The organism is Streptomyces mesophilus, assembly GCF_011044995.1.
In the GTDB taxonomy this organism is placed as follows: Bacteria; Actinomycetota; Actinomycetes; order Streptomycetales; family Streptomycetaceae; genus Streptomyces; species Streptomyces mesophilus.
Genome location: NZ_JAAKZW010000027.1, coordinates 1 through 50,405 on the forward strand (window position 1 = coordinate 1; position 50,405 = coordinate 50,405).

Annotated in this window: 40 protein-coding genes and 7 tRNA genes; 20 read left to right on the forward strand and 27 right to left on the reverse strand. The window is 70.0% G+C overall.

The window, feature by feature from the left end; translation table 11 throughout:
• The first annotated feature begins 27 nt into the window (after window positions 1-27).
• From G6045_RS10410 to G6045_RS10420, 3 genes are all read left to right on the forward strand, one after another.
• A complete protein-coding gene (locus G6045_RS10410) occupies window positions 28-1,029 on the forward strand; it encodes an acyl-CoA desaturase (protein ID WP_165331587.1) in 1,002 nt (333 codons plus the stop codon).
• A gap of 60 nt (window positions 1,030-1,089) precedes the next feature.
• Entirely contained in the window at window positions 1,090-1,503 is a 414-nt protein-coding gene (locus tag G6045_RS10415; RefSeq protein ID WP_165331588.1) for a DUF5994 family protein, read from the forward strand.
• A gap of 329 nt (window positions 1,504-1,832) precedes the next feature.
• Window positions 1,833-2,393, forward strand: a complete 561-nt coding sequence (locus G6045_RS10420; protein WP_165331589.1) for a hypothetical protein — start codon at window positions 1,833-1,835, stop codon at window positions 2,391-2,393.
• A gap of 61 nt (window positions 2,394-2,454) precedes the next feature.
• Here G6045_RS10420 and G6045_RS10425 read toward each other — a convergent pair whose 3' ends face one another.
• The 9 genes from G6045_RS10425 to G6045_RS10465 form a co-directional block, all read right to left on the reverse strand.
• Window positions 2,455-3,222: a GAF and ANTAR domain-containing protein gene (locus tag G6045_RS10425; RefSeq protein WP_165331590.1), complete on the reverse strand. Its 768-nt coding sequence runs from the start codon at window positions 3,220-3,222 to the stop codon at window positions 2,455-2,457.
• A complete protein-coding gene (locus G6045_RS10430) occupies window positions 3,219-4,037 on the reverse strand; it encodes a GAF and ANTAR domain-containing protein (protein WP_328707726.1) in 819 nt (272 codons plus the stop codon). Before G6045_RS10430 ends, G6045_RS10425 begins: the two co-directional genes overlap by 4 nt.
• 49 nt (window positions 4,038-4,086) lie before the next feature.
• Window positions 4,087-4,506: an STAS domain-containing protein gene (locus tag G6045_RS10435; protein WP_165331592.1), complete on the reverse strand. Its 420-nt coding sequence runs from the start codon at window positions 4,504-4,506 to the stop codon at window positions 4,087-4,089.
• Window positions 4,507-4,727: 221 nt separating this feature from the next.
• Window positions 4,728-4,800 (reverse strand) — tRNA-Lys (locus G6045_RS10440).
• A gap of 100 nt (window positions 4,801-4,900) precedes the next feature.
• The gene (locus tag G6045_RS10445; RefSeq protein ID WP_165331593.1) at window positions 4,901-6,439 is read right to left on the reverse strand and encodes an FG-GAP-like repeat-containing protein; all 1,539 of its coding nucleotides are present in this window, start codon (window positions 6,437-6,439) and stop codon (window positions 4,901-4,903) included.
• Entirely contained in the window at window positions 6,439-8,475 is a 2,037-nt protein-coding gene (locus G6045_RS10450) for an FG-GAP-like repeat-containing protein (RefSeq protein WP_235967771.1), read from the reverse strand. The genes G6045_RS10445 and G6045_RS10450 overlap by 1 nt, the downstream gene beginning before the upstream one ends.
• Window positions 8,476-8,775: 300 nt before the next feature.
• On the reverse strand, window positions 8,776-11,769 hold the full coding sequence (locus tag G6045_RS10455; protein WP_165331595.1) for an FG-GAP-like repeat-containing protein: 2,994 nt from the start codon (window positions 11,767-11,769) through the stop codon (window positions 8,776-8,778).
• A 340-nt stretch (window positions 11,770-12,109) separates the two neighbouring features.
• A complete protein-coding gene (locus G6045_RS10460; RefSeq protein WP_165331596.1) occupies window positions 12,110-14,383 on the reverse strand; it encodes a DEAD/DEAH box helicase in 2,274 nt (757 codons plus the stop codon).
• 248 nt (window positions 14,384-14,631) lie between these two features.
• Window positions 14,632-15,159 carry a hypothetical protein gene (locus tag G6045_RS10465; protein WP_328707727.1) on the reverse strand — a complete coding sequence of 176 codons (528 nt, stop codon included), beginning with the start codon at window positions 15,157-15,159 and terminating at the stop codon, window positions 14,632-14,634.
• Between the two features lie 217 nt (window positions 15,160-15,376).
• Between G6045_RS10465 and G6045_RS10470 the strand changes: the two genes are divergently transcribed.
• From G6045_RS10470 to G6045_RS10490, 5 genes are all read left to right on the forward strand, one after another.
• Window positions 15,377-15,727 (forward strand): metallopeptidase family protein, encoded by a 351-nt coding sequence (locus G6045_RS10470; RefSeq protein WP_165331597.1) that lies wholly within the window; start codon window positions 15,377-15,379, stop codon window positions 15,725-15,727.
• Between the two features lie 64 nt (window positions 15,728-15,791).
• Window positions 15,792-17,426, forward strand: a complete 1,635-nt coding sequence (locus G6045_RS10475) for a metallophosphoesterase family protein (protein ID WP_165331598.1) — start codon at window positions 15,792-15,794, stop codon at window positions 17,424-17,426.
• A 98-nt stretch (window positions 17,427-17,524) separates the two neighbouring features.
• A tRNA-Glu gene (locus G6045_RS10480) sits at window positions 17,525-17,597 on the forward strand.
• 38 nt (window positions 17,598-17,635) lie between these two features.
• A tRNA-Asp gene (locus tag G6045_RS10485) sits at window positions 17,636-17,710 on the forward strand.
• Window positions 17,711-17,732: 22 nt separating this feature from the next.
• Window positions 17,733-17,806 (forward strand) — tRNA-Phe (locus G6045_RS10490).
• A 109-nt stretch (window positions 17,807-17,915) separates the two neighbouring features.
• Here G6045_RS10490 and G6045_RS10495 read toward each other — a convergent pair.
• The 4 genes from G6045_RS10495 to G6045_RS10510 form a co-directional block, all read right to left on the reverse strand.
• On the reverse strand, window positions 17,916-18,986 hold the full coding sequence (locus G6045_RS10495; RefSeq protein ID WP_165331599.1) for an acyltransferase family protein: 1,071 nt from the start codon (window positions 18,984-18,986) through the stop codon (window positions 17,916-17,918).
• A gap of 44 nt (window positions 18,987-19,030) precedes the next feature.
• A complete protein-coding gene (locus G6045_RS10500) occupies window positions 19,031-19,885 on the reverse strand; it encodes a cytochrome c biogenesis CcdA family protein (RefSeq protein WP_165331600.1) in 855 nt (284 codons plus the stop codon).
• Window positions 19,882-20,658 (reverse strand): DsbA family protein, encoded by a 777-nt coding sequence (locus tag G6045_RS10505; RefSeq protein WP_165331601.1) that lies wholly within the window; start codon window positions 20,656-20,658, stop codon window positions 19,882-19,884. The genes G6045_RS10500 and G6045_RS10505 overlap by 4 nt, the downstream gene beginning before the upstream one ends.
• Before the next feature lie 105 nt (window positions 20,659-20,763).
• Entirely contained in the window at window positions 20,764-21,141 is a 378-nt protein-coding gene (locus tag G6045_RS10510; protein ID WP_165331602.1) for a hypothetical protein, read from the reverse strand.
• An 83-nt stretch (window positions 21,142-21,224) separates the two neighbouring features.
• Here G6045_RS10510 and hrpA point away from each other — a divergent pair, with 83 nt between their 5' ends.
• The gene (gene hrpA / locus G6045_RS10515) at window positions 21,225-25,187 is read left to right on the forward strand and encodes an ATP-dependent RNA helicase HrpA (RefSeq protein ID WP_165331603.1); all 3,963 of its coding nucleotides are present in this window, start codon (window positions 21,225-21,227) and stop codon (window positions 25,185-25,187) included.
• 28 nt (window positions 25,188-25,215) lie between these two features.
• On the opposite strand, the gene G6045_RS10520 is transcribed toward hrpA, so the two are convergent.
• Complete coding sequence (locus G6045_RS10520) at window positions 25,216-28,443, reverse strand: S8 family peptidase (protein ID WP_165331604.1); 3,228 nt, start codon at window positions 28,441-28,443, stop codon at window positions 25,216-25,218.
• A 174-nt stretch (window positions 28,444-28,617) separates the two neighbouring features.
• Between G6045_RS10520 and G6045_RS10525 the strand changes: the two genes are divergently transcribed.
• Window positions 28,618-28,692, forward strand: a tRNA-Asp gene (locus G6045_RS10525).
• A gap of 164 nt (window positions 28,693-28,856) precedes the next feature.
• The gene (locus G6045_RS10530) at window positions 28,857-29,048 is read left to right on the forward strand and encodes a DUF6274 family protein (RefSeq protein ID WP_165331605.1); all 192 of its coding nucleotides are present in this window, start codon (window positions 28,857-28,859) and stop codon (window positions 29,046-29,048) included.
• Between the two features lie 470 nt (window positions 29,049-29,518).
• Here the strand turns inward: G6045_RS10530 and bldC are convergent, their stop codons facing one another.
• A complete protein-coding gene (gene bldC, locus G6045_RS10535) occupies window positions 29,519-29,725 on the reverse strand; it encodes a developmental transcriptional regulator BldC (RefSeq protein ID WP_003949541.1) in 207 nt (68 codons plus the stop codon).
• Between the two features lie 518 nt (window positions 29,726-30,243).
• Entirely contained in the window at window positions 30,244-31,110 is an 867-nt protein-coding gene (locus G6045_RS10540; protein WP_165331606.1) for a hypothetical protein, read from the reverse strand.
• Between the two features lie 211 nt (window positions 31,111-31,321).
• Here G6045_RS10540 and G6045_RS10545 point away from each other — a divergent pair, with 211 nt between their 5' ends.
• Window positions 31,322-32,428: a Leu/Phe/Val dehydrogenase gene (locus G6045_RS10545; RefSeq protein WP_165331607.1), complete on the forward strand. Its 1,107-nt coding sequence runs from the start codon at window positions 31,322-31,324 to the stop codon at window positions 32,426-32,428.
• A gap of 380 nt (window positions 32,429-32,808) precedes the next feature.
• Entirely contained in the window at window positions 32,809-33,063 is a 255-nt protein-coding gene (locus G6045_RS10550; RefSeq protein WP_165331608.1) for a DUF3073 domain-containing protein, read from the forward strand.
• Window positions 33,064-33,221: 158 nt separating this feature from the next.
• Here G6045_RS10550 and purM read toward each other — a convergent pair whose 3' ends face one another.
• From purM to G6045_RS10565, 3 genes are all read right to left on the reverse strand, one after another.
• Window positions 33,222-34,298 carry a phosphoribosylformylglycinamidine cyclo-ligase gene (gene purM, locus G6045_RS10555; protein ID WP_165331609.1) on the reverse strand — a complete coding sequence of 359 codons (1,077 nt, stop codon included), beginning with the start codon at window positions 34,296-34,298 and terminating at the stop codon, window positions 33,222-33,224.
• A 37-nt stretch (window positions 34,299-34,335) separates the two neighbouring features.
• The gene (gene purF, locus G6045_RS10560; protein ID WP_165331610.1) at window positions 34,336-35,865 is read right to left on the reverse strand and encodes an amidophosphoribosyltransferase; all 1,530 of its coding nucleotides are present in this window, start codon (window positions 35,863-35,865) and stop codon (window positions 34,336-34,338) included.
• Between the two features lie 134 nt (window positions 35,866-35,999).
• The gene (locus tag G6045_RS10565; RefSeq protein WP_165331611.1) at window positions 36,000-37,040 is read right to left on the reverse strand and encodes a hypothetical protein; all 1,041 of its coding nucleotides are present in this window, start codon (window positions 37,038-37,040) and stop codon (window positions 36,000-36,002) included.
• Between the two features lie 265 nt (window positions 37,041-37,305).
• Here G6045_RS10565 and G6045_RS41375 point away from each other — a divergent pair, with 265 nt between their 5' ends.
• Complete coding sequence (locus tag G6045_RS41375; RefSeq protein WP_165331612.1) at window positions 37,306-38,643, forward strand: LPXTG cell wall anchor domain-containing protein; 1,338 nt, start codon at window positions 37,306-37,308, stop codon at window positions 38,641-38,643.
• Here G6045_RS41375 and G6045_RS10575 read toward each other — a convergent pair.
• From G6045_RS10575 to purS, 8 genes are all read right to left on the reverse strand, one after another.
• Entirely contained in the window at window positions 38,612-39,412 is an 801-nt protein-coding gene (locus tag G6045_RS10575) for an META domain-containing protein (protein WP_165331613.1), read from the reverse strand. The genes G6045_RS41375 and G6045_RS10575 overlap by 32 nt on opposite strands.
• Before the next feature lie 99 nt (window positions 39,413-39,511).
• Window positions 39,512-40,306, reverse strand: coding sequence for a maleylpyruvate isomerase family mycothiol-dependent enzyme (locus G6045_RS10580; protein WP_165331614.1), 795 nt, complete (start codon window positions 40,304-40,306; stop codon window positions 39,512-39,514).
• A 10-nt stretch (window positions 40,307-40,316) separates the two neighbouring features.
• Window positions 40,317-41,150, reverse strand: coding sequence for a M23 family metallopeptidase (locus tag G6045_RS10585; RefSeq protein ID WP_165331615.1), 834 nt, complete (start codon window positions 41,148-41,150; stop codon window positions 40,317-40,319).
• Between the two features lie 41 nt (window positions 41,151-41,191).
• Window positions 41,192-41,692 (reverse strand): ArsR/SmtB family transcription factor, encoded by a 501-nt coding sequence (locus tag G6045_RS10590; protein ID WP_165331616.1) that lies wholly within the window; start codon window positions 41,690-41,692, stop codon window positions 41,192-41,194.
• 17 nt (window positions 41,693-41,709) lie between these two features.
• Window positions 41,710-42,942, reverse strand: a complete 1,233-nt coding sequence (locus G6045_RS10595) for a hypothetical protein (RefSeq protein WP_165331617.1) — start codon at window positions 42,940-42,942, stop codon at window positions 41,710-41,712.
• 138 nt (window positions 42,943-43,080) lie between these two features.
• Window positions 43,081-45,348: a phosphoribosylformylglycinamidine synthase subunit PurL gene (gene purL, locus G6045_RS10600; protein WP_165331618.1), complete on the reverse strand. Its 2,268-nt coding sequence runs from the start codon at window positions 45,346-45,348 to the stop codon at window positions 43,081-43,083.
• A complete protein-coding gene (gene purQ / locus G6045_RS10605; RefSeq protein WP_165331619.1) occupies window positions 45,348-46,028 on the reverse strand; it encodes a phosphoribosylformylglycinamidine synthase subunit PurQ in 681 nt (226 codons plus the stop codon). The genes purL and purQ overlap by 1 nt, the downstream gene beginning before the upstream one ends.
• Window positions 46,025-46,276 carry a phosphoribosylformylglycinamidine synthase subunit PurS gene (gene purS, locus G6045_RS10610; protein ID WP_165331620.1) on the reverse strand — a complete coding sequence of 84 codons (252 nt, stop codon included), beginning with the start codon at window positions 46,274-46,276 and terminating at the stop codon, window positions 46,025-46,027. Before purS ends, purQ begins: the two co-directional genes overlap by 4 nt.
• Window positions 46,277-46,747: 471 nt before the next feature.
• Between purS and G6045_RS10615 the strand changes: the two genes are divergently transcribed.
• The 6 genes from G6045_RS10615 to G6045_RS10640 form a co-directional block, all read left to right on the forward strand.
• On the forward strand, window positions 46,748-47,080 hold the full coding sequence (locus tag G6045_RS10615) for a histone-like nucleoid-structuring protein Lsr2 (RefSeq protein ID WP_165331621.1): 333 nt from the start codon (window positions 46,748-46,750) through the stop codon (window positions 47,078-47,080).
• Between the two features lie 121 nt (window positions 47,081-47,201).
• Window positions 47,202-47,273 (forward strand) — tRNA-Gly (locus G6045_RS10620).
• 80 nt (window positions 47,274-47,353) lie between these two features.
• Window positions 47,354-47,429 (forward strand) — tRNA-Gly (locus G6045_RS10625).
• Between the two features lie 122 nt (window positions 47,430-47,551).
• A complete protein-coding gene (locus tag G6045_RS10630) occupies window positions 47,552-48,535 on the forward strand; it encodes an ABC transporter ATP-binding protein (protein ID WP_165331622.1) in 984 nt (327 codons plus the stop codon).
• A complete protein-coding gene (locus tag G6045_RS10635) occupies window positions 48,532-49,329 on the forward strand; it encodes an ABC transporter permease (RefSeq protein ID WP_165331623.1) in 798 nt (265 codons plus the stop codon). Before G6045_RS10630 ends, G6045_RS10635 begins: the two co-directional genes overlap by 4 nt.
• Window positions 49,302-50,405 (forward strand): sensor histidine kinase (locus tag G6045_RS10640; RefSeq protein ID WP_165331624.1); only part of this gene is annotated, 1,104 nt, incomplete at its 3' end. The genes G6045_RS10635 and G6045_RS10640, both read left to right, overlap by 28 nt.

Sequence of the window (50,405 nt, forward strand, 5' to 3'; positions counted from 1 at the left end):
TCCGCACCGAGGCCGAGGAGCCTGTACATGCCCCTGACTTCCCCCACCCGTATCCCCGAATCCCCGCCGGACGCCGCCCCGTCACCTCAGGGGTACGACGGCAACTCGCCCTTCCCGCAGGAGGGTTCGGCTCCTCGCCGGGAAGGCGGGGAGCGCCTGTACGTCGCGGTGACGGCGGTCATCGTCGTGCTGCCGTTCGTGGCGCTCGGCCTCGCCGGCTGGCTGCTCTGGGGACGCCTGATCCATCCCACGGACATCGTGCTCGGGCTCGCCCTGTACGTACTCACCGGCCTCGGCGTCACGGTCGGCTTCCACCGCGGTCTCACCCACGGCGGCTACCGGGCCGTCCGCCCCGTACGCATCGCCCTCGCGGTGGCCGGTTCGATGAGCTTCCAGGGCGACGTGATCGGCTGGGTCGCCACGCACCGCCGCCACCACGCGTTCACCGACCGCCCCGGCGATCCGCACTCCCCGTACCGCTACGGCACGCATCTGCGCGGCCAGTTGCGCGGGCTGCTGCACGCGCACGTCGGCTGGCTGTTCCGCAACGACCCCACGCCGCACGAGCGTTACGTCCCCGATCTGCTCGCCGACCGTGACATCCGCGCCGTCTCCCGCGCCTTCCCGCTCCTGTGCCTGCTCACCCTCGCCCTGCCGTTCGGCCTCGGCTGGGCGATCGGCGGCAGTTGGCTGTACGGGGTGACCGGCCTGCTGTGGGCGGGACTCGTCCGTATCGCGCTGCTCCACCACGTCACCTGGAGCGTCAACTCGCTGTGCCACATGATCGGCGAGCGCCCGTTCCGCACCCGGCGCCACGACCGGGCCACCAACCTGTGGCCGCTCGCCCTGCTCTCCTTCGGCGAGAGCTGGCACAACCTCCACCACGCCGACCCCACCAGCGCCCGACACGGCGTGGAACGCGGTCAGCTCGACCCGTCGGCCGCCGTCATCCGGCTGCTCGAACGCTGCGGCTGGGTGCACGACGTGCGCTGGCCGACCGCGGACCGCGTCGCCGCCCGCCGCATCTGAACCCCTCGTCCACTCATCGACCCCCAGTCCACGCACAGCAGTCGGCAGGAGCCGCACCCCATGAGCCTCGCACCGTATTCCCTGCCCCCCTCCCAGCCCCTCCTCCGTCTGCACCTGGCGCCCGCCGCGGGCGGACCGCGCGCCATCGACGGCGTGTGGTGGCCGCGCTCCCCCGACCTGCTCACCGAACTGCCCGTCCTGCTCGCCGGACTGCCCCCCACCTGGGGCCACATCACCAGCGTGCGGCTCAACGGCGCCCTGTGGGCGGCGGCGCCCGGCCGGCTGCTCGTCGCCGGCCAGGTCGTCCGGCTGCGCAGGAGCCTGGCGGCCACCGGCACGGACACCGTCGTCCTGCTCTCCCCCGGCCGCGGACGCTGGGACCTGCTCGTCGTCCCTCCGGACGAGGCCGGAACGGATCAGCCCGCCACCTCGCCGGAGTTTCTCGCCAACTTCCTTGAACAGGCCGGTCATTGACGCATGGACCTGCCTGGTACGGGTAGATGCCCTACCTACGTGCCCCGCGACCCCGGGTGCGGTTCTGAAGACAGCCGGACCCGCATCACCGATAGGCGCGGCTCCGGCGCCTCGTCCCTCCGGACAGTCATCACCAGGGCACTCCCGCGCCCTGGAGTCACGGGCGACGAGGAAGTCGAGAAGACGCCGCAGGGGAGGCGCGTCTTCTCGCCGGGCCGGCCCTCGGCGACGTTCTGCGGATTTCCGCCTGGGGCCGTTCCCCGGTGAGCGCGGCCCGGATACCGGGCCCTCCCCCGGCAGATACGGCACGGAAGGGACGGATGCGCTCCATGACAGAACATGCGGTGCGGCCCGCCGACGCCCGGCCATCCTCGCCGGACCGGGGCCGGGGCCCTTCGCCTTGGTCCGCGGAGCGGCTCCACCCGCTGACCCGGTACCAGATAGCCGACCGGCTCCCGGAGCTCTGCGCGCTGTACGCGGCCACATGCGGCGTACGGGCCTGGCAGGAGGACCGCCTCAGCCATGACTTCCGGCAGCGTCTGACGGCGGACATCCGCCGTCCCGGATTCGGGCTTGTCGTCGCCGAGAACACCTCGATCACGGCCTGCGCCTACGGATTCCCGCTGCGCGCGGGGATGTTCGAGATACGGGAGATCGTGGTCCCGCTCCGGGTGCGGCAGCTCTCCCCGCAGCGCGAGTGGAACCTGGCCCGGCGCCTGCAGAAGCGGCTGCTCGTCGACCACGGCCACACCACGGGCATCACCCTGGTCCCCCGTGCCGACGTATGGACCGTCGAGGCACTGCGGTCCTGGGGGTGGCGCGACGCCCCCGGCACCCCGTACGGGACACCGCTGTGGCCCCCGCAGCACGTGCTGCTGCTCAGCGTGTGAACCACCTGCCGGCCACCCCTGCGCGGCAACTCACCCTGCGTATACGGGTGTTACGCCACCCCTAGGCCGCCGGACCTGCCTCCGGACCGGCCTCCGGAGCGGGGATGACGGCCGTGTCGAACGAGCCGTCGACGACGTGCCGGGCCAGATCCGTCAGGCGCAGATGGTGGGAGCGGGCATAGGACCGGAACGCGTGGAAGGCGTCGTCGACCGAGGTGTTCCAGCGCTCCGCGAGCACGCCCTTGACCTGCTCCACCAGGATGCGGCTGCTGAGCGCGCTGTTCAGCTGGGTGTTCACCACATGCGACTGCTCCAGCGAGCGCTGCTGCAGGATCGTGATCGTGGCGACGTCGGCCAGTGCCTGGGCGAGGGCGATCTCGTCCTCGGCAAGCCGGCGGTCGGTCCGCTGGAAGAGGTTCAGCGCGCCCACCACCCGGTCGCGCAGACGCAGCGGGATGGCATGCGTCGTCACGTAACCGATCTCGCGGGCCCGCGGCGTGAAACGGGGCCAGTCGGCGGCCGCGCCGGAGTTCCTCAGGTCGATGTTCGTACGGGCCGCGCCACTGCGGAAGCACTCCATGCACGGGCCCTGGTCGTGCTGCCGCGCGAACAGCTCCAGAAGCCGGGTGTGCTCATCCGACGCGGCGATGACCTGCAGTTCCCCGTCCGCGTCGGCGAGCAGGATGCCCGCGGCCGAGACGCCGAGGAGCTCCACGCAGCGAGCGGAGAGCCGCTGCAGAAGGTCGAGGACGTCGAAGTCGTCGATGAGCGAATCCGCGATCTCGACGAAGACTTCGGCGAGCCGCTGTTCCCGGGCCATGTCGATCATCCCTCTCCACCGTCGGGCGAATGAGGCCCGTTCCCATCGTCGTCCATAGCACCCTCGAATCGAAGTCGTCGGGCCACGACGTCCTCCGCGACGTCCCCGAGCGGACGCCCACTGCTGTAGGCGTAAGCGCGCAGCCGCACCAGGGCCTGCGCGAGTGTCGTGTCGAGCTGGACGCTGATCATGCCCGTGGCCTGGTGCACCACGGCCCGCCGCAGCCCTTCGGGCGGCCAAAGGCCGTCACCGTCATGTCCTGCGGCCCCGTCGCTCCCGACGGGCCCCCCGTTCATGCTGCTCAGCCCGTCCAGCGGCCCCCGATCGCCGAGCAGCGACGCGATCAGGGCGGCGGTCAGGGTGTTCGTGTCCTGGAGCTGGATGTCGCTGAGCGGTCCGCTCCCGTCGCACAGCAGCGTCAGCAGACCGATCCTGGCGCCCCCCAGAGCGAGCGGGAAGCAGCACACTCCGTGCACGCCCAGCTGCTGCGCGGCCGCCAGGAACACGGGCCAGCGGTCGGGCGCCACCAGGCGAAGGTCCGGTTCCAGTACGGGAATTCCGGCGCGCACGGCGTCCGGCCCCGGTCCCTCGCCCAGCGTGAACTGCAGCTCCTCGAACCGCAGGCTCAGCTCGGGGAAGCACCACAGGGGCTCCGGCGCCCGCACTGCGCCCACCCCGTCCGGGGACCTGGGGAACACGGACACGGCGACGCCCGGCACACCCAGTGCCCGTGCCCCGGCCGCCGCGGGATCGCCGCCGCTTCCGGGGCGAAGGGACCGCAGCACCTCGGCCATGCCGTCGCTGATCACCGGTCTCCGTTCCACTCGGCCAGGCATATCCCCGCACGGGGCGCGGGCCGGTATGTGGCGAACACTACGCGCCCTTGCCCCACATCGGCCGGGACGCGGTCCCCGGCCCCTCGGCCACCCCGCGCCAGGCGTCCCGGGCACTCGCATACCCCGGAAAGCGGTCGGCGAGGCCACCGGCCCGGAAGAGCAGCGCGGTCGCCGAGGTCGTGTAGACGACGCGGACCCAGCCGTGCCGCTCCCGGCAGTCGGCCCAGGCGTCGGACAGGGGCCCGAGGATGCTTCCGTCCGCGAAGGTGACCTCGCTCAGGTCGACGATGAGACAGAGCCGTCCTCTTCCGGTACGGGCCAGGTTCAGGGCCCGTACCAGCGGCGCCACGGTGAGCAGGTCCAGCTCGCCGTGCGCGCGCACCACACGGCAGTCGTCGAACAGGACCGGACGTACCAACTGGCCGTCCACTTCGGACAAGTCGGGATGAGAGCTCATGCGCCCCATCTCCTCCGGCAGGGTGCTGCACCAGTGCGCAGAGCCTCTGTTGCGCGAAACGGACTGAACGGAGAGGGCCGGGTCCGGGGCGACCGTATTTCGAGCCTACTCGCGCGGGCCGAGCCGACGGGAGGCATCCCGGAAACGACTGCGACCCGCCCGGAATCCCGGACGGGCCACAGCACACGTGATACAGAGCGGCACAGCTCGCCCGCTCCCGGTAGACCGTGTGGGACTCGAACCCACAACCAATGGATTAAAAGTCCACTGCTCTGCCAATTGAGCTAACGGTCCTTGCCGATGGCACCCCCGAGCATAGCCCGACCGGCCCGGAGCTCCGATCGAGTATCGGTTTCCGGGCCGGTCGCATGGCTCGCGAAGGAGGGTTCCCTGCTCAGGACAGGCTGATGAAACCCTTCATATAGGTCGTGGCCAGTTTCTTCGGCGGTGTGACGAAGCTGCCCTTGTGGTTGGCGTTGTAGACGTAGAGCGCACCGGCCGGTGTCCGCGTGACGAGGTCCTGGATGCCGTTGCGGTCGAAGTCCCCGCTGCCGATGATCGCGTTGAACTGGCCCCAGCCGGAGCCGACGCGGGTGCGCGCGGCGAACGTGCTCTTACCGGTGCCCCGGTAGAACCAGAGCACTCCGGCCTTGTCCCGCGCCACCAGGTCGGGAATCCCGTCACCGGAGAGGTCTCCGCGGCCTGCCAGCGCCGTGTAGGTGTTCCAGCCGCTGCCGATGCGCAGCCGGCCGACGAACCCGCCCTTGCCCGTGCCGCGGTGGAGCCAGAGCACTCCGGCCTTGTCCCGCGCCACCACGTCGGGAATCCCGTCACCGGAGAGGTCGCGGGTCGCGACCAGGCGGTCGTAGATCTGCCAGCCTGTGCCGATGTTGGACCGCCGGTCGAAGTCCGGCTCGAAATCGCTGGCAGGTACCCGGTAGAGGGTTCCGCCGGAGGTACGGGCGAGCAGGTCGCCGAAGCCGTCACCGTTCAGATCACCGGCCTGCACGACGCTGTTGTAGCCGCGGGCGGAGAAGTTGCCTTCGTTGTCCGGCTTGCAGCCAAGGTTCGACCCCGGAAACGGCGCGCAGATATCCACCAGGTCGTACGACTGTCGCCCGAGGAAGCTGCCCAGGTCGCCGACGCCGAGGTCGACGTCCGTGGTCCAGTTGCCGATCACGGCGCGATGCGAGGAGGCGCGCGCGTAGAGACGTACGCCCGACTGCACACAGCCAGTGCTCCGTGTGGCCGAGATCCCGATGAGCTTGCCGCCGGCCACGAGCGCGCCGCCCGCGTCCCCGAGGCACTGGTCGTCGTCCGCGACGGGCGGTGCTCCGGGCGCCGGTGCGCTGCACAGCATGCCCGAGGGCAGCGGGCTCCCGAGCAGGGCGGCACACTCCGCGGCCGACTTGATGACGACCTGCTCGCTGTGCTTGTAGCGCTGGTCCTCGACCAGACCGGTCCACGAGGAGAAGACCGCCGTGGCCCCGGGCGCGTACAGGGCGCTGTCCGCCGAGCTCGCGAGCACGGGCTTGCCCGCGTTGTCGGGGGTGCGTCGGTTGGTCACGGCGAGCGCGGCCTGGCGGGTGGTGGCGTTGAACTGTGGATGAGTGCGATAGCCGGGGTAGTTGCTGCCTCCCCACAGCTCTCCGCTGCTGTTGTACTCCCACACCATGTCGGCTTCACCCATGCCCGTGAAACAGTCAGGCGCGGCCAACGTCTTCGACTTGGACAGCACGATCCCGGTGCATACCCGGGTCACCTGGGTGCCCTCGTCCTCGTAATAGAGCGGGATCACCCAGGACGGGACGGACACCGCCGCGTGTGCCTCGGGTGCCTGCCCGAGGGCACCGTCCAGGAGCCCCGTGAACAGGGCCGTGGAGGCGAGCACCGCGCCGAGACGGCGTGCGGTGCGCGAAACGGTACGGCGCATCAGAAGATCCCCTTGTACGTCTGCCAGCCGGCCGCGAGCTTCACGCGGCCGCTGAAACTGCCCTTGCCGTTGCCGTTGTTGCGGTAGAGATTGCCCGCGCTGTCGCGGACGACGATGTCGGCCCGGCCGTCACCGGAGATGTCACCGACGCCGATGACGGTGTTGTACGAGCGGCCCCAGTCGGAGAACACCTGCTGGCGCGGCGCGAACCGCCCGTTGCCCAGGCCGTCGTAGCGCCACAGGAAGCCGTTCCTGTCATGGGCGAGGAGATCGGCCTTGCCGTCGCCCGTCAGATCGCCGGCTCCGGTGATCCGCCCGTACGTCTTCCAGTTCGTCCCGATCTTCACGCGGGCCGCGAGCTTGCCGTCCGCGGTTCCGGCGTAGAAGTACAGGTCGCCCGTGGTGGTCTGGCGCGCGATCAGGTCCGATCGGCCGTCGCTGTTCAGATCGCCCGGTGAGGTCAGCACGTCGTACTGCCCCCAGCCCGTACCGAGGACGAGATGGCTGCTGTGCGGCACGTATCCACCGCCGCACTTGCCCGTGTAGCGGCGCAGCTCGCCGTTCGGCATCCGGACGAGCAGCTCGGCGCAGCGGTCCTTGCCCGTGTCGCCGAACGGCACGGCACGGGTGCCGGCCGGCCAGCCGCTGCCGGAGGTCTTCGACGGGAAGGCACCGGCGCCGTTGCCGAAGTGAGTGCTCAGGACCCCGCTGGAGTTGAGGGTCATGAGGTCGCCGTGCGCGGAGTTGCCCAGGTCGTGGAAGCCGTGCTGGGCTTCGTACACCCCGATGTCGGCACTCGTCGTGTACGTGCCGCCGCCGTCGGCGGCCGTCGCGGTGAGGGTCCAGCGGTGCTTGCCGCTGAAGACCCATGCTCCGTCGTCGGTCCTGCCGTCCCATCCGACGACGGGCTCGGTGCCGGGGGCTTCGCTCTTGATCGTGCGGACGGTCCTGCCCAGCACGTCCTTGACCGTGAACGTCCAGTGCGCGGGCTTGTTGAGCTGCCAGGTGCTGTTCCAGATCTGGCTGCCGGTCGTGGACTTGACGCTGAAGTCGGAAGCGGCGAGATCCGAGTCGATCTTTCCGAGCGGCTGCGCGGGCACCCCGCTCTGCACGACGTGGACGGCGTTGTCCCCGCCGACATAAGCGATGTCGCCACCGAACTTGTCGACGCTCCAGGTGAGCCGGCGCTGGTCGGCCGTGTTCCCGGCCGGCAGCTCGGCGATCTCCCGTGCAGGGGCAGCCGCGCCCGTGTGGAAGTCGGTCAGCATCAGCTTGCCCGCGGCGCGGTCGTGCTGGACGAGGTACCCGTCGCCGACGAGGGCCGGACCTGACGGCACGGTGATCTTCCGCTTGGTCGTGTGGTCATACACCCCGGCGGCTCCGGCGGGGCCGCAGTTCCAGTACAGCCAGCGGCCGATGGCCTGCAGCTCCTTGACCGAGCACGGAGCGCCGACGGCGATTGTCTCGACGACCTGTTTCTTCTTCAGGTCGAGCGCACTGACGGATCCTGCCGCCGCGTTGGCGGTCCACAGGCGGGTGCCCCAGACGGAGGCGGCGGTGATGGAACGGGTGAGGCGCAGGCTCGCGTAGCGGAACGGCGAGGCGTAGTCGACGTACTGCTTGCCGGTGGAGGCCGCGTTGTAGACGTAGAAGTTGCCGGTGACGTCGACGAACCGGCCGCCGGTGACGGAGGGTTCTTCGTTCCAGTGCCCGCTGGAGGGGCCGGTGCGGATCTCCGCCCGCTGGGTGCCGCTGCTGCTGACGTGGAAGCGGGTCTGGTGACCGTTCCCGGCGTTGCGCAGCGGTACGCAGTCGCCGGCGTCGCAGGGCACGTACTCCAGGTGGGAGCCGTCGGCGAACGGATCGGCATAGCCGTACCCGACCCGCTCGCCTGCGCTCGTGCCGTCCGCGGAGACCGTGCGCGCGACGACGAACCGGTCGCCGCTCGCGCCGCGCTCCACCGTGTGCAGCGTGCCACCGGCGAAGTCGATGCCCCAGACACCGTCCGTGACGATGGGCGTCGGCGCATCCGCCATCGCCCCTGATGCCGTAAGTCCCGTGACATTGACGGCTATTGCAGCGGCCGCAGCGGCGTACATACGCAGATGCCGGGCCGCCCGAGAGCGCAAACGCGCATGCCGGGCCAAGAGGGTCCCTCCCCGAGAATTCTTCAGAGCGCTTCGAGATCCGGGCCGAGCCCCCCTGGCCACACCCATCTCGCGCGCGAGGGCCGGATCGTAACAGCCGGGGCGCATGTGAAGGAAGAGAAAAGAGAAGCGGGCCCGCTCGTGAAGAGCGGGCCCGCTTCCCCCTGCTTCCGCAGGACTGTCACGCCGTCAGAAGACTCCCTTGTACACACCCCAGCCGGTGGCGATCTGCGTGCGGCCGGAGAAGGAGCCCTTGCCGTCACCGGTGTTGCGGTACAGGTTTCCGGCCTTGTCCCGTACGACCAGATCCGCCTTGCCGTCCCCCGTGATGTCTCCGGCTCCGATGAGCGCGTTGTAGGAGCCGCCCCAGTTCGTGAAGACCTTCGCGCGCGGCGCGAACAGGCCGTTCCCCAGGCCGTCGTAGCGGTAGAGGGTGCCGTCCGTGTGCCGGGCCAGGAGGTCCGCGCGGCCGTCGCCGTTCAGGTCGCCGGCGCCCGTGATGTGGGTGTAGACCCCCCAGCCGCTGCCGACCCGTAGCGGCGAGCCCACGGTCCCCGAAGCCGTCCCGCGGTACACGAACAGCTCGCCGGTGGCCGCCTTGCGCGCCACCAGGTCGGGGCGGCCGTCACCCGTCAGATCACCCGCCGCCGTCAGCACGTTGTGCATGTTCCAGCCCGTGCCGAGCACCTTGTGCTGCGTGGTCGGCTGCAGCGCGGCACCACAGGCCGGCGTGTAGGCGCGCATCCTGCCGTCCGGCATCCGCACGAGCACGTCGTTGCAGCGGTCCCCGTTCAGGTCGCCGAAGGGGACGGCGAAGGTCGAGGTCGGCCAGCCGCTCCCCGAGGTCTTCCCGGAGAACGTCCCGCTGCCGGTGCCGTGCTGGAAGGTGAGGCCCCCGGAGGAGTTGAGGGTGAGCAGGTCACCGATTCCGTCGGGCCGGGCGGTCGTGCCCGCATGGTCGCGCCTGACGGCCGTACCGCCGCTCAGGCGCACGGTCCCGGTCTTCGTCAGCGCGGGCCCGGCCCCGTCGGCCGGCTGCGCCGAGAGGCTCCAGATGTACGTGCCGTTGGGCAGCAGCGCGCCGCCTGTGCCCTTGCCGTCCCACGCGGCCGTCACCGAGTGGGTACCGGCCTTCCCGGTCACAGTGGCGACCGTCTTGCCCGTGGACTTCGCCTTGAAGGTGACGGTGGGCGCGAGGGCCGGCTCGGTCAGCCACCACTCGGCCTGCCAGGGGACGGGGGTGGCGTCGGTGTCCACGGTCGGGGTCACCCGGCTGTGGGTCGAGACGAGATCGGCGGCGGTCTGCTGCCCCCGGATCACCCGCACCTCGCTCCAGTCCCCCGACTCCGCCCGCCAGGCGCGGAAGGCGAAGTCGCCGGTCCGCGGATCCACTACCGGAGCGCCACCCTGGCCCAGGGACTGGACCACGGCGGTGCCGCTGCGCACGTCGTAGCGGTCGACCTGAGCACCGCCTTCCACGACGAAGCCGTCGCCGAGAACGGCCGTTCCGTCGACGCGCGGGATCGGGACGTTCTTGCCGGTGGCCAGATCCACGACACCGGCAGCGGCGTTCGGAGCGGTCCCGGTCCAGCACTTCCAGTACAGCCAGCGACCAACCACTTGGAGGTCCGCGGCGCCCCCGCAGTCGGAGCCGACGGTGAGAGTCGCCTGCTGCGCACCGGTTCGAGCGTTCTTGGCGGTGATGCTCAGCTTCCCGCCGGTTCCCTGCCCGACTGCGGTCCACAGGGTGTCGCCCCACAGCGCGCTCGGGGTCAGCGCCTCCTTGTGCAGCGTACGGCCGTCGTCGATGTCGACGATGTACGTCTGCGGGGAGCCAATGGTGTTGTCCCGTTGCACCAGCGCGAGATCACCCGAGGCGGCCCTGACCCGTGGCGCGTAGTTGGCGGCCTCTCCGAGATCAAGAGGGACGGACTTCCCCGGGTAGTCGTTGCCTCCGTCCACCACGAAGAGCGCTTCTCTGTTCTGCGCGTCCAACCCCCGGTAGACGGTCCTGCCGTCGCCCGTCGGCACCAAGGTGGGGCAGGCGGACGCGGAATCCCGGCACGTTGTGCCGGCGGGCTCGCCCCGGTCCGTCCGCGCTCCGAACCCTGGGACCTGCTCGGTGAGTTCACGCGTGTACACGGCGGCACGGGAGTCGCCGTACTCGATGGTGGAAAGCCTGCCCTGATCGAGCATCAGCCCTTGGACGGCCATGGGCTTGGGCGGAATCCGGTGGAGCAGCTCGGTGCGTACGCCTCCGGAGGCGTCGGCCACGACGGCCGTATATCCGTAGTCCTCGGAGCCCGCACCGCCCATCAGGATCAGCCCACCGTCCGGCCGGTGCGCCACGCGGTCCGCGACCGCCCTGGCGATGATCTCCCGTTCCGGGGACCCGTCGAAGGGAACGGCCGAGATGCGCCACTGGGCGCCGTAGTACACCTTCGCTCCGTACGCCGCGTCGTACCGGGCGACGATCAGCGCCTTGTCGACCACGCCCAGGACCTTGGTGTCGGTGCCGATGTACAGCTTGGGCAGCGTGTGCACTGGAACGTCCCAACGCCCCTGCGCGTAGATCTCCGTGCGGGTGGCACCGGACTCGTCGCGCGCGGAGGTCACGAAGTGACGGCTCGTCAGAGCCGGTTGATACTTGAAGGGAAGAACCTCGAGGTGCCCGTTCGCCAGGTCGACCCACGCGTACTGCGTGAGGGAACTCCCGACAGCCCAGTCCAGCAGCAGGCCCGTGGAGGCTCCCCCCACGTCGCTGATGATCGCCCCTTCGGGCAGGCCCGTCACCTTGCGGTCGACCGTGGCACCGTTCTCGGCCTGCAGCAGATGAACTTCGCTGTACAGACTCCCGGTCCCGGGCCGGACAGCCACCACCGTCTCTCCGACGGTCATCTCGTAGTTCAGGCCTTCGGGCAGGGTGACGGTCCATGACCTGCCGGACGCCATGTCCGTGAGGGCGACGGCCCGTTGGCCCGCCTTGGGCGGCACGGCGATGACATCGGAGGCGGCCCCGTAGGAATCGACCCGAAAGCCATTGGTCAGACCCTCGACGCGATGGGTCTTCCCGTCGTACGTCGTCCAGTCCACCTTGCCGTAGCCGCCCAGCGCGGTACTCCCGTGCAGGAAACCCGTACTCCCTGCGCCCATGAGGCTGCCGAAAGCGGGCGTCGTACGCATCGTGGCCGGAATCGTGACGTCGCCCGTGGCCGCCGGCCCCGCCCCCGACGCCGTAAGTCCCGTGACACTGAAAACTGTTGCGGCGGCCACGACGACGGACATACGCATCCGACGGGCCGCCCGAGAGCGCAAACGCGCATGCCGGGCCAAGAGGTTCCCTCCCCGAGAACACTGTGAACGCATCGAGGTACGGGCCAAGCCCCCCGGCCACACCCACCTCATGCAGGAGGCCGGATCGTAACAGCGGTGACGTAGGTGAAGGAAGAGAAAAAAGAAGCGGGCCCACCCCGAAGGGTGAGCCCGCTTCCGCAGGTCAGAGACCTAAGCCGGACACAAAGTGTCAGCCGTTGCGCTTCCAGCGCGGCTTGTCGTCGCGGCGGCCGAAGGACGAACCCGAGCCGGCGGAACCGGAGCGGTGGTCGTCGCGGCGGAAGGCCGGGCGGTCCGAGCCACGGTGGCCGCCACCGCGGGTGTCACGGCTGTCGCGGTTAAACGGACGGTCCGAGCCGCCGCGGTTGAACGGGCGGTCCGAGCCACGGTGGCCGCCACGGTCGTCGCGGTCGCGGTTGAACGGACGGTCGTTGTCACGGCGCTCGAAAGAACGGCCGCCACGGTCGTCGCGGTTGAAGCCACCGCCGCGGTTGTCGCGGCTGTCGCGGTTGAAGCCACCACGGTCGTTGTCACGACGCTCGAAAGAACGGCCGCCGCGGTCGTTGTCACGGTTGAAACCGCCACCACGGTTGTCACGGCTGTCGCGGTTGAAACCGCCACCGCGGTTGTCACGGCTGTCGCGGTTGAAGCCACCACGGTCGTTGTCACGACGCTCGAAAGAACGGCCGCCGCGGTCGTCGCGGTTGAAGCCACCACCACGGTTGTCACGGCTGTCGCGGTTGAAACCGCCACCACGGTTGTCGCGGCTGTCGCGGTTGAAGCCACCACGGTCGTTGTCACGACGCTCGAAAGAACGGCCGCCACGGTCGTCACGGTTGAAACCGCCACCACGGTTGTCACGGCGCTCGTAGTTGCCTCGCTCGTCGCGGCGCTGCTGCGGACGCTCGTACGAGGAGGGACGCTCCTCGGCCACCGGCTGCTCCGGCGCCTCGGTCACGGCCGCGGCCACCTCCTCGACGACGGCCTCGGCCGCACGCTCGGCGATGGCCTCGTCCGGGTCGTCACCGCGCTCACGGGCGGCACGCGCGGTGAGGCGGTCGGCCTCCTCGCGCAGCTCGGTGGCGCGACGCTGCGCGCGCTCCAGCTCCTTGGTCAGACCGGCGACATCACGCTCGGCCTGCTGAGCGGCCTTGTCCGCGGAGTCGGCCTGGACCTCGGTCAGCGAACGGGCGCCGGTGATCTCGGCGACCTCCGGGTCGAACGCGCCCGCGCCGCCCACGATGTGACGCGTGGCGTCGACGCCCGCGTCCTCCATGAGACGGAAGATCTGGCGGCGCTGGTGCGGCAGCGAGAGCGAGACGACGGTGCCGCTGCGGCCGGCACGGGCGGTACGGCCCGAGCGGTGCAGGTAGTCCTTGTGGTCGCCGGCCGGGTCCACGTTCAGGACCAGGTCGATGCCGTCGACGTGGATGCCGCGGGCGGCGACGTCGGTGGCGACCAGGGCGTTGACGTAGCCCTTCTTGAAGTCCTCGAGGACGCGGGTACGGGCACCCTGCGTCATACCGCCGTGCAGCGCGTCGGCCTTCACACCGGAGTCGCACAGCTGCTCGGCGATACGGTCGGCGCCCAGCTGGGTGCGGACGAAGATGATCGTGCGGCCCTTGCGCGCGGCGATCGCGGCGGTGACCGGAGCCTTGTCGCGCGGCTTCACGATGAGGATGTGGTGCGTCATGGTCGTGACGTTGCCCTGGGCGCTGTCGACCTCGTGCGTCACCGGGTTGTTCAGGTAGCGCTTGACCAGCGTGGAGATCTCGTTCTCCATCGTGGCCGAGAACAGCATCCGCTGGCCGCCGGCCGGCACCTGGTCGAGCAGCTCGGTGACCTCGGGCAGGAAGCCCAGGTCGGCCATCTGGTCGGCCTCGTCGAGGACGGCGACCTCGATGTTCTCGAGCGAGCAGGCGCCACGGTTGATGAGGTCGCGCAGACGGCCCGGGGTGGCGACGAGGATGTCGACGCCGCGCTCGAGCGCGTAGATCTGGTTGCCCATGGACGTGCCGCCGCAGACGACCTTCATCTTCAGGCCGAGGACGTCGCCGTACGGCTGGAGCGCGTCGGCCACCTGCATGGCGAGCTCACGGGTCGGCGTGAGGATGACACCGCGCGGCTTGTGCTTCTCGGTGCGGCCCTCGGTCAGACGGGCGAGCAGCGGAAGACCGAACGACAGGGTCTTGCCGGAGCCGGTACGGCCACGGCCGAGGATGTCCTTGCCGGCCAGGGCGTCCGGGATGGTCGCGGCCTGGATCGGGAAGGGGCTGGTCACACCGTTCTGCGCGAGCTTGCGCACGATGCCCTCGGGCAGGCCGAGCTCACCGAAGGTGATCTCGGGGGTGCCGGGGGTCTCGGGGGTCTCGTCGGCCTCGACAGCGAGGTCGGCGGTCGTGATGACCGCCTCGTCCTCAGCGGACGCGGGCATGACGGAGTGATCGGTACTGAAAGTGGACATGCGAAACTGAAACCTCTCGGAGTCTCGGCACGCGCCCATAACTCCGTGAAGTCACAATTCGACCGCCTCAATGCGGTCCAGTCACGGCAAGGGAGAGTACGCGCCTCACGGCGCTCTTTTCTGCGGCGCCGGGCAAATGGGATCAAACGATCTACCACTGTACGCACCCCCCGTACCAAAAGGCAAACCGGCCCCTTCGGGGCAACTGCACCCAGGTCCTTTACGCAGGTCAGAGCGGGCGGACGCGCTCAGGCAGGGCCTCGCCGAGGCGAAGGCTCCCGCTCCTGGATCTCCTCGTACCGCTCCTCCTGGGACAGCTGTGTCTGGTGCGCCCCGGCCGAATCCGACGGCTGCGGCGAGGGCTCCTCGCTCGGCGTCGGGGTCGGCGAGGGCTCCGGCTCGGGGGGCTCCTGGGACGGGCTGGGCCTCGGGTCCTTCGTACGGGTCCTCGTCGGCGTCGGGTCCGGGCCGGCCGGTCCCGCGGACGGCTTGGCGGCGCCCGAGGGGGACGCACTGGGCGTACCGGAGCCGGACGCGCTCGGGCTCGCCCCGTTCTTCGCCGCGGGCTGCCCGCCGCGCGCACCGCCCGAGACCACCGCACCCCCGTCGGGCCCGGTCCCGTCGCCCTGCTGCGAGGTGGAGGGCCCCGGCGCGGGCTTGTCCCCGTCGCCCCCGAGGCTCACGCACCCCGCACTCGCCGCGACCGCGAGCAGCACGGCGGCCCACCGCAGCGAACGGCCGTATGGCGGGCGGTCGGGAAAGGGCGGCTGGCGCACGGCGGCACCTCCGGGGCGCGGCGACGGGGATCGCCGTGCCCAACTCCCGTACGGCGTAAGAAGACACGCAAGCGACAGGTGTGGCACCGGGTCCGTCCTGTTGTGGACAAGGGGCACCACGGGCGAACCGACCCCGCCACAAACCGTCACCCGCCGATCAGAAACCGGCCCAACCGACGGCCCGACGAAAACCGGCCGCCTCGCGGACAATGGCCCTGTGCTGGAGATGACGCGTGAAGCCTTCGAAGAGCTGGTGAGCGAGGCGCTCGACCAGATTCCGCCGGAATTGACCCGGGTCATGGACAACGTCGCGGTGTTCGTGGAGGACGAACCCCCCGCCGACGACCCCGAACTGCTCGGCCTCTACGAGGGCACCCCGCTCACCGACCGCGGCGAGTGGTACGCCGGTGTGCTGCCGGACCGTATCTCCATCTACATGGGCCCGACCCTGCGCTACTGCGAGACGTCCGAGGACGTCGTCCACGAAGTCGCGGTGACAGTGGTCCACGAGATCGCCCACCACTTCGGCATCGATGACGAACGACTGCACGAGCTGGGCTGGGGCTGACCCCACCGGGGGCCGACCTCTCCGCGGGGGCATAACCCCGTACCCATCCGGGCATACGGGCCCAATGGCCCGCGACCCGTACGCCGCCATAGCCCGCCTACGCCACGCAGCAGCACGCGTGCGCCGCACCACAGCCCCGTTCCTGTGGCGTGCGGCGCGCGTACGGAACACACCTCGCGCACTGGTACGCCATTACCGCGCACGCCACCCGCACCCCGTCCCCGAACTGGTCCACCCCCCGCATCCCTACGCCCGCGCACTCGGCATGGTCGCCGTGGTGCTGCTCGGCGCGTGGCTCGGGCTCCTGATCGTCGGCAGCGTCCGCACCCCCGTGGGTCCGATGGACACCAAGATGACGCTGCGGCCCTCCGTCAGCGGCGGCACGAAGATCAACATCTCGCCGCTCGGCTCCCTGCGGCTCGAGTCGCACCGCGCCCCCATCCGGCTCGACGTCGACGTCGACCGCCTCGACCCGGACCGGGCCCAGGCCCTGGTCGACCACCCCGAGCGCTTCTCGGGCCTGCAGGACGAGGTCACCGCCGACGTCGTCTCCGGCACCCGTGACCTGGCCCTTCGCTCCTGCATCGCGGTGGTCTCCGGCGCCACGGTGCTCGGCCTCGCCGTCTTCCGCACCCCGCGCCGCGCCCTCGCGGCCGGCGGCACGGCCCTCGCGCTGCTCGCGGCCTCCGGGCTCTCGGCCTTCGCCACCTGGAACCCCAAGTCGGTCCTCGAGCCGAAGTTCGACGGCCTGCTCGCCTCGGCCCCGTCCCTCGTCGGCAACGCGCGCAGCATCGTCTCCGAATTCGACGTCTACCAGAAGGAGTTGGCGCGCCTGGTCACCAATGTCACCCGGCTGTACGACGCCGCCTCCACGCTCCCGCAGTACGCGGCCGACCCCACCACCATCCGCCTCCTGCACGTCTCCGACATCCACCTCAACCCCGCGGCGTGGCAGATCATCGGCTCCCTCGTCGAGCAGTACGACATCGATCTGATCGTCGACTCCGGCGACACCATGGACCACGGCAGCCCCGCCGAGAACCCCTTCCTCGACCCGGTCCAAGAACTCGGCGCCCCATACGTCTGGGTCCGCGGCAACCACGATTCGGCGGCCACCCAGGCGTATCTGGAGGGCCTGAAGAACGTCCACGTCCTCGACGACGGCGAAGCGGCCGACGTCGCAGGGCTGCGCATCGCCGGCATGGGCGATCCGCAGTACACCCCGGACCGCTCGGTGGCCGCCGAGGGGGATCCGGCGGAGGAGATCGCCGGGTCCACCCTGGCCTCGGCGCTGTGGGCGCAGCGCTCCCGCGGCACCCCCGTCGATATCGCGGTCGCCCACAACCCGGTCGCGGCCCGCAAGACCGACGGCGCGGTCCCGCTCGTGCTCGCCGGGCATGTGCACCACCAGGAGATGGAGGTCATGGACCGCGGCACCCGGCTCCGTATCGAAGGATCGACGGGCGGCAGCGGTCTGCGCGCGGTCGAGGTCGACGAGGGCGACGACCCCGACCCCATCGAGGCCTCCGTCCTCTACCTGGACCGCGAGACCAAACACCTCCAGGCCTGGGACGAGATACGCCTCGGCGGTCTGGGGCTGACAAAAGCCGAGGTCAGCCGCCATCTCCCGGAGGAGAACACCCCTGGCGCGACCCCCTCCCCGACAGGGCCTCCCACGCGCTCGAGCCGGGGTCCGTAAACCGTTTTGGCGATACCTCCCCCCATCCCATATGCTTCTCACGTCCCCGACGCGCTGCACAGTGTTCATTCACCGAGCGGCGCCCAGGCGGGCCGATAGCCCTCATCGTCTAGCGGCCTAGGACGCCGCCCTTTCAAGGCGGTAGCACGGGTTCGAATCCCGTTGGGGGCACGCAACACCCTGTGCGACACTTAGTCGCACAACAGCTTGGTCCTGTGGAGCAGTTTGGAGTGCTCGCCACCCTGTCAAGGTGGAGGCCGCGGGTTCAAATCCCGTCAGGACCGCTGAGGTTTTTTTGAACCTCGTGGCTGGGTAGCTCAGTTGGTACGAGCGATCGCCTGAAAAGCGATAGGTCGCCGGTTCGATCCCGGCCCCAGCCACCGCCCCTGCAAAGGGAACAAGGCCCCTCCGAGATTCTCGGAGGGGCCTTGTCGTTGCCGTCTGCCCGGTCGCCGTCCGCGTCGGCCGGTACGCCCCCAACTTCCGTACTCAGCGCGCCCGTCGGACGAACCGGTCCAGGCTCGGCTCGACGACGGGGCGCAGCGCCGTACGCACCGGGCGGGTGCACAGCAGGGTCACCACGGCGGCCGCCGCGAGGGAGACCACGACCCGGCCCACCGGGGTGGCCAGGACGTCGTGGTCGTACCAGCCGAGGTAGGACGCGCCCCGGATCACGAAGCCGTGCAGGAGATAGCCGTAGAGCGTGCCGGCGCCGAGCGTCGTGAACCACATGCGGCGCCCCGGCGTCCACGCCAGGAAGCAGGCGCCGAGCACAAGGGCGGCGGCGAACAGGGCGAACGTCATGACCGGCCCCGTCCAGGCGGCCATGCCCAAGTCCTGCGCGTTGTAGCGGTGGAAGAACCAGGACGTCGTCATCCGCGGCACCGCCCAGTAGGCCACGAGCAGCGCCATCGCGACCACGGGGACCGCCGCGATGCGCACACGCCGGTCCCGCACCCGGGAGATGTGCTCGGGCCGCAGACACAGACCGAGCACGAAGTACGGCAGGTACTGCAGCACCCGCCCCAGGTCCAGGTCGTCACCGATCCCGCCCGCCACCGACGCCACGGCCGCGACCAGCAGAGCGAGCGGCAGCGGCCACCGCACCGCGCGCCACACCGGTACGGACAGGCGCCACAGGAACAGCGCGGGCAGGAACCACAGGATCCAGTACGGATCGGCCAGGGAGAGCGGGAAGTCGGGCTGCCGCAGCTGCCGTTGGAAGAGCGTGTACGCCACTTCGAAGACCACGTACGGAACCAGCACCCCGCCGAGGAGCCGCTGCACCTTGGCCGTACTGCCGTCGAAGGTGCGGGAGAAGTAGCCGGCGATCATGATGAACACCGGCATGTGCACGGCGTACACCAGCGTGTAGACCGCCTCCACGATCCGTCCGCTGGCGGGCAGGGGCTCCCATGCGTGTCCCATCGCGACCAGCACGATGGCCAGGTACTTCGCATTGTCGAAGAACGCGTCCCGGCCCGGACGCCGGCGGACGATGTCCGGCGCCGGGACGGGCAGGGCGGGTGCGGTACGTATCGCGGAAATCAGCTGTGCCACCCACGCACCCTAGCCACGCCGCGCTGTCGGCGCTGCGGCGTGCATCACGACCCCTCCATGGGGGCGGGCTCCGCCGTACGGAGCCGGCGGCGCCACTCCCGTACGCCGAAGAAGGCCCCGACCGCGGCCACCACCCCGGTCAGCACAGCCCAGTCCGGCACCGCGTCGCCCACGCGGCGGGCCCACTGCTCGACCGTGAACGAGGAGTCCACGGAGAGGAGTCCGGGCAGGGCCGTCGTGCCGTCGAAGGCGAGGAACAGGGTGCCGAGGAGGATGAAGAAGAGGCCCGAGGCCAGCGAGGTGGTGTGCAACGAGAGGCGGCCGAGGCGGAGTTCACGGCCGCGAAGCCAGCGCCGCCGGCCGAGCGAGAAGCGGTCCCACAGCAGGGCCAGGACGAAGAGCGGGGCCGCCATGCCCAGGGCGTACACGGCGAGCAGCGCACCGCCGTACGCCGGATTGCCGCCAAGGGCCGCCACCGTGAGGACGCTGCCCAGGATCGGGCCCGCGCAGAAGCCCGCGAGTCCGTAGACCGCGCCGAGCGCGTACACGGAGAGCGCGGAGGTGGGCCGGATCCGGCCGGACAGCTCCGCCATGCGGCGCGAGGCGAAGCCGAGGCCCAGGATCTGCAGCACGCCGAGCGCGATGATCAGCCAGCCGCCGAGCTGCACGAGCAGATCGCGGTTGCCGTAGAAGAAGCGGCCCGCGTACGAGCCCGCCGCGCCCAGCGGCACCAAGGTGGTCGCCAGGCCGAGGTAGAAGATGCCCGTGCGGGCCAGGAGCCGGCCGGTGCTGTCGATCGTGTACGCGAAGAAGGCGGGCAGGAGCAGCGCGCTGCACGGGCTCAGGAGCGCGAGGAGGCCCCCGAGGAAGGCGGCCGAGTAGCCGATGTCCGCCGTCACTTGGGGTCCCGGGCGGCAGCGGTGAGCGCCTCGTCGATCGCCTGCGTGAAGGTCTCGGCGGGCTGCGCGCCCGCGATCGGGCGGCCGTTGACGAGGAAGGAGGGCGTCGAGGCCGCACCCAGACCGTAGGCCTCCTCCTGGTCGCGGGCCACGGCCTTGCGGGCCTCGCCGCTCGCCGCATCCCGTACGAAACGGTCCACGTCCGCGACGCCCGCCTGCTCGGCCAGGGCCTTCAGGCGGTCCGCACCGAACCCCTTCTCCTTCGCGTCCTCCTCGTACGCCGCCGCGTGGAACTCCCAGAAGCGGCCCTGCTGCCCGGCGGCCCAGGCGCCCCGCGCCGCCGCTTCCGACTCCTCGCCGAAGATCGGGAAGTTGCGCCACTCGATCCGCAGCTTCCCCGCGTCCACGTACTTCTTCACCAGCTCCGGCTCGGTGTCCCGCGCGAACTTGCCGCAGAAGCCGCACTTGAAGTCCGCGTACTCGATCATCACGACGGGTGCGTCGGCACGCCCCTGCGCGAGCGGGTCCTTCGCGTCGCGCCGCGCGAGCTTCGCCAGTTGTGTGTACGTGTCGTCCTGCTCGGGGGCGGATTCGGGCGTGGATACGTCGGCCACCGCGTCCCGACCGGACGGGCCGGAGGCCGCCTCCGGCTTGGTCGCCGTGTACGAGAACCAGCCGAAGAGCAGCGCGGCGGCGACCACACCGGCGCCGATGGCCGGGCCCCGCCGCTTCGCAGCGGGCTGGGCAGTGGCGGTCGTGTCGGTCTTGGACATGCGTTCTCCCGTAAGGAAAGAGAAGTCGAAAGAAGGGTGTGCAGCGAGGACGCCGCCGGGCCGGTGCGAACGTGGCACGCAGTGGCCGTGGGCGGCGGTGCGCTGCTACACGCGCAGCACGGAGAGGGTTACGGGAGTGGGTGGATCACCTGGCGGCGTACGGCGCTCGGGAGTCACGGAGAGGAAGGCACCGTCGAGGGCGCAGACGCCGCCCACCGCAGGCAGGGGCGCGGGCACCAGCTCGGCCGCCGCGCCGCCGCGTGAGGGCGCCGACGGCTGCGAACCCTGTTCGCCCCCCTGGCCCTTGCCGCAGCCGACCCCGCCGTCCTGGTCGACGGCCACGACGTCCGCGCGGGCCACCGAGGCGGCACCGCCCGAGGACGCGGCGCTTTGACCGGCCGCGCACAGCACGCCCACCACTGCGAGCAGCAGGCTCAGCAGCAGCGCCGCCGACGAGCGGCGGCTTGCAGCGGCGAAGGACATGCGGACCATAGTGCCCTACCGGGGCACACGGGACAGAAATGCGTTCGCCACCGCCGAGGCCCGGGTGAGATCCTGGAATCCGTATGTCTACTTCCTTCGACGATCTCGCAGCCCTCCTCGGCGAGAGTTCGCTCCGCGACGCCCACCGCCTCGGCCGCCGGCTCGAGGGGGCCCGCCGTATCCGCAAGCCCGAGGCGCGTCAGGCAGTGCTCGACGAGATCGCCGGCGAGGCCGAGAAGTCGGCTGCCCGCATACGGGAGCGGCGGGCCGCGCTGCCGGCGATCACGTATCCCGGGCAGCTGCCGGTCAGCCAGAAGAAGGACGAGATCGCCGCCGCGATCCGCGATCACCAGGTGGTGATCGTCGCGGGCGAGACCGGCTCCGGAAAGACGACGCAGATCCCGAAGATCTGCATGGAGCTCGGCCGCGGCGCCCGCGGCATGATCGGCCATACGCAGCCGAGGCGTATCGCGGCCCGTACGGTCGCCGAGCGCGTGGCCGAGGAGCTGAACACCCCGCTCGGCGAGGTCGTCGGCTGGAAGGTCCGCTTCACGGACCAGGTCAGCAACTCCACGTACGTGAAGCTGATGACGGACGGCATCCTGCTCGCCGAGATCCAGACGGACCGCGAGCTGCGCGCGTACGACACGATCATCATCGACGAGGCCCACGAGCGGTCCCTCAACATCGACTTCCTGCTCGGCTATCTCGCCCAGCTGCTGCCCAAGCGCCCGGATCTGAAGGTCGTCATCACCTCGGCGACCATCGACCCGGAGCGGTTCTCCCGCCACTTCGGCGACGCCCCGATCGTCGAGGTCTCCGGCCGTACGTATCCGGTCGAGGTCCGCTACCGCCCGCTCCTCGAAGACGACAGCGAGTCCGCCGAAGGTGAAGACGGGGACCGCGACCAGATCACCGCCATCTGCGACGCCGTGGAGGAGCTCCAGGGCGAGGGCAAGGGCGACATCCTCGTCTTCCTCTCCGGGGAGCGCGAGATCCGCGATACGGCGGACGCGCTGGAGAAGAAGAAGTACAAGTTCACGGAAGTCCTCCCCCTGTACGCGCGCTTGTCGCACGCCGAACAGCACCGGGTCTTCCAGCCGCATACGGGCCGCAGGATCGTCCTCGCCACGAACGTCGCGGAGACCTCGCTCACCGTCCCCGGCATCAAGTACGTGATCGACCCGGGCACCGCCCGCATCTCGCGCTACAGCCACCGCACCAAGGTCCAGCGCCTGCCCATCGAGGCGGTCTCCCAGGCCAGCGCGAATCAGCGCAAGGGCCGCTGCGGCCGTACGTCCGACGGCATCTGCATCCGGCTGTACTCCGAGGAGGACTTCGAGTCCCGCCCGGAGTTCACGGATGCCGAGATCCTCCGGACGAACCTGGCCTCCGTCATCCTTCAGATGACCGCGGCCGGCCTCGGCGACATCGAGAAGTTCCCCTTCATCGACCCGCCGGACCACCGCAACATCCGCGACGGCGTCCAACTCCTGCAGGAACTGCACGCGTTGGACCCCACGCAGAAGGACGTCCGCAATCGTCTGACGCCGATGGGCCGCAAGCTCGCCCAGCTGCCGGTCGACCCGCGCCTGGCCCGCATGGTCGTGGAGGCCGACAAGAACGGGTGCGTACGCGAGGTCATGGTGATCGCGGCCGCCCTGTCCATCCAGGACCCGCGCGAGCGCCCGGCCGAGAAGCAGACGCAGGCGGACCAGCAGCACGCCCGGTTCAAGGACGAGACGTCCGACTTCCTCGCGTATCTGAACCTCTGGCGCTATGTCCGCGAGCAGCAGCGCGAACGCGGCTCGTCGTCCTTCCGCCGCATGTGCAAGCAGGAGTATCTGAACTTCCTGCGCATCCGCGAGTGGCAGGACATCTATACGCAGCTGCGCACGGTCGCCAAGCAGATGGGCATCCATCTCTCCGACGAGGACGCTCCCGCCGCCGACCAGCAGGTCCACGTCTCGCTCCTCGCCGGCCTCCTCTCCCATATCGGGATGAAGGATGTGAAGGACGGCGCGAAGAACGAGTATCTGGGCGCCCGCAGCGCCAAGTTCGCGATCTTCCCGGGCTCGGCGCTCTTCAAGAAGGCCCCGCGCTTCGTGATGTCCGCGGAGCTGGTGGAGACCTCGCGTCTGTGGGCGCGGGTCAACGCGAAGATCGAGCCCGAGTGGATCGAGCCGCTCGCCGAGCACCTGGTCAAGCGCACCTACTCCGAGCCGCACTGGGAGAAGGACCAGGCCGCGGTGATGGCGTACGAGAAGGTGACGCTGTACGGCGTCCCGATCGTCACCGAGCGCAAGGTGAACTACGGGCGGATCGACGCGGAGGTCAGCCGCGAGCTGTTCATCCGCAACGCCCTGGTCGAGGGCGACTGGCGTACGCACCACAAGTTCTTCGCCGACAACCGCCGGCTCCTGACCGAGGTCGAGGAGCTGGAGCACCGGGCCCGGCGCCGCGACATCATGGTCGACGACGACACCCTCTTCGACTTCTACGACGAGCGCGTGCCCGACCACGTGGTCTCCGGCGCGCACTTCGACTCCTGGTGGAAGCAGACGAAGCGCGAGGAGCCCGAGCTGCTCGACTTCGAGCGCTCGATGCTGATCCGCGAGTCGGCGGAGGCCGTCACCAAGGACGACTATCCGGACTCCTGGCGGCAGGGGCAGCTGAAGTTCCGGGTGACGTACCAGTTCGAGCCGGGCGCGGACGCGGACGGTGTGACCGTCCACATCCCGCTGCAGGTCCTCAACCAGGTCACCGACGAGGGCTTCGACTGGCAGATCCCGGGTCTGCGGGAGGACGTGGTCACCGAGCTGATCAGGTCGCTCCCCAAGCCGATCCGCCGCCATTACGTACCGGCGCCGAACTATGCGAAGGCGTTCCTCGATCGGGCGACCCCGCTTCAGGAGCCGCTCCCGGTCACGCTGGCCCGTGAGCTGAAGGGGATGGTCGGCGTCCCGGTCACGGCCGAGGACTTCGATCTCACCCGCGTACCGGACCACTTGAAGATCACGTTCCGGATCGTCGACGAACGCCGCAAGAAGCTCGCCGAGGCCAAGGACCTGGAGGCGCTCCGGCTCCAGCTCAAGCCGAAGGCGCGGCAGGCCATCTCCAAGGCGGCCGCCGCGACGGCCGAGCGCTCCGGTGGCGAGGCGATCGAGCGGTCCGGTCTGACGGACTGGACGATCGGCACGCTCACGAAGGTCTTCGAGACCCGCCGGGCGGGCCAGCCCGTGAAGGCGTATCCCGCCCTGGTCGACGCGGGCTCCGCCGTGGATGTACGGCTCTTCGACACCGAGGCCGAACAGCAGGCGGCCATGTGGAAGGGCACCCGTCGCCTGATCCTCCTCAACATCCCGGTGAACGTCTCGAAGTTCGCCTCCGGCAAGCTGACGAACCAGCAGAAGCTCACGCTCTCCGCCAGCCCGCACGGCTCGATCCAGGCACTCGTCGACGACTGCGTGACGGCCGCCGCGGACAAGCTGATCGCCGACTTCGGCGGCCCGGCCTGGGACGAGGAGTCCTACCGGAAGCTGTACGAGAAGGTCCGTGCCGACATCGTGGACGCCACCGTGCACACGGTCGGCCAGGTGCAGCAGGTCCTCGCCGCCTGGCAGGCCTGCGAGCGCCGCCTGAAGTCCACGAAGAGCGCGGCGCTGCTGCCCAACCTCCAGGACGTACGGAGGCAGTTGGACGCCCTCGTGAAGCCGGGCTTCGTGACGGCGACCGGGCTGCGGCGCCTGCCCGACGTGATGCGCTATCTCGTCGCGGCCGACCGCCGGCTGCAGCAGATGCCCACGTCCGTGCAGCGGGACACCTCGCGCATGGAGAAGGTGCACGAGATGCAGGACGAGTACGCCTGGCTCCTGGAGCAGCTGCCGCAGGGGCGCCCCGTGCCCCAGGAGGTCCTGGAGATCCGCTGGATGATCGAGGAACTCCGCGTCAGCTACTTCGCCCACGCCCTCGGCACCGCGTACCCGATCTCCGACAAACGCATCGTGAAGGCGGTGGACGCGGCGGTGCCGGGAGCGGCTCGCTGAGCGTGCGCGTCCCCCGGCACCTGTCGCCTCACTTCACGGGCAGGGCCCGCAGCACGGTCTGCTCGACCGTGTTCCCCTTCGCGTCCCGCGCCGCCACCTTCAGGGCGACGAAGGAGCCCGCCTCCAGCTTGTGCCCAGGGATCGTGAACTCCCCGTCAGACAGCCGGGCTCGGGTCCAGGTCGCGCCACCGTCGAGGGAGTACGCGGCCGCTGTCGAGGCGATCAGCCGGGTCGCCGGACTGTCCACGTCGACCTCGAGAGTCAGCGGCCGCCCGGCCGGCGCCCGGTTCGCACCGTCCGTGCCCTCGGCCTCGTACGACACGCTCAGGAGCGGCAGTTCGGCGAGCTCGCCGCCGGCTGTGAACTCCCAGGCGGTGGTGGTGCGCCCGCCCAGGCCGTACAGCTCACCCGAGTCGCGCGAGCGCACCAGGCGGTAGCGGGCACTCTCCGGGCCGACGGTCGCGCCGATCTTCGTGCCGCCGCCGCGGTAGACCTCCGCGCCGTCCCGGGTCAGCACCGTGGTCGCCACCGTGTGACTCGGATAGGTGAAGTCCCGCAGATCACCGAGGTGTCCGTCGGAGTCGACCGCGTCCGAGAGCGCCGCGGTCAGCTTGCCGCCGGTGAGCGCACCGCTCGCCGCCTGCCCGAACGGGCCGCCCCACCACTCCTCGCGGTAGTGCCCGCCTACGCGGTAGGTGCGGGCGGGGTCGGGAAGGTCCAGCTCGACGCCGCTCTTCGCCCGGTGCAGATAGCGCGACCACGCGAAGCCCTCGGCGGTGACGTAGCGCGCCTGCCGCGCGGGCGCCGCCACGAACGACGGCGAGGACCAGCTCAGTCCGTACGCGTTCGTGCCGTGCGGCGTCGCCGACTCCTGGACGACCCGCTCCTCGTTCAGAGCGCGGTAGTCGGTCTCTATGCGCGCGAGCTGCCCGATCTCCCACCGGCCGAGCCGGTGTTCGGCCGTCGCGGGCACCCCCTCACGGATGTACGCGAGGTCGTACATCGACTTCGTGTCACCCGCGCGGTTGTCGCTGCCCGCGTCCGCGAGCCGCCAGTGCTCCGTCAAGAACAGCGTCCCCGCGGCGGCCTGCCGCTGCGGCACCGCCCGGAAGGCACCCTTCGCGAACTGCCCGTACGCACCACCGGCGTTGATCCCCAGGATCACACCGTTGTCGCCCTTCTCATTGCGTCGTACGAGATTGAGCACGGCCAGCTCCTCTCGCGAGCCCCGGTCCCGCAGCGAGGCCCCCAGCGGCACCGACCCCTTCGAGGACAGCGTCACCTCGGCCTGCCCGTCGGGGACGTCCGTCGTCACGAAGTGCCGTACGCGCTCGGTGCCCGTGCCGGTGACCAACGTGGCGGACACAGCGAGTCGTCCGGCCTTGGTGGGCAGCCGTACGGTGCCGTCGGCCCCGGTCGCCCGCGACGAAGCGGCGCCCCCGGCGAGCGGTAGCGCCACGACACCCTGTCCGGCGAGCGGCGCGCCTTCGGCGTCCACGGTCTTCACCGTGATCCAGCGGGTGCGGTCCGCCTTGACCGGGACCGTGAGGCCCGGACCGTCCGTGACGGTCGCGGTGACCGCGCCCTCCCAGCCGGCTTCCGGCACCTGCGCACCGTGCACGGTGACCCTCGCCTGCGCACGACCGCCCGCGGGGACGGTGAGCGCGGCGGGTTCGACGGACACCGCGTCACCGGAGACGTCGAGGTGCAGGGTCACCGGCGCGGACCCCTTGTTCACGAACCCGAGCGAGCGCGCGGTGTCGGCCGTGGACCCCTCGATGCCCACGAAGAGATTCGACTCGTCCGGTACGACGCTCTGCGCGAGCGCGTCCGGTGCGTACGCCGTGCCCGACCCCACCGCGAAGAGACCGCCCTTGGCGGGCCGTGCCGTACCGGTGAGCAGGTGCTTGATCTCCTGGCCCGACCAGTCCGGGTGCTCACCGGCCACCAGGGCCGCGATGCCCGCGACGTGCGGGGTCGCCATCGACGTACCGGACATGGCGATGTAGTCCGGGTCGGTGCCGCCGCCCGCGATCCCGGCCGCGCGTGCGGCCACGATGTCCAGGCCCGGCCCCGCGATCTCCGGCTTCAGGCCGCCGTCACCGATGCGCGGCCCCCGGCTGGAGAACGACGTCACGGTGTCCGTGCCGTCCACGGCCCCGACGGTCAGCGCCTTGTCGGCCGTGCCCGGCGCGGACACGGAACCCAGCGCGGGACCGGTGTTGCCCGCGGCCACGACGAAGAGCGTCCCGTACTGCTCGCTCAGCTCGTTCAGCGCCAGCGATGTCGCGTCCGTACCGTCCGTGGGCCCGGCGCCGAGCGACATGTTGACGACCTTGGCACCCTTCTCCGCCGCCCACTCCATGCCCGCGATCGCCCAGGACAGATCGCCCCGCCCGTCGTCCCCGAGCACCTTCCCGATCAACAGCTTCGCGCCCGGCGCGACCCCCTTGCGCTTCCCCTGCGCGAGCGCTCCCGTCCCGGCGACGGTCGAGGCGACGTGCGTGCCGTGCCCCTTCTTGTCGTCCGTCGACCCCGACCCGGAGAAGTCCACGGCCTCGACGATCTGCCCCGCCAGATCCTTGTGCGTGGCGTCGACCCCGGTGTCGAGCACGGCGACCGTCGCCCCACTGCCCTCGGCGCCCTGCGCCCACGCCCGGTCGGCGCCGATCTGGGTGAGGTTCCGGTCGAGGTCGGCGGCGCGCGTCTTGGCGTCCAGCCAGATCCGCCGCACACCCTCCGGCCTGCCTGCGGCCAGCCGCTCGCCGAGCTCGTCGGCCGCGTCCTTGTCGAGACGCACGGCCTCGGCGTCGATCGAATCCAGCTTCCTCACGGTCCGGGTGCCGTCCAGGCCCTCGCCCTGGACGATCAGCGGCAGGGTCGCGCGCCGCCCGTCGTCGAGCCCGTCGGCCACGAGCCGGGTGACGTTGAACAGCTCCCGGTCGAGCACCTTGCCGGTGAGGTCCGCGACATCGCTCGGCACGATGTACGTCGAGCCGTTCAGGGTCGTCCGCTCGAATACGACACCCTCACGCCCACCGTCGGCCGGCTCCACGCTGTACGTGGGCTCCGCGCCGCCCGACTCCAGGATCCGTATCCGGTCGCCGGTCACGAGCGTGACGGTCTTCTCGTCCGCCCCCGCGTGTGCCGTACCCGCGGAGGCCGTGGCCCCGGCGGGTCCCGCCAGGGTGAGGGGCACCGCGAGCACCGCGACCAGACCGGCCGCCAGCGCTGTGTGCACTGCTCTTGTCTTCATCCGAGGCATTCAACTCAGCGCAGTTACTGGCGTATTACCGGACCGGACCGCGCCAGGTCGCTCGCTCCGTGACCGCCCCTGGCCGCCGCTGGAAAAGCCGGTTCGACCTGGGCCCCTGACCTGCTGTACAGTCTCTTCTCGCAGCGCAACGCAGAAATAAGCGCCGCGAAACCTGGTCCTGTGGAGCAGTTTGGAGTGCTCGCCACCCTGTCAAGGTGGAGGCCGCGGGTTCAAATCCCGTCAGGACCGCAGTAAGAAGGCCCGCACCGTTCGGTGCGGGCCTTCTGCGTGTCCGGGACCGGTCCTGCGTGTCCAAGACCAGCCGCACGCGGCCGAGGCCGTCTTGACGCCCGCCCCCGCCGCCGGTACTTCAACAGGGAGGCAGGAACTCCTCGTACGCCAGGAGGTGGCGCATGGCGACAACGGCGCGGCATGAGACCCGAGCGCTCCTGCGGGCCCATCTCTCGGCCGCGACCGGCTATCGCCATCTCACCCGGCACTGCGCGATCTGCCACCGGCTGCTGAGGCTCGCGATGCAGCCGGAGGGGCACGAGCCTCAGGAGGGCCAGGAGGCTCCCGAGGACGAAAGTCCCGTCAAGGGATGACCAAAGCCGATTCCGGGCACTCGTGCCCGGTGGGAAGCTGATGCCGGGTCACGGAGGTTCCTACCGGCTCCTCTACCGCAGCCACGTCATATGCCACAAGCTGCCCGACCTGTGACGGGTGTCACCGAACGGGTTTTGGGAAACCCGGAACTTACACCCCTCCTACAACAGGTCGATTTAATATGTGCAATTGCACCGCCTCGTGGGGTGCTCCGAGGCGCACTCCCCAAGCCTGAGCAGAGTCGAACAAGGCCGCTCAGCGACCGCCCGGACAGGGCGTCGAGCAGGGCTCCGAGCGCACAAAAAAGATCGCGCTGGACCCGGCGGAGTCCAGCGCGATCGACGACGTACCCGAATGTCTTGGGCAGGGCTCCCGTTGGGGCGGGGACCCGGTGTCGTATGGAGCTATATGCGGGCAGCGACCGAGTTGGGGGACCCGGTACGGCCCTTATGCGGAGCTAAGGGGTGGTTCAGGCCTCGCTGCGCTGCTGCGGAATACCCGCAAGCAGTGCGCGGACCTCAGCCTCGCGGTAACGACGGTGCCCACCCAGCGTGCGGATGGACGTGAGCTTGCCGGCCTTCGCCCAGCGCGTGACCGTCTTCGGGTCGACGCGGAACATCGTGGCGACCTCAGCCGGGGTCAGCAGCGGCTCGGCATCAGGGGTGCGAGCGGTCATGAGCGGCCTCCTCGGGAGAACCGAACCTTCTCGGTTCTTTCCTTTAAATTCTGCACCTTGACCCGCGTTGCCCGATATGGCGGACACGGGTCGAGTCGGTTATAGGACGAACGGCTTGTCCTCGGCACTACAACTACACCATCCGTCCAGCCGCGTCGGCCAAACCGATGGAATTGCCCTCTCAGGTGTCCATCAACGACGGAAGCCGATGGACCATGCCATAGCGGACAGTCACGCCATTGTGACGATCAGTCACAGCGTGATCAGAAGTCATCAGGCCCCCCAATCAGAGTGCAATGCCGAGCTTTCCGCCCCCAGTTGGGCGGATGGAGCCCTCCCCGGACTCCTTGTCCTATTTTGGCATGGAGCAAGGGGAAGGATGCAAGGGTGATGTAAGTGCGGTCCGTCACGCTTGACCCAATGGCCCGGATCGGGACCTACGTCCTCGCAGTCCTCCGACCATAGCCCCAAGCGAGATGCGCAAAAGACCCGAGAGTTAGCGAGATGTACCACTTTGGTCAGCTTGCGAACTGCATCGCGCGAACCGTCCGCCACCGTTCCATAAGTCGTGCATACGCGACACCGGCCCGCTCGCCGTCGCCCTGACGGAGCGCTGCGATCCCCTCCGCGACATCCGCGGCCGAGTGGTCCTCGTCGAGGTGGTCGGAGGGCAGGGTGTGCACGAGCCCGCCGTAGTCCAGCTCGACGAGGGAACGCGGATGGAACTCTTCGAGCCACCGCCCGACATCCATCAGACCGTCGATCAACGGCCCCTCCTCGAGGGTGTCGCGCAGCGTCTTCAACGCCCGCGCGACCCGTCGGCGGGCCTGCACCATCGGGGTGCGGTAGCGCAGCAGGGGCGCGCCTTCGCCCGCGCCCGCCTCCTCCTCGGGCGCCGGCTTCTCCTCGTACAGCCGCTCCTCGTCGGTGAAGAGGACGAACCAGCTCAGCGGGACATGCCAGGTGGCGGAGCGGATCCAGGGGCGGGCGTCCGGGTTGCGCTCGAGCCAGGACTCGTAGTCGGAGGCCGTCTGCCGGCGCACCACGGGCGGCAGGACCGCGTCCAGTACGGGCTTCGGCAGCTGCTCGTCCAGTGCGCCGAGCGCCTGCCAACCGCGCAGCCGGGTGCGCCAGGGGCACACGCACAGCACCCCGTCCACGTACGCGACGAAGGCGTCACTGCTCTCGTGCACCGGGACCGGGACGGGCGGGGTCGGCACCAAGTCCCTCAGTGAGCGGCGGAGTTCGTCCTGGTACGAGGGGCGCACCTCGCGCTCCGCGTACCGCACCCAGTGGGTGCGCTCGGGCTCGGGGAACGCGGCCAGCGGCTCGTACACGCGCAGATAGGACGCGTAGGGGACACACACCGCCGAAGCCTTGGCCACGCCTGCTCCCCTCCCCTGCGGTTCACCTCGGAAACCCCGCCGAGGACCCTCGGAACTTGTTCCGAATCGTCCCACGGCCCTCCTTCACGAGAGAGTGATCCGCGGCACTCCGGTGCTGGGCGGGCCCGACAGGTCTTAATCTGCTGTGCAACGGCCTCCCCACCCACAGGAAGCCGCTCCAACCGCCGCAATATCCATGGGAGTCACCACCGTGACCGAAGTGACCGGCGCCCCTGCCGACGTGCTGCACACCCTGTTCCACTCCGACCAGGGCGGCCATGAGCAGGTAGTGCTCTGCCAGGACCGAGTGAGCGGCCTCAAGGCCGTCATCGCCCTCCACTCCACCGCTCTGGGCCCCGCCCTCGGCGGCACCCGTTTCTACCCGTACGCGAGCGAGGCCGAGGCCGTCGCCGACGCGCTGAACCTCGCACGCGGGATGTCGTACAAGAACGCCATGGCCGGACTCGACCACGGCGGCGGCAAGGCCGTGATCATCGGGGACCCCGAGAAGATCAAGAGCGAGGAACTGCTGCTCGCCTACGGCCGTTTCGTCGCCTCCCTCGGCGGCCGCTATGTGACGGCCTGCGATGTCGGTACGTACGTCGCCGACATGGACGTGGTCGCACGCGAGTGCCGCTGGACCACCGGCCGCTCCCCCGAGAACGGCGGCGCGGGCGACTCCTCCGTGCTCACCGCCTTCGGCGTCTACCAGGGCATGCGCGCCAGCGCCCAGCACCTGTGGGGCGACCCGTCGCTGCGCGGCCGCAAGGTCGGTGTCGCCGGCGTCGGCAAGGTCGGTCACCACCTCGTCGAGCACCTGGTCTCCGAAGGCGCCGAGATCGTCATCACGGACGTCCGCGAGGAATCCGTACAGCGGATTCTGGACAAGCACCCGGGGGTCGTGACCTCGGTCGCCGACACCGACGAGCTGGTCCGCGTGGAGGGCCTCGACATCTACGCCCCGTGTGCGCTGGGCGGCGCCCTCAACGACGTCTCCGTGCCGATGCTCACCGCGAAGATCGTCTGCGGTGCGGCCAACAACCAGCTCGAGCACCCGGGTGTGGAGAAGGACCTCGCGGACCGCGGCATCCTCTATGCCCCCGACTACGTGGTGAACGCCGGCGGCGTGATCCAGGTCGCCGACGAGCTGCACGGTTTCGACTTCGACCGCTGCAAGGCCAAGGCCTCGAAGATCTACGACACGACGCTGGCCATCTTCGACCGCGCCAAGGCGGACGGCATCCCGCCGGCCGCGGCGGCGGACCGGATCGCGGAGCAGCGGATGGCGGAGGCCCGCGCCGCACGGCGCGCGGTCTGAGCCAAGGCCAAGCGCTGACCTGAGCGAGAGCTTGGTGCAGGCCTGAGCAAGGGCTCGGCGCTTGGCCTGAATGTGTGCGATTCGGCGGGTCCTGGACGCCTTCTGTTCGGGACCCGTCCATGTCATCGGGGAGACAAGGCTCACGCTCGTCGGCGGGTCGCGCGTCCAGAACAGGTTAAAATCGGGGCTGACCAGCGAGGACGGGGCTCTTCGCAGGTCCTCGTAGCAGGCGCGTCCTGTGGGCGGCGTACCGTATGGGCGCTGAAGCAGGTACCGTTGAAGCCCTACGGCACGGTCTCTCCACGGAGAGTCCGTTCCTGATCATGAACGCGTGTCAAGACTCTGGGGCCAGTGCGCCCCATATCCAAGGGGGTCGAGCCATGGGGCGCGGCCGGGCAAAGGCCAAGCAGACGAAGGTCGCCCGCCAGCTGAAGTACAGCAGCGGCGGGACTGACCTGTCGCGTCTGGCCAACGAGCTGGGCGCTTCTACTTCGCAGCAGCCGCCGAATGGCGAGCCGCTCGAAGATGATGACGAGGAAGACGACCCGTACGCCCAGTACGCGGATCTGTACAACGACGACGAGGATGAGGACGAAGAGTCCGATCCGCCGTCGTCTCAGCGCCGCGGCGCTTGACCTCGTAAAGCGATAACAGAACCCGGTCCGGCGAAGTCTGCCGGACCGGGTTCTGTGCTGCGCTCATTTTGTGGGGGCGGCACAGGACTTGCCCGGGGGCACACACGTCGGCGCCCGCTCCTCATGAGGCATGAGGAGCGGGCGCCGTTGCGCAAGCATCAGGCGCTGTAGTCGCCGACCATCTCGGCACCCGTCGCGTGGTCGCCGCGGTCCCTGATCTCGCCCGCGACCCACGCCTCGACCCCACGGTCCGCCAGCGTCTGGACGGCCACGTCCGCGGACTCCTCCGGCACGATCGCGATCATGCCGACGCCCATGTTGAGCGTCTTCTCCAGCTCCAGGCGGTCGACCGAGCCCGCCTTGCCCACCAGGTCGAAGACCGGGTCCGGGGTCCAGGTCGAGCGGTCCACGGTGGCGTGCAGAGCGGACGGGATCACCCGGGCCAGGTTGGCCGCGAGGCCGCCGCCCGTGACGTGGCTGAACGCGTGCACCTCGGCGGTGCGGATCAGTGCCAGGCAGTCCAGGGAGTAGATCTTCGTCGGCTCGAGGAGCTCCTCGCCGAGGGTGCGGCCGAGCTCGGCCACCTCCTGCTCGAGGCGCATGCCGGCGCGGTCGAAGAGGACGTGCCGTACGAGCGAATACCCGTTGGAGTGAAGACCGGAGGACGCCATCGCAATGACGGCGTCACCCTTACGGATACGTTCCGCGCCCAGGACCTGGTCCGCCTCGACGGCGCCCGTGCCCGCGCCCGCGACGTCGAAGTCGTCCGGGCCGAGCAGACCCGGGTGCTCCGCGGTCTCGCCGCCGACGAGGGCGCAGCCCGCGAGGACACAGCCCTCGGCGATGCCCTTGACGATGGCGGCGACGCGCTCGGGGTGGACCTTGCCGACGCAGATGTAGTCGGTCATGAAGAGAGGTTCGGCGCCGCAGACCACGATGTCGTCCATGACCATCGCGACGAGGTCGTGGCCGATGGTGTCGTAGACCCCGAGCTGGCGCGCGATGTCGACCTTGGTGCCGACGCCGTCGGTGGCCGAGGCGAGGAGCGGGCGGTCGAAGCGCTTGAGCGCGGAGGCGTCGAAGAGGCCGGCGAACCCGCCGAGGCCGCCGAGACCGGTGGTCTCGGGGCGCTGCGTCTTCTTCACCCACTCCTTCATCAGCTCGACGGCGCGGTCGCCCGCTTCGATGTCGACGCCTGCTGCGGCGTAAGAGGCACCGGACGTGGTCTCAGACATTGCCTGGGATCTTTCGGTCGAGAGAGGTGAAGGTGGCTTACGGCCGGCGGATCGCGTCGGTCGCTGCCGTGGCGGCGGCGCCCGCCGCCAGTTCCGTCTCCAGAAGCTGCTTGCCGAGCAGTTCGGGGTCGGGAAGCTCCATCGGGTATTCGCCGTCGAAGCAGGCGCGGCACAGATTCGGCTTGGCGATGGTGGTCGCCTCGATCATGCCGTCGATGGAGATGTACGAGAGGGAGTCGGCCCCGAGCGACGTGGCGATCTCGTCGACCGTCATGCCGTTGGCGATGAGCTCGGCGCGGGTCGCGAAGTCGATGCCGAAGAAGCAGGGCCACTTCACGGGCGGCGACGAGATGCGGATGTGCACCTCGGCGGCGCCGGCCTCGCGGAGCATCCGTACGAGCGCGCGCTGGGTGTTGCCGCGGACGATCGAGTCATCGACGACCACCAGGCGCTTGCCCTTGATGACTTCCTTGAGCGGATTGAGCTTGAGACGGATGCCGAGCTGGCGGATCGTCTGCGAGGGCTGGATGAAGGTGCGGCCGACGTAGGCGTTCTTCACCAGGCCCGAGCCGTACGGGATGCCGCTGGCCTCGGCGTAGCCGATCGCGGCGGGCGTGCCGGACTCCGGCGTCGCTATCACCAGGTCGGCCTCGACCGGGTACTCCTTGGCGAGCTTGCGGCCCATCTCCACGCGGGAGAGGTACACGTTGCGGCCGGCGATGTCGGTGTCGGGGCGCGCGAGGTAGACGTACTCGAAGACGCAGCCCTTGGGCTTGGCCTCGGCGAAGCGGGAGGTGCGCAGACCGTTCTCGTCGATGGCGATCATCTCGCCGGGCTCGACCTCGCGGACATACGCGGCGCCGCAGATGTCGAGGGCCGCGGACTCGGAGGCCACGACCCAGCCGCGCTCGAGGCGGCCGAGGACCAGCGGGCGGATGCCCTGCGGGTCGCGGGCCGCGTACAGCGTGCCCTCGTCCATGAAGACGAGCGAGAAGGCGCCACGGACCTCGGGCAGGACCTTGGCGGCGGCTTCCTCTATGGTCAGCGGCTTGCCGTCGTCGTCCTGCTGGCCCGCGAGGAGCGCGGTGACCAGGTCGGTGTCGTTGGTCGCGGCGACCTTGACGGAGCGGCTGCTGTGGTCCTGGGGCAGGTCGGCGACCATCTCGGCGAGGTGGGCCGTGTTGACCAGGTTGCCGTTGTGGCCGAGCGCGATCGAGCCGTGCGCGGTGGCGCGGAAGGTCGGCTGTGCGTTCTCCCACACCGAGGCACCGGTCGTCGAATAGCGGGCGTGACCGACCGCGATATGACCCTGGAGCGAACCGAGGGAGGTCTCGTCGAAGACCTGGGACACGAGGCCCATGTCCTTGAAGACGAGGATCTGGGAACCATTGCTGACCGCGATTCCCGCGGACTCCTGGCCCCTGTGTTGGAGGGCGTAAAGCCCGAAGTAAGTGAGTTTGGCGACCTCTTCGCCGGGAGCCCAGACACCGAAGACGCCGCAAGCGTCCTGGGGGCCTTTCTCGCCGGGGAGCAGATCATGACTGAGTCGACCGTCACCACGTGGCACGCCCACGAGTGTAGGCGAGATCGACCCATGCTCCGAATGCGGTACCCCTGGATCTTCGTACGAACGTACGGGAAGCCCCCCGGACGTGGGACGTTCGGGGGGCTGCTCGTGGGTGACTCGAAACCGGGTCAGCCCTACTTGAAGGTCTCGTAGGGGTACGCGTAGTCGGGGTACGAGTACGGCGACACGGACGTCTCCGGCAGCTCGGGAGCCTCGGCCATCTCAGGCATCTCGGGCAGCTTGGACTCGAAGGTGAACGAAGGCTCCGCCTGGGAGCCGGTCCCGCTGCCCGCCCGGTCCGCGGTCGCCGTCGGGGTCGGTACCGCACTGGCCGTCGGCGACGGGGGCTGCGAGACGGGGGGCTGCGAGGCCGGCGGCTGACCGCCGCCGAGCAGGCCGCCGAGGATGCCGTCGACCGTGCCGAGCAGGCCGCCCTCGATCTTGGCGCCGACGTTGGCGTCGAGCCTGAGGCCGAGGACCGCGAGCAGGTCGATGTCGTTGAGCAGCGACAGCGTCGCGTTGACGTTCAGGAGCGGGGAGCCGCCGACGAACAGGTCCACACCGAGGTCGGCGTTGAGCTTCGCGGCCACGGCGGCGTCGAGCTTGACGTCCGCGTCGAGCATCACGCTGTTCGTCTTGACGTCCACGTTGCCCTTGGTGAGCTTCGGCGCCGTGAACGTGCCGAGCTTCACCTCGGCCGAGGCCTTCGCGTCGGCGAGCGTGCCGATGATCGCGCCCGCGGTGAGGTCGGCCTTGAGGTCCTTGAGCAGGACGGCCGTCTTGGCCTTGGTGTTCACCAGGCCGAGGCAGGTCTTCGTGAGGTTCAGATTGCCCGCGACCTTGGCGTCCACGGCGGCGAGGCCGCCGGCCTGCACACCGAGGCTGAGGCCGGTCGCGAGCTGCAGCAGCTCCTGACCCTTGTCGTCCTTGGGGACCTCGCAGTCGGCGGTCAGCTGGGTCAGGATCAGGCCCTTGGCCTTGAGATCGGCGAGCAGCTTCGCGTCGAGGTCGAGCTTGACGATGCCGCCGTCGACGGGGGCGGTCTTCTCGTCGGCGTTCGCGGCGGCCGGCGGCGGTGTGGGCTCGGCGGCCGCGGTGGCGGAGGCGATGGGCAGGGCGACGGCGGTGGCCGTGAGTGCGGTGGCGAGCAGCGCGGCAGGTATGTGGTGCTTCATGCGTCTCTCTCCTTGACGGGTTGCGCAAGTACGCACAGTCGAGCCAAGGGCACGGAGAGTCACTCCGCGATTCCTGGGGGTGCGTACGGGGGACTGCGCCCCTTCCGCCCCTCCTGCCACGTCGTACGGCGGCCTGATTCTTAGCCGGGCCTTAAGCGGGCCCTAAGGCAGGGAGAGGAGGGGACCGATTCCGGCACGTGATCGCTAGCGTGCGCCGGGCACATCGGAGTTGATCGCAGTTCGCAGTCCGGAAGGATCCCCCCACATGCGCCTGTCCCCCCGCACCCTGCTGATATCGGCCACCGCCGTCGCCCTGGCCGGTATCGCCGCGCCGGCCCAGGCCGCCGACTCCCCTGAGAAGCGCCGGGTGCAGGTGGTGATGGTGAACTTCTCCGACAGCACGTTCCCGGACCCGGCGGCGACCAAGTCCCTGCTGCAGAAGTCCTACTTCGGCGAGAGCAAGTCGCTGACCTCGTACTACAACGAGGTGACCCGGGGAGCGACGACCTTCGAGGCGGCCGGTGGAGGCATTCTCGACCCGATCGAGCTGCCCATGTCGGCGGCCGGCTGCGACAGCTCGAAGATCTCCGACCTGACGTACCAGGCGCTGGAGAAGAAGGGCATCACCGAGGAGGACTACGAGCACGTCTCGATCGTCTTCCCGAACCAGAAGACCGACTGCGACTATCTCGCGCTCGGTTCGGTCGGCGGCGGCACGACGTGGATGCCGATCGACGGCGCGGAGATCTCGATGACGGCCCTGGTGCACGAGTTCGGGCACAACTTCGGCTACAGCCACCAGCTGCGCGAGCGCTGCACCTCCGCCGACCTCGCGAGCTGCAAGGCGAGCGAGGACACCAGCCACAAGACGCCGATGGGCGGCGGCGGTTGGGCCGCCGGGCTCACGGCGCCCGAGCTGATCCACAGCAAGTGGCTGTCCGGCGACGAGGCGGTCAAGGTCGCCAAGTCCGGTACGTACACGGTGCGTTCGCTGTACGGGAGCGGCGCCGGGGTGCGCGCCCTGGACATTCCGCTCGGCGAGGACCGTCTGGTGGTCGAGGTGCGCGGCGCGTCGGGGACGGTGGACGGGCGGATCTCGGGTGTGCACGCGTACCGGGCGCCGAAGGGCGACTACGCCGAAGCGGCCCTGGTGGACACCACGGACGCCGACCACTGGTCCGACAAGGGCGCGGCGGACGCGGACGCGCTGGCCGCGGGCACGACGCTGACCGACGCGGGCGAGAAGGTGTCCGTGAAGGTCCTCGCGTCGGGCGACGGCAAGGCGACGGTCGCGGTGAGCCTGGACGGCGTACCGGCTCCGGCCGAGGCGCCCGCGGAGAAGCCCGCGCAGGAGACCTCCTCAGGAGACTCCGCGCAGCAGCCCACGGAGAAGCCCGCCTCGGGTGCCGAGGTCCAGACCGAGAGCGAGCAGCCCGCCGCCCCGGCCTCCGATGACGACGAACTCGCCGAGACCGGGGCCGAGTCGGACACCGCCGTCCCCGTGGCCGCGGGTGGTGCGCTGCTGCTCGCGCTGGGCGCGGTCTTCGCGGCGCGCGGCCGTCGTCGCGCCGCTACTGCCCGCTCGGGGCGGCATTCGCGCTGATTCCGCTGCCGCCCTTGGTCAGGGTCAGCGCGCGGTGCGTGACCTTGTAGTCGACCGTGCCGTCGAAGAGCTGGAGCAGCGCGCGCTCCGTCTTCATCTGGGCGTCCGGACACATCTTGCGGGTGGTGCCGGCCGGGCCGAGGGCGATGGTGCCGTTCTTGTGGACGGTGGCCTTGGCGTTGACGTTGTTGCAGCCCAGGTTGCCGGTCACGCGGCCGTCCTTGCCGAAGGTCAGATGCGCTTTCGCGTCCTTCGGCAGGGACGCCGCCGTGTCCCCCTTGAGCACCGCGGTGACCTGCCACTTCGTGCCGGTCAGCGGCGCGGGCTCGACGCGCTCGAGCGTGATGGAGTCGCCCTTGGCGCCGGTCAGTTCGACCTTGTCGCCGTTCGCCTTCGCCTTGAGCTCGCCCTCGAACACGGAGAACGCGCGGTCCTCGAAGTCGTCACCGCAGTACATCTCGGTCCGCGCGAGCGAGCCCACCTTGACCGTGCCGCCGGTGAGATCGACCTTGCCGGAGAAGGAGTTGCAGCCGAAGGTCCCCTGGACCCGGCCGTCCTTCGAGATCTCGAAGTACGCCCCGCCACGCGGCGGCTGCGCCTTCTTGCCGCCGACGGTGAGGCTCTCGACGCCCCACTGGACGCCGGTGAGCTCGGGTCCGGTCGCGACGGAGGTCTGCCCGGAGCCCGCGCCGCCGCCCCCGGTGGCCTTCTCGTCACCGCAGGCGGCGAGCAGTCCGAGCGCGGCGAGCGCGGCTGCGGAGCTGATCACTGCCTTGTGTGTTCCTCGCTGGGTGTACATGCCGATGTGACGGGCGAGGTGGGGGTGTCGGTTCCCCTCGGTTCCCCTCGGTTCACGAGCGAGGGGAACTCAGCTCATGACCGGCAGGAGGGCCGACAGATCGGCCCGCTCCCCACTGGCGGCGACCTTGGCCTCCCTCACGGCGGTCGCCCACTCCGTACGCCCCGTCGCGAGCCGCACCCAGGTCAGCGGATCCGTCTCGACGACATTGGGCGGGGTGCCGCGCGTGTGCCGGGGCCCCTCGATGCACTGCACGACGGCATACGGAGGGATACGGACTTCCGTGGAAGCACCCGGCGCCTTGGCGGCGAGGGTGTCCGCGAGGAAGCGGGTGCAGGCGGCGAGGGCCTGGCGCTGCATCGGGGTCTCGATGCCGGCGGCACGGTTCAAGTCGTCGGTGTGGACGATGAGTTCGACGGTCCGCGTGACCATGAGGTCGTCCAGGGTCATCGCGCCGATCCGCATCTGGACGAGCCGTCCGGCGGGTGCGGCGTCGAGCAGCGCCGTGACCCGGTCGGCGAGCTCCCCGAACCAGGCGTCGAGATCCTTGTGCTCCGCGGCGAGCGCCTGAGCGGTCTCGACCACGGACTGCGCGTACGGGGCGCCGACGGACGGATACCGTTCGAGCGACAGCTCGGCCCGCTTCGGCTCCTCGGCCTCGAGACACCGCACGACGGCGTACATCGTCATCCCGATATGCGCCACGAGCTCCCGCACGGTCCACGGCACCAGATGCGTCGCCCGCGCCAACTGCTCCTCGCCCAGCCCATGTACGGCCTCTCGCACGGTCGCGAACTGGGCGAGCACGGCGGCGCGGGTCTTGGCGGGGTCGTAGGTGCGGGGACGCTTCTTGGCGGGGGGCATGACCGCGAGCCTAGGTCAGCTCGCGCTCGTCCTGCACCGTGAACCGCTCCCCGTTGACAGGTACGCCCACGCCGCGCCAGGTGAACGGGAGGCCTCGGGCCGTGGTCAGGTCCGGGGTGTCCATCAGCTGGAAGTGGACGTGGGGCTCGGTGGAGTTGCCGGAGTTGCCGCAGCGGGCGAGCTCCTGGCCCGTGGTCACCTTGTCGCCCGTGCGCACGGCGAGCGAGCCGCGCTCGAGGTGCGCGTACAGGGCGTACGTGCCGTCGCCGAGGTCGAGGACGACGTGGTTGCCGACGACCCGGCGGGCGCCGCCCAGGGTCCGGCCGATGCTCTCGACGATCACCAAGTAGAGGAGCGCGAGCAGGGAGTTGCGGCTGAGGTGGTCGCGCTGGCCGTCCTCCGCGTGCACGACGGTGGCATCGGCCACGGCGAGCAGCGGTGCGCCGAAGGCCGGGAAGTCCGCGTTGGAGCGCGCCACGGGCCAGACCCAGGCGAAACCGGGCCGCTCCCGGTCCTCGGGGTCGGCCACGATGTCGATGGCGTAGGTCTGCCCGTAAGCGTGCGTGCCGTGGCTCGGCACCTTGGTCGCGGGGCTGTTCAGGGCGGACCAGCGGCCGGTGACGGGCGGATCGATCGGCACCGGGTCCTGCGGGTGGGCCGCCGTCTCCCGGTCGGCCGACCTGCGCCGAACGAAGGCGATCACGAGGATGGCGACGATCGGGAGCCAGCCGGCCCAGTACGGGTACGGCAGTTCCGTGAAGGACCCGACGACCACTTGGACGAAGACGTACAGGACGAGCAGGTACTGAAGGCGTGCGGCGAGCTTGCTCCGGCGTGCGGACATGGTCGTTCCCCCTGTGCTGGTCGGATACGCCTGCTGGTCGGTCAAGGCCGCGCGGCGCTCAGCACCACGAGCAGCGGGACCACGCGCCCCGCCGGCACCTCGTAGCGGCCGCGCCCGGTGGTGTGCAGCCAGCCCGCGCCGGTCAGTTGGCGCAGGTGGTGGTAGATCTGGCCGGTCGTGCCGGTCTCCTCGAGACCGGCCAGCTCTGCGGCGGTGCAGCGCCCGCCGAGAATTTCGCGCAGGAGCCGCAGCCGTACGGGATGGCCCAGCGCGGCGAAGGAGTCGGCGGCCAGTGACCAGTCGCGCTCGAACAGGTCCTCGGCCACAGCGCCGGTCTGCCACTCGTACCGCTGCCCGGTCGGCAGCCGTACGGCACCGGTGAACAGGACACCGCCGTCGGCCGCGCCGAGCTCCGCGAGCTGGGCCTTGAGTCCTTCGAGCGCCCAGAAGTCGCCCGTCGAATGCGTCACCGCGGCCGGCTCGGGGCGCTCCAGCGCGGCCATGCGCCGTTCAAGATCGGCGACGCGCTCTTCCAGATCCATGCCCCGACATTACGTAGTTACGTAATGCCGTGCAACCGTGCCCTGGAAGCGCGCACCGCGGTCCCTCCGTACACCCGCGCCTTGCCCTTGCCCGCCATCGTGAGCACCACGACGTCGGCCCCGTCGTACAACTCCCCGTAGAGGACGGCCTGGCGCGGCGCCTCCCTGCGGTTCCAGGGAATGCCGTTCCCCGACGAGCCCCGCAGCAGGGCCGGGCGTTCGCGCACGCGGTCGTACAGCAGGAACACCCGCTCCGGATCCCCCTCCGTCCGTACGGCGACGGTCGGCTCCTCGTTCTCGGAGACCAGGACGCGCAGCACCGGCTGGGGTTCGGACCGCAGGGCGCGGAGCCTGCGGTGCAGCAAGGTGCCGCGCGTGATCATCGCCAGGCCGGGGACCGTGAAAAGCAGGGACGCCATCTGCTGGCCCATCGCGTCATACGGCTGCGCCACGAGCCGCGCCCAGTCGCCGTCGGCCAGCACACCGGCCTCGCTGCCGGGCCGGAACTCCTCGGGGAAGGTGGCCGGAAGGCTGCGTACGGTGCCGTCCGGCATCCGCACGCGGAGCCGGCTGTCGCCGTCGGGGCCGAGCACCCGGGCGATGTGGCGTTCCGCGCCGCGCGCCCGCTCGGCCGACTCCCGCTCGGCCAGCACGCCTTGCAGCAGCACAAGTCCGCCGACCAGGCAGAACCCGGCGCCCGCCAGGACCCTTCGCAGCCCCTGCCTACTGCGCGGCAGCCGACTCGGTACGAGGGCGCGCAAGCCTCCCGTCGCCCACAGCGCAAGGTCCCGCTGCCGGGAACGGGACCGGATCCGCAGCAGGACACCCGCCCACACCAGGGCCATCAGGCCGGTGAGGAGCGCCATGACGACCTGGTCGCCGGCCGTGAACGCCGTGCCGTCGACGAGCGCCGTCACCAACCCGCCGACCCCCACCACAGGAAGCAGCGCGGCGGCGGCCCGGGGCAGCCGCCAGACGCAGTACGGAGCGGTCAGGATCAGCAGCATCGCGCCGTACGAGGCCCACTCGGTGCCGCACGGCGCGGCATCCGTACAGCTCGGGGTGTCGGTGCCCGATACGGCGATCACCGCGAGCACGGCCAGATACCCGGCGCAGAGCACCAGCGCGAGGAACCCGCCCCCGGCCCAGCGCGGCACACCCGCTGCCACCCAGCGGTCGGCGTCACCCGGCTCGAAGGGCAGGGATTCAGGCCGGTGACCGGCGGATATGGGGACGTACAGGGTGTTCACCGCCGCAGTATCAACCGGCGGTGCGCCCCTGACCAGAGCCGACAGAACGGCTCCTCCAGGGCGCCCACACACACCTCGGCCCCGCCCAGAACCCTGGACGGGGCCGAAGTCACGTACGACAAAAGGCGGTTACGGGTGCTACGCCAGCAGACCCGGAATCGTCGCCTCGTGCGCCTCGCGCAGCTCGCTCAGCTGAAGGCTGAACTCGCCCTGCAGCTCCACCACTGCAGTTGAATCAGACTCAGTCCCGTCGACGACGCCGATCCGCGTCGCCGGCAGACCCCGCGCACCGCACATGTCGGTGAAGCGGAGCTCCTCGCTGCGCGGAACGGCGACGACCGCACGGCCCGCCGACTCCGAGAAGAGGAAGGTGAACGCGTCGAGACCGTCCGGCACGACCAGGCGCGCACCCTTGCCGCCACGCAGGCAGGACTCGGTGACCGCCTGGATCAGACCGCCGTCGGACAGGTCGTGCGCGGCGTCGATCATGCCGTCGCGCGAACCGGCGATCAGGATCTCGCCGAGCAGCTTCTCGCGCTCCAGGTCCACGACGGGCGGCAGACCACCGAGGTGGTCGTGCACGACCTGGGACCAGGCCGAGCCGCCGAACTCCTCGCGGGTCTCGCCCAGGAGGTAGATCAGCTGGCCCTCTTCGGCGAAGGCCACCGGCGTACGGCGCGTGACGTCGTCGATCACACCGAGTACCGCCACGACGGGCGTCGGGTGGATCGCCGTCTCGCCGGTCTGGTTGTAGAGCGAGACATTGCCGCCGGTCACCGGGGTGCCGAGCTCCAGGCAGCCGTCCGCGAGACCACGGGTGGCCTCGGCGAACTGCCACATGACTGCCGGGTCCTCGGGCGAACCGAAGTTGAGGCAGTTGGAGATCGCGAGCGGCTTGGCGCCGGAGGCGGCGACATTGCGGTACGACTCGGCGAGCGCGAGCTGGGCGCCCGCGTACGGGTCGAGCTTGGCGTACCGGCCGTTGCCGTCGGTCGCCACGGCCACACCGAGGTTGGTCTCCTCGTCGATCCGGACCATGCCGGAGTCCTCGGGCTGGGCGAGGATCGTGTTGCCCTGCACGAAGCGGTCGTACTGGTCGGTGATCCAGGACTTGGAGGCCTGGTTCGGGGACGCGACCAGCTTGAGGACCTGCGCACGGAGCTCGTCCGAGTTCGCCGGACGGGCCAGCTTGTTGGCGTCGTCGGCCTGCAGCGCGTCCTGCCAGGACGGACGCTCGTACGGGCGGTGGTAGACCGGGCCCTCGTGGGCGACGGTCCGCGGCGGCACGTCCACGATCTGCTCGCCGTGCCAGAAGATCTCCAGCTGGGAGCCCTCGGTGACCTCACCGATGACGGTCGCGATGACGTCCCACTTCTCGCAGATCTCGAGGAAGCGGTCGACCTTGCCGGGCTCGACGATCGCGCACATGCGTTCCTGCGACTCGCTCATGAGGATTTCCTCGGGCGAGAGCGTCGCGTCACGCAGGTGGACGCGGTCCAGCTCGACGCGCATGCCGCCGGAGCCGGCGGACGCCAACTCGCTGGTCGCGCAGGAGAGGCCGGCACCGCCGAGGTCCTGGATACCGTCCACGAGGTTCTCGCGGAAGATCTCCAGGGTGCACTCGATGAGCAGCTTCTCCTGGAACGGGTCGCCGACCTGGACGGCCGGACGCCGGGACGGACCGGTCGAGTCGAAGGTCTCGGAGGCGAGCACCGAGACGCCGCCGATGCCGTCGCCGCCGGTGCGGGCCCCGTACAGGATGACCTTGTTGCCGGTGCCGGAAGCCTTCGCGAGGTGGATGTCCTCGTGCTTCATGACGCCCACGCACAGCGCGTTGACCAGCGGGTTGCCCTGGTAGCAGGAGTCGAAGACGACCTCGCCGCCGATGTTCGGCAGGCCCAGGCAGTTGCCGTAGCCGCCGATGCCCGCGACGACACCCGGCAGGACGCGCTTGGTGTCGGGGTGGTCCGCGGCGCCGAAGCGCAGCGGGTCCATCACGGCCACCGGGCGCGCGCCCATCGCGAGGATGTCGCGCACGATGCCGCCGACGCCGGTCGCGGCGCCCTGGTACGGCTCGATGTAGGAGGGGTGGTTGTGCGACTCGACCTTGAAGGTGACCGCGTAGCCCTGGCCGACGTCCACGACGCCCGCGTTCTCACCGATGCCGACGAGCAGGGCATCGCTCTCGGGGGCCTTCTCGCCGAACTGCTTCAGGTGCACCTTGCTGCTCTTGTACGAGCAGTGCTCGGACCACATGACCGAGTACATGGCGAGCTCGGCGCCGGTGGGACGGCGGCCGAGGATCTCGCGGATCCGGGCGTACTCGTCCTCCTTGAGGCCGAGTTCCTTCCAGGGCTGGGAGACGTCGGGGGTCCCGGCCGCGTGCTTGACCGTGTCCAGAGTCATCAGGCAGTGACCAGCTTCTTGAGGATCGAGGTGAAGAATCCGAGCCCGTCGGTACGGCCGGTGCCGACCAGGGGCTCGACCGCGTGCTCCGGGTGCGGCATGAGGCCGACGACGTTGCCCGCCTCATTGGTGATGCCGGCGATGTCGCGCAGCGAGCCGTTGGGGTTCATGTCCAGGTAGCGGAACGCGACCCGGCCCTCCGCCTCCAGCTCGTCGAGCACGCGCTCGTCGGCGACGTAACGCCCGTCCATGTTCTTGAGCGGGACCTGGATCTCCTCGCCCTGCTCGTAGTCGGACGTCCAGGCCGTGCCCGCGTTCTCGACGCGCAGCTTCTGGTCGCGGCAGATGAAGTGCAGGTGGTTGTTGCGCAGCATCGCGCCGGGGAGCAGGTGCGCCTCGGTGAGGATCTGGAATCCGTTGCAGATACCGAGAACGGGCATGCCCGCCTTGGCCTGCTCGATGATCGTCTCCATCACCGGCGAGAAACGGGAGATGGCCCCGGCCCGCAGGTAGTCGCCGTAACTGAAACCGCCGGCGAGCACGACCGCGTCGACCTGCTTGAGGTCCTTGTCGCGGTGCCAGAGCGAAACGGCCTCGGCGCCCGCGAGCCGCGCGGCGCGCAGCGCGTCCTGGTCGTCGAGCGTCCCGGGGAAGGTGACGACGCCGATACGAGCGGTCACTTGGACTCCTCGACCTTCACGACGAAGTCCTCGATGACGGTGTTGGCGAGGAAGGTCTCGGCCATTTCGTGGATACGGGCGAGCGCGGCCTCGTCGACGTCCCCATCGACCTCGAGCTCGAAACGCTTGCCCTGACGTACGTCCGCGATGCCGTCGAATCCGAGGCGCGGCAGTGCACGCTGCACCGCCTGGCCCTGGGGGTCGAGGATCTCCGGCTTGAGCATGACGTCGACTACGACGCGTGCCACGGGCACTCCCGGTGTGCTGGTGCTGAGCCGGCGCTTCAGCGGCGATGCTGAGCGTGGCTGCAGCACGATGCTGAGCTGGTCGGTTCAGCGTATCCGACGTAAATTTCTACCCGCGTAGACTCGTAGGTTCCTACGTGATCGCGCTCACTTTTACGGTGATCTCCGCGGCCCGCCACGGCCGGTTAGCCGAGCAATGGGCAGGGAAAATTCCGGGAAACCCAGCAAGAAACCTACGGCGTTCCATTGCGCCCGGACACGCGGAGAGATTTAGTCGGTCTTCCCCATGCAATGCTCGGCACTGTACAAAGGATTCGTCGGCGGATTCGCGGGCAAATAAGCGAAAGCCGGATCATGGGCCTAAAGTGCCGATAACGGCTGGGAAAACGGGGCGTCGACCGGCATGCGGGCGCGACAGAAGCGCATGTCAGGCCGACATCGAAGCGGTGATTCCGCAGGAAAGGACCGATATTCGTGGCGCAGCGTGTCGTGGTCACTCTCTTTGACGACATCGACGGCTCAGAAGCGGCGGAAACGGTCGCCTTCGGTCTTGACGGCAAGTCGTACGAGATCGACCTCAATCAAGCCAATGCCAAGAAACTGCGCAAGACGCTCGCTCCGTACCTGGAGGCGGGCCGCAAGCAGTCGGGGCGCGGCACGGGCAAGGCGAACAAGACCGTGAAGCACACCGCGGTCGCGGCGGACCCGGCGGCGGTCCGGGCCTGGGCGCGGTCCAACAAGATGGACGTGCCGGCCAGGGGACGCATCCCCAAGAAGGTCTACGAGGCCTTCGAAGCCGCCAACTGAGGCCCCCGGACCCGGGTTCGCGGAGCCCCGGACCACTACCGACTTGCATTGCACCCCCGCAGGTCGGCTAGAGTCTGGAACGCGCCGCGGGGCCCGGGAGACCGGACACCACGGAGAACGCGCGGGTGTAGTTCAGTAGTAGAACACCCCCCTTCCAGGGGGGAGGCGCAGTGTGCAATTCCTGTCACCCGCTCCGATACGAGGCTCCGACCACTCCTGTGGATCAGGTAGTCTTGTATCAGCGCCGCCCGGTGAGAGCCGGACGGATGCTGTGCGAACGTAGCTCAGTTGGTAGAGCGCAACCTTGCCAAGGTTGAGGTCGCGAGTTCGAACCTCGTCGTTCGCTCCATATCGAAAGCCCCCGGGAAACCGGGGGCTTTCGGCGTTTGCGGATCCGCTCATGACAGATGTCATCCCAGGTCATGACGGCCCGCACTGCCCGCGTCACTTGATCGCGGGGAGGCTTGAGGCATGAACACCACCACCGAAGAACGCGTGATCGACGTCACCGATCTGCGACGCACGTACGCGGGCGGCTTCGAGGCGGTACGGGGGATCTCCTTCCATGTCGGCAAGGGCGAGCTGTTCGCTCTGCTCGGCACCAACGGCGCGGGCAAGACCTCCACCGTCGAACTCCTCGAAGGGCTCGCGAAGCCCGCCGCGGGGCAGGTCCGGGTGCTCGGACACGACCCGTACAGCGAGCGGGCCGCGGTGCGGCCGCGGATCGGCGTGATGCTGCAGGAGGGCGGGTTCCCGTCCGAGCTCACCGTCAGCGAGAGCGTACGGATGTGGGCCGGCTGCACCAGTGGCGCGCGGCCGGTCCGTGAGGCGCTCGAACTCGTCGGTCTGGCCCGCAGGGCGGACGTCCGCGTGAAGATGCTCTCCGGCGGCGAGAAGCGGCGGCTCGACCTGGCGATGGCGCTGCTCGGCCGCCCCGAGGTGCTGTTCCTCGACGAGCCGACCACCGGGCTCGACGCCGAAGGGCGCGTCGACACCTGGGAGTTGGTGCGCGCGCTGCGGGCGAACGGCACCACCGTGCTGCTCACCACCCACTACCTCGAAGAGGCCGAGATGCTGGCCGACCGGCTGGCGATCCTGCACGAGGGACGCATCGCGCTGACCGGCACCCCCGGCGAGGTGACCGCGACCCAGCCGTCCCGGATCTCCTTCGAACTGCCCGACGGCTACTTCGTGGGGGATCTCCCGCCGCTCGGCGAACTCGGCGTGACCGGGCACGAGACGGACGGACAGACCGTGCGGCTGCGCACGCCCGAGCTCCAACGGTCCGCCACCGGGCTGCTGTTGTGGGCCCAGGAGGCCGGAGTGGAGCTGCGCCGGCTCGATGTGCGGCCCGCCTCGCTCGAAGAGGCGTTCCTGCAGATCGCCCGCGAGGCGCGGGACGGAAAGGCCGCAGAGGAAGCCGACGCCGTACGTACGAAGGAGTCCGTGGCATGAGCACCACCACCCTCACCACCCCCGCGGCACGCACCACTCCGGCGGGACGGATGACCGCGCTCGCGCGCACCGAGCTGACGCTGCTCGGACGGGCGAAGGGCACCTTGGTGACCGCGCTCATCGTGCCGCTGATCCTGCCGTTCAGCGTGCAGGCCACCGTCAAGGAGTCGACGCTCGAAGGCACCGGCGTCAACGTCGGCGAGCTGCTGCTGACCGCGGCGGTCGGCTTCTCGCTTCTCTTCGCGGTCTACAGCGCTCTGGTGACCACCTTCGTCGTACGCCGTGAGGAGCTGGTCTTCAAGCGGCTGCGTACCGGCGAACTGCGCGACCAGGAGATCCTCGCGGGCGCCGCGCTGCCCGCCGCGCTGATCGGTCTGCTGCAGTGCGTGGTCGTGACGGTCGGGGCGACCCTGCTGCTCGACCTGGGAGCGCCGCCCGCCGTGTACTGGGCCGTGCTCGGTGTGCTGCTCGGCCTCGTGATCGCCGTCGGCCTCGCCGCGGTGACCGCGGGACTCAGCAAGACGGCCGAGAGCGCCCAGGTGATGGCGCTGCCGATGGTGTTCGTCTCGATGATCGGCTCCGGGATGACCGTGCCGCTCGAGGTGTTCCCCGACCGGCTTGCGTCCGTCCTCGAACTGCTGCCGTTCTCGCCCGTGATCACGCTCGTGCGCGGTGGCTGGACCGGCACCCTGTCCACGGGCGACGCGCTGTCGGCGCTGGCCGTGGCGGTGGCCTGGATCGTGGTGGCGGTGTTTGCTGTACGACGGTGGTTCCGTTGGGAGCCGAGGCGCTGAGCGGGGAGAGCGACAACGTGCTGGAGCGGTATCGGCGGTGGCGCAAGGGCGTCTGGGACGAGCGCAGCCATGTGGAGCGCATGGAGTTCCAGAGCCTGATCATCGTGCGGCTCATGGTCTGGTTCTTCTTCCTGGCCTGGCTGGTGATGCCGGTCGCCCAGCTCGTCTCGGAGCCGCCCGGGCTGCCGCTGCTGCTCGGTGTGCTGCTCCTGATCTGTGCGACCGCCCAGTGCGTGCTCTCCTGGCGGCTGCTGCCGCTCGCGTTCGGCGAGTATCTGGGCCGCGGCACCGTCCCGGCCCGGAGCTGGCTGCTCGCCGGTGCGCTGATGGCCGGCACGCTCGCCCTCGATCTCGGGCTCGAGGCGACCGGTGCGCTCGACAAGGAGTTCACCGTCTTCGTGGCGCTCTTCGCGGTCATCCCGTACACCGCCGAACGCTGTCTCACCATGCCGCTGCGTACGTTCCAGCAGTGGAGCCTGGCCGCCGCCGTGGTCGTGACCGGCGCGTTCGCCCTCGTCGGGGTGCGCGACATGTCCCTGCTCGGCTACGCGGTGGGGGTCTACGGCGGAGCCATGATCTGCCTGGCCAGCATCCGCTGCTCCGCCTGGAGCCTCGGGGTGATGTGGCAGGCGGAGCGCGGCCGCGAGGCCCAGGCGCGGCTCGCGGTCGCCGAGGAGCGGCTGCGGTTCGGGCGGGATCTGCATGACGTGATGGGCCGGAATCTGGCGGTGATCGCGCTGAAGAGCGAGCTCGCCGTGCAGCTGGCCCGACGCGGACGGCCCGAGGCCGAGGAGCAGATGATCGAGGTGCAGCGGATCGCCCGGGAGTCCCAGCGGGAAGTGCAGGAAGTCGTACGCGGCTATCGCGAGGCGAGCATCGGATCCGAACTGGCCGGCGCGCAGGCCGTGTTGACCGCCGCCGGGATCGACTGCCGGGTGACCGGCGCCGAGGCGGCGGACGAGCTGCCGACGGGCGCCCACGCGGCGCTCGGCTGGGTGGTCCGCGAGGCGGCCACCAACGTGCTGCGGCACGGGGACGCGACGTGGTGCGCCATCACGCTGCGGGTGGGGGCGGGG

Excerpts from the sequence above, each read along its gene's own strand:
- G6045_RS10410 (WP_165331587.1), top strand. The coding sequence starts at position 28 with ATGCCCCTGACTTCCCCCACCCGTATCCCCGAATCCCCGCCGGACGCC.
- G6045_RS10415 (WP_165331588.1), top strand. The coding sequence starts at position 1,090 with ATGAGCCTCGCACCGTATTCCCTGCCCCCCTCCCAGCCCCTCCTCCGT.
- G6045_RS10420 (WP_165331589.1), top strand. The coding sequence starts at position 1,833 with ATGACAGAACATGCGGTGCGGCCCGCCGACGCCCGGCCATCCTCGCCG.
- G6045_RS10425 (WP_165331590.1), bottom strand. The coding sequence starts at position 3,222 with ATGATCGACATGGCCCGGGAACAGCGGCTCGCCGAAGTCTTCGTCGAG.
- G6045_RS10435 (WP_165331592.1), bottom strand. The coding sequence starts at position 4,506 with ATGAGCTCTCATCCCGACTTGTCCGAAGTGGACGGCCAGTTGGTACGT.
- G6045_RS10445 (WP_165331593.1), bottom strand. The coding sequence starts at position 6,439 with ATGCGCCGTACCGTTTCGCGCACCGCACGCCGTCTCGGCGCGGTGCTC.
- G6045_RS10450 (WP_235967771.1), bottom strand. The coding sequence starts at position 8,475 with ATGGCGGATGCGCCGACGCCCATCGTCACGGACGGTGTCTGGGGCATC.
- G6045_RS10455 (WP_165331595.1), bottom strand. The coding sequence starts at position 11,769 with ATGCGTACGACGCCCGCTTTCGGCAGCCTCATGGGCGCAGGGAGTACG.
- G6045_RS10460 (WP_165331596.1), bottom strand. The coding sequence starts at position 14,383 with ATGTCCACTTTCAGTACCGATCACTCCGTCATGCCCGCGTCCGCTGAG.
- G6045_RS10475 (WP_165331598.1), top strand. The coding sequence starts at position 15,792 with ATGGCCCGCGACCCGTACGCCGCCATAGCCCGCCTACGCCACGCAGCA.
- G6045_RS10505 (WP_165331601.1), bottom strand. The coding sequence starts at position 20,658 with ATGTCCAAGACCGACACGACCGCCACTGCCCAGCCCGCTGCGAAGCGG.
- G6045_RS10510 (WP_165331602.1), bottom strand. The coding sequence starts at position 21,141 with ATGTCCTTCGCCGCTGCAAGCCGCCGCTCGTCGGCGGCGCTGCTGCTG.
- hrpA (WP_165331603.1), top strand. The coding sequence starts at position 21,225 with ATGTCTACTTCCTTCGACGATCTCGCAGCCCTCCTCGGCGAGAGTTCG.
- G6045_RS10520 (WP_165331604.1), bottom strand. The coding sequence starts at position 28,443 with ATGAAGACAAGAGCAGTGCACACAGCGCTGGCGGCCGGTCTGGTCGCG.
- G6045_RS10530 (WP_165331605.1), top strand. The coding sequence starts at position 28,857 with ATGGCGACAACGGCGCGGCATGAGACCCGAGCGCTCCTGCGGGCCCAT.
- bldC (WP_003949541.1), bottom strand. The coding sequence starts at position 29,725 with ATGACCGCTCGCACCCCTGATGCCGAGCCGCTGCTGACCCCGGCTGAG.
- G6045_RS10550 (WP_165331608.1), top strand. The coding sequence starts at position 32,809 with ATGGGGCGCGGCCGGGCAAAGGCCAAGCAGACGAAGGTCGCCCGCCAG.
- purM (WP_165331609.1), bottom strand. The coding sequence starts at position 34,298 with ATGTCTGAGACCACGTCCGGTGCCTCTTACGCCGCAGCAGGCGTCGAC.
- G6045_RS10565 (WP_165331611.1), bottom strand. The coding sequence starts at position 37,040 with ATGAAGCACCACATACCTGCCGCGCTGCTCGCCACCGCACTCACGGCC.
- G6045_RS41375 (WP_165331612.1), top strand. The coding sequence starts at position 37,306 with ATGCGCCTGTCCCCCCGCACCCTGCTGATATCGGCCACCGCCGTCGCC.
- G6045_RS10580 (WP_165331614.1), bottom strand. The coding sequence starts at position 40,306 with ATGCCCCCCGCCAAGAAGCGTCCCCGCACCTACGACCCCGCCAAGACC.
- G6045_RS10585 (WP_165331615.1), bottom strand. The coding sequence starts at position 41,150 with ATGTCCGCACGCCGGAGCAAGCTCGCCGCACGCCTTCAGTACCTGCTC.
- G6045_RS10590 (WP_165331616.1), bottom strand. The coding sequence starts at position 41,692 with ATGGATCTGGAAGAGCGCGTCGCCGATCTTGAACGGCGCATGGCCGCG.
- purL (WP_165331618.1), bottom strand. The coding sequence starts at position 45,348 with ATGACTCTGGACACGGTCAAGCACGCGGCCGGGACCCCCGACGTCTCC.
- G6045_RS10630 (WP_165331622.1), top strand. The coding sequence starts at position 47,552 with ATGAACACCACCACCGAAGAACGCGTGATCGACGTCACCGATCTGCGA.
- G6045_RS10635 (WP_165331623.1), top strand. The coding sequence starts at position 48,532 with ATGAGCACCACCACCCTCACCACCCCCGCGGCACGCACCACTCCGGCG.